The organism is Bartonella sp. AD24XZML, from assembly GCF_042196485.1.
Taxonomy (GTDB): Bacteria; Pseudomonadota; Alphaproteobacteria; order Rhizobiales; family Rhizobiaceae; genus Bartonella.
Window position 1 is genome coordinate 1 of the sequence record NZ_JBHIQH010000059.1, and the last position, 45,165, is coordinate 45,165.

Below are 45,165 nucleotides of genomic sequence, written 5' to 3' on the forward strand. Positions count from 1 at the left end.
TTTGGTAAAATTTTACGGAAACTTCGCATTGATCACTCCGAACGCCTCTTAGATATGGCTAAGAAATTAGACATATCTGTATCATTTTTATCTTCTGTCGAGATTGGCAAAAAATCTGTTCCTGTAGGACTGGAGGAAAAAATCATAGAGCTTTATGGTTTAGATAAAGAGAAGGCTTTACTCTTAAGGAAAGCAGCTTATGCTTGTCGCAAAAGTTTTACAATCAAGACTTCTGATCCGTTGAGACGTGAAGCTGTTGGTGAGTTTGTTAGAAATTTAGAGAATTTTTCACGACAAAACTTAGCAGAATTAAAAGACTTTCTTGAGAAAGTTTGCAAAAAAAGAGGCGTCCTATAGAGATAGGTTGAAAAATCCTATTCCCTAACTTTTATTTACGCGTCCCTCACTGTAAAAAATATATGGAAAATCAATAATTTATTTTGGATAAAAAAGAACATGGTGCCCAAAAGAGGACTCGAACCTCCACGCCTTACGGCACAGGTACCTGAAACCTGCGCGTCTACCAATTCCGCCATCTGGGCTTATAAAATTCATCTAAGCGCATGAAGCAACTCTGTCAATAAAATTATAGAATTTATTTTTTCAGCTTAAAACGATAGCATTGAACTTTTAAGGGAGATCATGATTTTAGAAGTTTAAAGTGTGAGGACTGTCTTTGATAAAATTGTTGAATCCGGATTAAATGTGTAAATAATAGGAATGCCGGTCGCTAATTCTTGAGATATAATTTCCTCACCGGAGAGACCTTCAAGCGCCATAATAAGAGCACGAAGAGAATTTCCATGTGCTGCGATCAAAACAGTTTGGGAGCGCAAAATATAAGGCTGGATATGGTAAAGATAATAAGGCCAGATGCGCGCACCGGTATCGCGTAGGCTTTCTCCATTCGGCGGCGCAATCGTATAGGAGCGGCGCCACATTTGCACTTGCTCCTGCCCCCATTGTTGGCGTATTTCATCTTTATTTAAACCAGAAAGATCACCATAATTACGTTCATTTAATGCGGGATTTTTTATCACTTCTAAATCTGATTGTCCCATTTGCTCTAAAATGTGCTGAGCGGTTTTTTGAGCTCGCTGTAAGGCAGATGTATAAGCGATATCAAACCTCAAACCATATTCTTTCAGTTTTTTTCCTGCTGCTATCGCTTCTGCATGACCTTTTTCTGTTAAATCGGGATCTTTCCAACCGGTAAAAAGGTTTTTGAGATTCCATTCACTTTGTCCATGACGAATTAGTGTAAGTATGCGTCCCATTATAAATTGCCTCTATTCTATTGATTGTTTAAAATTCATCGTTCAATCCCAAAACATCGAACATTGAATAAAGCCCGCTTTCATGATTTTGTGCCCATAAAGCTGCTTTTAATGCGCCATTGGCAAAGATAGAGCGTTCTTGCGCTGTGTGTGAAAGAACAATGCGCTCATTGGAACCAGCAAAAATGACACTGTGTTCTCCAACAACTGTCCCACCACGTGAACAGGAAAAGCCAATGGTGCCTTTTTTGCGTTTACCTATATGACCATTGCGTTCGTTGACACACACATTTTTAAGCATAACATTGCGTCCTTCAGCTGCTGCTTGGCCAAGAAGAAGGGCTGTTCCAGAAGGAGCATCAACTTTGTTAGCGTGATGCATTTCATAAACTTCGATATCAAAATCATCGGCTTCTAATGCTTTAGCGGCTTTCTTTACAAGGTTGGCTAAAAGATTTATTCCAAGGCTCATATTCCCGGATTTGACAATAGTTGTATATTTCGCAAAATCTGCAATTTTTTCTTCTTCTGTTTTGCTAAATCCTGTGGTGCCAATAATATGGACAAGGCTTTTTTGAGCAGCGTAGTTAGCATAAAGAATACTGGCTTCTGGTTGTGAAAAATCTAAAATACCTTCTGTATTAGAAAAGGCATTTTGGGGATTGTCAGTGATACTAATCCCAAGAGAATCTGAACCAATTAATGCACTGGCATCTTTTCCTACAAACGGTGAGCCTTTACGTACAAGAACAGCACAAAGCTCTACATCTTTCCTCTGCTGGATTGCTGTAATGAGTTCACGTCCCATTCTTCCATTTGCACCAACAACTGTAAGGCGCATTTTTATCTCCTTATGATACTTTACTGTGCAGTATAGGCAAATTCTTGCCTTCTTTCCAATGGTTCTTTTTCTTTATAGAAAATTTTTTTCCTGCTTTAATTTATCTTGTTGTGCTGTAAAACACTGTTGTTTAGAGCAAGTGATATAAGATCTACAAATTTAAATAGAGATGTTTTTCGTTAGAGTGTGTGATGAATATTCTTAAGTAAGGTTTGCTTATGAAACCTAATGAAGATTGTGTATTACTTTACGCTTTTGTTTCTTTCGTTCTTTAAAGGGGAGCATTCTTCATGCAAAATAAGATCTTCCAAACAAAATAGACCTATGTTGTCAATTCATGCGCTTTCACTCATCAATTCCATTTGTGACGCATAAGAAAACGATTATTTATCATTGTATATCAATATGTTATACATAAATAAAATCACGTAAAAAGGGGTAAAAACAAGGGGCTAACAAGAAGTTGGATTGTTTACACACGAGAGTTGGGCGGATTCTTCATCTTTTAGGAAAGTCAGTTGAAAAAATTGTTATGTTGTAAAAACGCATGATGAGGCTTTGTTTATTATAGAGAAAATAGGATATATATTATGCAATGCGTTTTTTCATATATTGGGAAGAATGGAGTATAACATGCGTTAAGTATTGTTATTTTATTTGCCTAGCTTCCAATGATGCTACAGTTCTTGTATTTAAAGAGAGTTTTTAAAATCCTTTCTTAAGTATTTTTTATCCCTGTGCTGATCTTTTTTGTGACACGATAAGAAAGTGATTTTTGTGATTCAATTATAATGGGTTTTATTCTCTGTTTAATACGATCATAAATCAATGTATTATTATATTGTTTATACGCATGCATAAAAATTCATAAACCTATAAATATCCTTTAGATAGAATATCACTTTTATTTTTGTTTGTGAAAGAAGGCTAGAAATCAAGATCTGCATAGTGAGCACTTGCAACAATTCCGCGGACGCGATCTGTTAAAAGAGAACGAAAAGAAGGGCGTGATTTAATTCTCATATACCAGTCTTTGGCAGCAGGAGATTGTTCCCAGTCAATTTCCCCTAGAAAGTCAAGTACAGAAATAGAGGCTGCTGCTGCTAGATCTGCATAGGACAAGGCAGAACCGACTAAGCTATCGCGAGAGGCGCAGAGCCAATTGAGATAGTTCATATGTGGTAAAATATTGGCACGTGCATTGCGTAAAATTTGTGAATTAGGAGCACCACCGCCAATGGCAAGTGGCATTTCACGTTTATGGATTCGTTCTCGTACGATATGGCGCGTTGCTTCATTTTCGAATTTATTTAAGAACCAGTCATTGAGACGGCGTACTTCCGCACGATCTAAAGGATTTTCCGGAAAGAGCTTATTTTCTTGTCGTAAACTTCCATGTGTTTCGTCTAAATATTCGCAGATAACAAGAGGACCTGATAATGGAACCTCGTGTTCATCGAGAAAAACAGGGACATGACCAGCAGGATTGAGGGCTAGAAATTCGTGTCTTCTTGCCCATTCATATTCTTCAATAAGTTGAGTGGTTACACCATATTCCCCAAGAATGAGGCGTATGAAGCGCGAGGCAGCGGATAGGGGAGAGTGAAAAAGTGTCAGCATAATTTACACTATCAAATAGAGTTGAAGAGAATTCTTTCAAGTAATCATTTTTATAAAGATGCTTGACTAGAAGTACAAGATCATTAGTAGCTGCTAGTAATTATAATTAATAAATTGTTAATGACTAGAAATTGTTCTCTTATGCGATGGTTTGCAAAATGGCAGCACGTAATTCTTCTAAACCGATAGCTTTTTCTGAAGAGGTTACAAGAAGCTCAGGATAAGCTGCTGGGCGTTTAAGAAGCTTTGTTTGTGTGCTCATAATTAATTTTTCCAAGGCATTTGATTTGATTTTATCGCTTTTTGTCAAAACAATGTGATAAGAAACAGCTGCTTTATCAAGGAGAGCAAGAACATCTTCATCATTATTTTTGATTCCGTGCCGTGAATCAATCAAGATATATACACGTTTTAACGTTGTGCGCCCCCGTAAATAGCTAAAAATCAAATTTGTCCACGCATCAACAAGATTTTTAGGAGCAGCAGCAAAACCATAACCAGGCATATCTACTAATGCTAGAGGGGGAAGGTCTCCTAGTTGCCCACTGAATCCATCGGGGACAAAATAATTAAGCTCTTGAGTCCGTCCTGGTGTATTTGAGGTACGTGCTAAGCTTTTTTGTTGGACGAGTGCGTTGATTAAAGATGATTTTCCAACGTTGGAACGTCCTGCAAATGCAATTTCTGGTGGTCCTTCGGGGGGGAGAAAGCATATTGCTGGTACACCACGAATAAAAATCCAATTGCGAGAAAAAATTCCAGAAAGGGAAGAATCTCTTGTCATTCATGCACTTCTTTTTTGGGTGATCTTCTCCAGATGGCTTTCAGATTATCAAAAAGCTCAATTTTAACTCCTTGGCGCTTCATCATGATACCTTGCTGAATAATTGATAATATATTATTCCATGCCCAATAGATGACGAGACCAACAGGGAAAGAGGCGAGCATAAAAGTAAAGACAACAGGCATCCATGTGAATATCATCGCTTGGGTTTGGTCTTGAGGAGCAGGATTCATACGCATTTGTAAAAACATCGTTATTCCCATAATCAAAGGCCATGCACCAATCATAAGAAATGTTGGCGTTGTATATGGCAAGAGACCAAACAAGTTAAAAAGAGAAGTTGGATCGGGTGCCGCTAAATCTTTAATCCAGCCAAAGAAAGGTGCATGGCGCATTTCAATGGTGATATAGAGAACTTTATAAAGAGCAAAGAATATTGGGAATTGAACCAACATTGGCCAACAGCCTGCAAGGGGATTTATTTTTTCGGTTTTATATAGATCTATTATTGCCTTTTGTTGTTTGGTTTGGTCATCGGGATACTTTTCTTTTATTTCTAGCAACCGCGGTTGTAAAAGCTTCATGCGTGCCATAGATTTATAAGATTTATTGGCTAGAGGGAAAAGAAGAGTTTTTAAGAGAACTGTGACAAGAAGGATGGCGATACCAAAATTCCCTGTTTGTTTATAAAGAATATCAATGAGGGAAAACATTGGTTTGGTGATGAAATCAAACCAGCCCCAATCAATTAAAAGAGCAAACTTTTTGATTTTTAGGTTATTTTGATAATTATTAATAATTTCAACTTGTTTTGCACCAGCAAAAAGACGATTTGTAACAGTTTTTGTTTCATTTGGGGCAATCGTTAAAAGCGCTCCTAGCAAGTCAGACTGATAATGCGTTTGCAAACGATCAAAATAAATAAAACGGCTTGTATATTCTTTATTTTGCGGGGGAATAACTGCTACAGCCCAGTATTTATCGGTAATACCAATCCAACCTCCTGTTACTTTGGAAAAAGTCATGCTTTTTTGCCCATTATCAGGATTCGGGTCAAGCTCTGCTAAGGTTTTATATTTTTCAGTTTTGAGCGAATCTCCTGCAATACCTATCATACCTTCATGAAGTAAATAGGTTGCATTTGTATGTTCTGGTGGTGCTGCACGTGCAACGCGGGCATAGGATGAGAGATATATTGGTTGATCACTTTCATTGCTGATAGAATCTTCAATGGTAAACATGAAATGATCATCAACAGAAAGAATACGCCGGAAGATCTGTCCTTGTCCATTATTATAAATTAAAGTGATGGGTGTTGAAGGAGTCAGAATTGTATTGTTTCCCTCTATTTGCCATTGTGTATCCGATTGTGGCAAAGCTTTTGCTGGTAAAGATGCACTTGCAAAACCAAATTCAGCAAGGTAGGTCGTTTTGAAACCCTTAGGATTCAGCAAATCGATTTCCGGTGATTTTTTATCGACTGTTAAACGATATTTTTTGAGGTGAAGATCATCAAATTGTGCACCAACAAGATTAATAGAGCCTTCCAGTTCATTGGTTTTGATCGCAATACGCTTTGTTTTGGCCAATACAGCTTTCCGGATTTCAGGTGTCATGGGCTGTTCGATGATAGATGTTGCTTGATGCGTTGAGGTATCGTCAGAAAAATTCGTCGTGGTAGTAGAAAGGGTTGATTGTTGTTTTGACAATTGCTGTGCGATGACTTGTTGTTTTTGTAACTTTGCTTGTTTGGGAGCAACATGAAGAAATTGCCATGCGATGAGCACTACGAAAGATAAGCCAATAGCGATAAAGAAATTGCGGTTATATTCCATCCGTACACCCTTGTTGTCGTTGCTGATGTTTTATTTTTGGTTTTATTCGCCGATTTAATTCACTAATTAAGGATGTAAAAGGCGCATGTAACGCATCACGATATGCTACAATGACATAGTCTGTTCCTGCTTCCATGTGGTTTGTTACACCAACTCTTACGGCTTCACGCAAGCGCCTTTTGATACGATTACGTTTCACAGCATTACCGTTTTTACGAGTAACAGTGAAGCCTACACGTGCAACAAGAGAATCTTTTCTTTCTGTTGTTTGTTCACGAGATTTAACTTCGAGCAAAAATAAAGGACCATGCCGCTTTTCTCCTGTACGGACAGCCAAAAAGTCTGCTCTTTTGCGAATACAGCAGGGATGTTTTTTCTTCATAAAAGAATATTTCGCAATTTCATTAAATGCCTGCAAGCAGACATTGTAGGTTCATAATAAAAGTTTCACAACGAAGAAACGATGAGCAATTCTCAACGGTTGTGAAAATTTAAATGGTTAAGCAGAAAGCCGCTTACGTCCACGAGCACGTCTTGCAGCAATAACTTTACGTCCTCCAGCTGTGGCCATGCGTGCACGAAACCCATGGCGGCGTTTACGGACAAGTTTAGAGGGTTGGTAAGTACGTTTCATTTATTTAAATACCGCGGAGTGCGGCCCTTCTTAATCTTCGTTTTATGAGTAGTGATGCGCGAGATAAACAATTTTATCCTATCATACGGCTGTTAACCCATAAGGAAAAATATAAAAAAAGTCAATCTTAGATTGTTTTTCTCTCTCTTGAAAGAATACAAAACACCTTATAACTATCTATGATGCTTTTTTACAATACTGTAGGAGTGTTAGAAAATAACGATTGAATCTACAGAACATAAATGGCTAGGGACTTAAAGAATTAAAGAAGATGTGACTGATTACTGTATGCTAAATTTAAAATATCCTTTAAGATTAAGAGTTTTTTTCAGTTTTTTTTACAAAATTTTTATCAGAATATTTATTAAAGTGGTTGTAGACAAACACGATTGATAGGATTTTATAGCAGATTTTATGTTTGAGATTCTTTATTTAAGGATGGTTTCATATTTTTAAAGAGAAAAGATATAAGTAATTTATACTTTATAATTTTGAGTAAAGTAGACAATTATCAGGTGATGAACCTGTAAGTATTTTTCGTTCTTATGCTTATATTTGCTGGTATTTTTATAGAGAGGAAAGAACGTGGATTCTATTACAAGTGAGGCTGTCCGCAACGTATTACGTAAAATCAAAGGACCAGATCTTGAAAGTGATATTGTGTCGTTGGGGCTTCTTTCAGAAATATTGATTGCTGATAGTAAGGTTTTTTTTTCCATTACAGTTCCTGATGGAGGTGTGCAAGAATGGGAATCATTGCGTCGTTCTGCTGAAAAGATGGTATGTGCTTTGGAGGGAGTGGAATCTGTTGTTGTCACACTTACAGCAGAAAAAACAACAAAGACAGCACCTAGTCGGAGAGCAAATCTCTTACCGATCAAAATGCCCATAGAAGGTGTGCGGCATGTGATTGCTGTTGCTTCTGGAAAAGGAGGAGTCGGAAAATCTACGATGGCAATAAATATCGCCTTAGCTTTACAAGATTCTGGTTTCAAGACGGGGGTGATGGATGCTGATATTTATGGTCCTTCGTTGCCACGTTTGACAGGACTTGTTAATCAAAAACCACAGCTTATTGGAGAAAAAAAGATTCAACCTCTTGAAAAATTTGGACTTAAATTGATGTCGATGGGATTTTTGGTTGAGGAAGAAAAGCCGGTAGTATGGCGTGGTCCTATGGTTATGGCAGCTGTAACGCAATTGTTACGAGATGTTGTATGGGGCCCTCTGGACGTTTTAGTCGTTGATATGCCGCCCGGTACAGGGGATGCACAATTAACGCTTGCCCAACAGGTACAATTAACAGGTGCGTTGGTTGTCTCTACGCCCCAAGATCTTGCTTTAGTGGATGCACGTAAAGCAATAGAAATGTTCATGAAAGTTAATGTTCCTATTTTAGGACTTATTGAGAATATGAGTTATTTTATCGCTCCTGATACGGGAAAACGCTATGATATTTTTGGCTATGGTGGTGCACGGGCAGAAGCGGAACGTCGAGAAGTCCCTTTCTTAGCGGAAATACCGCTTGATGCAGCTTTACGATTTTCTTCAGATGAAGGAATCCCTATTTTTGTTGCTAAGCCTAGTGAAGAGCATGCTAAACTATATCGTAAAATTGTTGATCAAATAAAAAATCAACTCTTTTGAATGGGGGGGGATAAGAGAGTTTATTAAAACACAATCATGAAAGACATAAAAATAGTCGCTTCTTTGTAAGAGGAAGTTTTAATGTGTGAATGGAGTATATAGGTTAAATAAACAAAAAATTATTCATGCGTTTGGATAACCTGAAGGGGAACAAAATTGAAGAGCTAGAGCTGTGAGGTAGAAAAAAATATTGGACTTGAGGCAAAAAGAAGAAGACCGAAAATAAAAATATTTTAGAAAAATTGTAAAAGGTTGTAAAAAATATTTTAAAAATCATTTTTTGATACGAGTTTTCTTGATATAAATCTCAACATTTCTTTTTAGAAGCATTCATTTTTTGCAAAGTAGCTTCAAGAGCCATTGTTAAAGCATTCCTTCCCCCTTGTTGAGAAAAGTAATTTGACAAAAATTCATTTGTTCCACCCTTTGTTGAAAACTCTTTTTCAAGCAGTGCAAAATCGAGAGATACAGAACGATCCGTTGCTATAGTTTTACGCATTTCATCTGTAAGATTTCCAAACATCATGGTAAGGAATTCTGCTGATTGCTGTTTTTTTAACCCTTGTGTTATAAACCATTGATGGGCAGTTTCTATAAAATTAAAATATACTCCCATAAGTGAACCAGCTGTCATAAAAAGATTAAACTGCTCTTCCTTATCCAGCACCAATGTGCCCCCCAATGCATCAAATAAATTGCGTAAAAAGGGATGATTGGGATAGATTGGTGTCAAATTTTTGCATTCTGCAACAAAAGGTAATGGAACAGCACGATAAACTTTATGTTTAATCCACTTTTCTATTTCTGCTGCTTTTGCCATAGCAAGTACGGAAATAACCAGCTGTTCTGGACGAAAACGAAGAGAGCACAAAACCTCTTCTGCAATTTGGTTGGGCAAGCAAAGAAAAACACAATCACTAACATCGAGCAACGCTTGGTTATTTTCAGCAATCATAACTTTATCATAAGTGCGTGAAAGGCGCTTTGCTGTTTGTGCATTGCGAGGCGAAACAATAATGGAAGAAACATCAAAGTTGCTTGTCATTAAGCCATTGACCATTGAAGCACTGATTGTACCCGTTCCCAAAAAGCCAAGTCTCATTATCTATTTCTCAGTTTCATATTTTAAAAGGAATTTCAATCAACATCTCAGGTGTTTTAACTAACATAAACGCTAATTGAAGAAGCAACACATAACATAGCAAAAATAATCAAGCCCAAATAGATTTTAGGCTTGTCAAAGAGAACGGCAAAAGCAGAAAACCAACCAACAACAGCTGCGGCTAATGCAAATAAAAAACCTGGTTTATTCATAAGCACAATATGCATTGCCATTAAGCCACCAATAATTAGCGCTCCAAAAACAATGAGCAAACCTGTTGCAAACTTTTCATAATCATCCATATTTCGCTCCTTATAGCGCTCGATTATTACACACTTTTTAACGCATATGCACATAAAAACGAAATGTTTTTTATTGAATATGGTTAAAACGGGAGGGGACTTTTATTGATCAGATGTAAAAAATGCAGGGATATGCTGTGGCCAACGCCAAGGTAAAATTGCAATTAAGTCAAAGCGTACAGACAAAAGGGCATAATCTTTTTGCCGTGCGAGCCAAATATCGGCAGCTGCCTCAATTCGCTTTTCATTCATTCGGGAAACCGCTTCCATTGCTTCAGCCAACGTTGAACGTGCTTTAACTTCAACGATTAACACAAGATTTCCGCGTCGTGCAATTAAATCAATTTCTCCACATTTTGTTTTAAAACGCCTTTCGGCAATGTGAAACCCTTTGCAACGTAGCCACCAAGCTGCCAATTTTTCTGCACGAACCCCTCGATAAAAAGACTTTTGTCTGCGTTTTTTTTGTATCATTTTACGCATTTTTTAAAAAGATTAATCGCTGAAAAAGTTCCTGCTTTTTAAAACCGGTTTTTTTTGCAACAAAAGCTGCCGCTTGAGCAGCAGAATGTGTCCGTGCGCGTTCTAATAGCATTTCATCAATTTCTTGATCACTTATCACATTTAAAGAAGAAGATGATTCTCCAACAAGGACAACAATTTCCCCACGAATATGTGCTTTTTTTCTGTAATTTTCTAACAAATTTCCCAAATTGGAAACATCTACTGTTTCAAACTTTTTTGTTAATTCACGACAAATGGCAGCAGGTCGATCAGCCGAAAAAAGAGTGACCATATCCTGTAAAGTTTCAACAAGACGATGCGGTGATTCATAAAAAATCAAAGTTGCTGGAATCCCTTTTAATTGTTCCAACCGTTTTCGGCGCTGTAGCTTTCGTGCACTCAAAAAACCTGCAAAAAAAAAGCTATCAGTAGGAAGCCCTGTCGGTATAAGAGCGGCTAAAAGAGCGGATGCTCCAGGAATAGGAATAATTTTATGACCAGCTTTACGGGACTCTTCCACCAATCGAAATCCAGGATCAGAAATAAGTGGTGTTCCGGCATCTGAAACAAGTGCTACTGTTTTGTTTTCTGCTAAAGCCGCTAAGAGCTTCGGACCCGCTTTTTGCGCATTATATTCATGATAGAGAAAAGGTTTTTTTTGAATACCGTAACGTTCCAACAAAACACGTGTTACTCGCGTATCCTCACACGCTAAAATATCAATTCCTGCAAGTACTTGCAAAGCACGAAGCGTAATATCTGCAAGATTTCCGATAGGTGTTGCCACAAGATAAAGCCCTGATTCTATAACGGGTGCAGAATAAGCATGCGCACCTATAAAATATGCTTTTTCACACATGCTCTTTTCTTTTCATTAAATTCTCCTCACCACAAGATTTTTATCCATACTCATAAGCCATTTTGGCTCATTTTTTACCAGCACATTTTTTATCATTACAAAGGCTTACCATACTTGAATAATTGATTACACTACAATAAGATAATTTCATATTTAATGTCTTAATTTAACATTATTATCTATTTTGATCCGCGTTATTTTTTCCAGTAAAACAAATTCCAAATGTAACCAATATTCTATCTACCCCATGATTTTCTATAAAGTTTTTCCTTCGAGAACCAAAAAATAATTTTACCCAATGTTATAATCTCATGCTTGTTTGTGCTCTTTTAAAGGCTAAGCTTTTTAGATTATTTCCATAACGCCGATTTTTCAAATATTCTATTGATATCCAAACTGTTTTTCTGAGCAAATGTAAACAGCCCCTTTTGAAACACATACAGTTAACTGGCAGCTGACTTGATCAAATATAAGCTCTTATCAGCAAAATACTTTATTTTTTCATATTCTCTACAGCTTTAACAGTATACAGTATAATGAGTACCTTAGAAAAGTTTAAGGCTAAATTTTATCTTAAAGATTTGATTTATAATAGAAAATTTATTGTTTTGCCTATTAATTAGGAGCTTTAAATATCGTAACATTATCTCAGCTCTTCTTATAGTCAATTAATCAAAATCATTTTTGTGCATCTTGAAACCTCCTTAAAAAAAAGATTATCGCATCATTGGAGATCGCAGAGAAAATAATGCTGTTAGCTTGTACTTTTTATTTCATAAATATGGAACTGTTCGTTCACAGGATTGCGTTATACCTTTTTCGGATAGTGTCGCAAAATAATTGTTTGATATGAGAGCTATCTCTTAAAAACAAGCCCATGACTGAACAACACAAGTCTGCTTTAATTTTGGATACCTTATTTTTTCTGAAGGATATGCTCTCATAAAAAAACGTAAGTAATAAAAGCGGGGACAATACGTTATCTCTTCTTTTTAGAGGATATTGTGATGCTTTTGAAAGTTTTAAAACCGAATGGACAGATGATAGTAAAGAGGAAAACAGATTTTTTCCTTTCAGATTTCATATTCTTGCTAAATGAAGCTGTATTTTCGTTTCAGAGATTACTCAAATAGAATATGCAATATTTTTGCTCTAGCTACAAAAGCTGGAACGGCGTGCAGAGCTTTCATTCACCTTAATCTTTCTTTTAAATATACCACTTGTGTTCAATTTGGATGTTGATTTACGAGCAATAGCGAAAGCACAAGCTTTATAAAAAAACAACTCTATAAAACGCGTCATAGAGTGGTCATGAAAGCTATTTTGTTTTTTATCAGGTTGTTTTGCTAATAGCGATAGTCTCCATGGCTTGGCATCTGCTTATTCTTACGGTATTTGTACACATTCATTGCAGTATATTGGTAAAGGTTAGACGCAAGGCGATTATCCTTGATGCAAAAATAAAAGGTTAATGTGAGATTAAGATTTTTTCGTGTCATTATCAGTAGAAACATTATAAAGGGCTTGAACAAGCATGCTCTTTATCTCTTTATCTCACAATGTTTTTTCTACATTCATTCGTGGTTTTTCTTGAGTGAGCATTACTTGGCAAGTGTAGGAGAAAAAATAAACTTGAATTGTACCTCCGTAGGTTTTGCTCTTGGCTAGTTAAAACGATTGGTGTTTCTTATGAGAGGGCTAAAAGCATTTTGGATCATATGGGAGAGGGGGTAAAGTAGAACAGGCTTATTTTCCTTCAGGTTTTCGAGAACCGCGGCTGTTCCTTTATCGCAGAATTGTCATGAATATATTCATTATTGTTTTGTCATTTAAATAAAAAAATTTTGATAAAAATATGTTATGTTTTTCTATTGAAAAAAGTCATGCGGTAGGGAGAGTATTTTATATGAGAATAGAGTTCTTTTTACATTGTGAAAGAACGTATGCAGGAAGGTAATTGATAGATTTCTGATCTGAGGGAAATATTTTCATCCATTGCGTTTTGTATATTTCAATTTTAGGAGAATGAATAATGATTATACATTGGAAAATTACATATTGGGATAGAAGGGGCCCTCATTGCCTTGCGGACAGATCCAAGTGATATTTTGGTTTGGATCTTTGATGTCACACGTTTTACAATGTATACAATTTGAAGCGTTGATCACATAAGTCAGATGATCATTATACTCTAGCCACTCGTAGACAGCGGCGGGGCAATAGTTTGTGGAAGGTCCTCCGTAGATTGCATATTCAGAGTCCTTTTGCTTTTTTAATGAGGCTATTTTTAAATGGCAAGGTTGATTTTCTTCATGATGCGTATTGGAAAGGGCAACACTTGAAAGGCGATCAAAGGTTATAACGCCATCTGGTTTTGGGTAAGCAATGGGTTGAAATTTTTCTGCTGGTTCAAGGCATGCATAATCTTCCTTTCCATGGGAGAGTGTTTTAAATAAGGAAAATCCGAACAGTTGTTGCCACCACATATCAAAACCGGCAAGTTTAATTCCATATTTTGTCCCATATTTTGCCCAGAGCGGTTTGGCATTTCGCACTTTATAAAGATCTTTGCCAATGAGCCCTTTTCGCCATTGTTCTTCGATTTCTTTAACCTCATCATGGGCACGCCCTTGTGCAAGAGCGGTAGCGATTTTATCGGCAGCTAATATGCCAGATAAGATGGCATTGTGTGATCCTTTGATACGAGGAACATTGACAAATCCAGCAGAGCAGCCAATAAGTGCCCCACCAGGAAAGGTGAGTTTTGGTACAGATTGCCAACCTCCTTCGCTGATAACACGAGCACCATAGGAAAGACGCTTTGCACCTTTAAAGATTTTATAGAGTTTTGGATGTGTTTTAAAACGTTGAAATTCTTCAAAGGGAGAAAGATAAGGATTTTTGTAATCTAAGTGCACAACAAAACCGACAGAAATGATATTGTTTTCTTGGTGATAAATAAAGCCACCGCCACCGGTATTATTGTCTAAGGGCCAACCAGTGAAATGTTGTACTAAACCGCGTTGGTGTTTGTTGGGATCAATTTCCCAGAGCTCTTTGAGACCAAGACCAAATTTTTGTGGTTCACGATTTTTGCTAAGGTTGAAATGTTGTATCAGTTGTTTTGCAATTGAGCCGCGTGCTCCTTCCGCAATCAGAGTATATTTTGCCAATAAAGCCATCCCAGGCAAATAATTTTTTCCAGGGGTTCCATCTTTGTTAAGCCCCATATCTCCGGTGAGAATACCAATAATAGCTCCGTTATCTTTTTGGATGATGGGTTCTGTTGCTGCGAAACCAGGATAGATTTCAACACCCAACGCTTCAGCTTTTTTGCTTAGCCAGCGGCAGACCCTCCCAAGCGAAACGATATAACATCCGTTATTTGATAAGATTTTAGGATGCAAAATATTGGGAAATACTGTGGACTTTTGAGGCTTTAGAAAAAAAAATTGGTCCTGTGTGACAGGGGTTGTGAAGGGATGGTCGTTATCATTTCGCCATTCTGGTAAGAGTGTATCGATACCAATGGGGTCAACAACTGCGCCAGAGAGAATATGTGCACCAACTTCGGTACTTTTTTCAACAATTGTGACAGAAAGCTCAGGATTAATTTGTTTAAAACGAATTGCGGCAGAAAGCCCTGCAGGTCCTGCTCCGACAATGACTATGTCAAACTCCATACTTTCACGTTGGTCATGCAGAGGTGCTTTCATGGCTTATAAAGCTTTCTCCAATTCTGGAATAATTTGGTGGAGATCACCTACAAGGGTGTAATCGGCAATTTGCATGATGGGAGCTTCTTCATCTTTATTAATGGCAACAATAATTTGTGCATCCATTATACCGGCTAAATGCTGGATTGCACCGGAAATGCCAACGGCGATATAGAGTTCAGGGGCAACGACTTTTCCTGTTTGTCCAATTTGCCAATCATTGGGAGCATAGCCTGCATCCACTGCTGCGCGGCTGGAACCTAAAGCAGCATTTAATTTTTTTGCAAGAGGAAGAAGCAGGGCCATAAATTTCTCTTGAGAACCAAGACCACGCCCGCCTGATATAATAACACGTGCTGAGGTGAGATCAGGACGATCACTTTTGTTTGTCTCTGCTTTTACGAAAGAAGAAAGATTTGGATTGGGAGCTGGTGTTATTGTTTTAATCGGAGCAGAATTATTTTGGGAAGGCGTTGGGGTGAAAGAAGCGGTGCGAACTGTTATAATCTTTTTATAATCATTGGTGCGTACAGTTTCAAATGCATTGCCTGCATAAATTGGTCGTTTGAAGGTATTGGGTGAAAGAATGGCGGTAATATCTGAAATTTGCATAAGATCAAGAAGAGCTGCTACGCGCGGCATCACATTTTTCCCAGTACTGCTGGATGCTGCCATGATCACATCATAATCCTTTGCTAACATAAGAATTGTATCTGCCATAGGCTCGGCAAGTTGATGGGCTAAATAGTCTGCTTTTGCAATAAGAACTTGCCGCACACCATTAAGTTTAGCACTATTTTCCGCTATCGTTTGAATTTTTTCTCCGCAAACCAGAATATCGATATCATTACTGAGTACGCGTGCAGCGGTGAGTACTTTTGCTGTTTCTTCTGTATTATGATCGGCCAATAAAAGAATTGCCATAAGTTTTTGCCCTTTTATGTGAGTGTTGCTTTTACTCTAGTGGTGAGAATATTAAATGCAGTTCTTCTGTTTTAAGGCTCTGACAAGTTCTACTACATTTGCCACTTTTATACCGGATTGACGGGGTTTTGGCTCTTCAACGCTTAAAATTGTTAAGCGTGCTTTCGTATCGACGCCAAGATCAGTAAGAGATTTTTGTTCAATAATTTTCTTTTTTGCTTTCATGATATTGGGGAGAGAGGTGTAACGCGGTTCATTGAGCCGTAGATCGGCGGTCATAACCATGGGAAGGGGAAGACAAAGGGTTTGTGTTCCATTATCAACTTCACGAGTAACTGTAGCATGCCCATTTTCTATGTTAAGATGTGAGGCAAAAGTTGCTTGTCCCCACCCAAGAAGAGCAGCGAGCATTTGTCCTGTTTGATTGCTATCGTCATCAATTGCTTGTTTTCCTAAAAAGACTATGTCGGGTTTTTCTTCATCAACAATGGTTTTGAGAATCTTAGCAATTGCTAAGGGTTCAAGTGTTTGATCCGTTATGACAAGAAGTGCGCGATCAGCTCCCATTGCAAGCCCTGTTCGTAGAGTTTCTTGAGTTGCTTCTGGGCCAATTGAAACAAGAAGAACTTCTGAAATTTTACCGGATTCTTTTTGGCGAATGGCCTCCTCCACGGCTATCTCATCAAAAGGATTCATAGACATTTTTACGTGAGACAGATCAACGCCTGTACTATCGGGTTTGACGCGTATCTTGATGTTATAATCAACAACACGTTTGACAGCGACAATTATCTTCATAATGATCCTCTTTGTTTGTATGTTACAAGTTTATAGCAATACTCATAAGAAACCAAATTGTTTAGAATGAAGTCTCAATTTATAACTTGTGTTCTCTTTCGTATAAGCTTTTTTATGTTTACTTGTACTTTCTCGTCGTCATTTTCAGTCTTCATATTTTTGCATTGCCATAATTGCCTTATTTGCTTGAATAAAAAGTAAAAAAATCAATCTGTCTTGTGAGAATATTCTTTTTTAGCTTCTTATGCTTTGTTTATGATGGTGCAATAGGTCCTTTATGCAATGAAAAATTAAGTGAAAAAGATAAAAATGGGGGAATGATTTTGCTCTTCAAATCTTGAAGACAGAAAAATCAAAGATCTTTCTTTCAAATATTTTGGATAAAAATTGGGGAAAATATTTCTAACAAAAAAGTTTTTGAGAGTTCTTAAAGCTCTATTTACTAAAATAGAGCACACTTTCTCATCATTTGTTGCGATTCTTTCCAAAAAGGTTAATGAGGGGTAGGCGTTTGTGAATACGAAGGGTCATACGATCGACCAGGCGACCAAACAGGTTAGGAACGATAAAGTCTTTTCTTTTGTTGAACAGAAAGAGAGAATGGATACTTCTGTAGAAGTAACGATGTCGGATATTGCTCAAAAATTACGCACCGTTTATGCGCAAATGCAAATGAAGCATTCGCCTCGTTCTTTAATGCAGCAGCGTTCTGTAGAAGAGCATTTTAAATCTTACTTAGATGATATTAGTCGGGCTATTTTGGCTGAACATTATATACGTCGTCAAAGAGAAAAAAAGCTTTTCCAGTTTTTAGAGCAGATTAAAACAATTGTTCAAAGTTTGCAGAGTGAAAAAAAAAGCTTAGAAGAAGCAGCGGTAACACGACGGGTGTCTCGTTCAAAATCACCTGATTCTGTTGTACAAAAACTTGCTCACATGGAATGTGAGGGAAATCAAGAACACTTATTACTTCAAAAGGTGGAAAATTTTTCGAAAGAAAACAGCATAATTTCACTCCAAACAAATGTTGAAAATACGTTGCAGCAAGAAAATAGAAGCCCTTTGCCCAGTGATGCTCTGAAATCTTCTTTTAAAAAGGCTGAGGGAGTAGTGAAGCATGCTGTGATAGAAGAAAAGGGGATGATGGGTGCTCAGGCATCTAATCATTGTATTGAGAATGATTTTTCTTCTTTAAGAACGCAGTCTCGGGAACATGTCTCGTTTTTATCTTATTTGGTAAAAAAAGGTGTTCTTTGTTTTTTAACCGTTGCATTCGTGGTAGCGATAACGTTATGTTTTTATAGCTTTTTAAAAGGAGCTCGTTTTTTTTAATTTTTATGATGTTGATGTTAATAGATGTGAAATGTATTGCGCATTCGTGTTTGTGCGGAAGCTATAGAAACTAAAATTATCCTTTAAACACGCAACAGAGATTATTGGAAAAGAGGATAATTGGAGAAGGATTCTCTAATTGTTAAAAAAAACTCAAATTATCTTGAAGGTTCTGTAAGTGAGTATTTATTTACCAATTGCTGAAATGTCACTCAATATGCTGATCTTGATTGGTATGGGAGTCGTTGCTGGTTTTTTTTCAGGCCTTTTTGGAATCGGTGGTGGGTTTCTCATCACGCCGTTATTGATTTTTTATAATATTCCTCCTGCTATTGCTGTTGGAACAGGTGCCAACCAGATGATTGCGTCATCTGTAACAGGAGCAATTACACATTTTAGAAGACGTACGCTCGATATTAAACTTGGTATTCTTTTGGCGCTTGGAGGAGGGATTGGTTCTTTAATCGGGATTCAGGTTTTCTCTGTTTTGAAAAAGTTAGGTCAATTAGACTTAATGATTTCGCTTCTTTATGTGATTCTTCTTGGAAGTGTAGGAAGCTTGATGATCGTTGAAAGTTGGTATGATATGATGCGCAAGCGTAAGGCAGGAAAAGCCAATATTCGTCTTGCTGGTCGACATAACTGGATTCATCGCTTACCCTTAAAAATGCGTTTTCGGACATCTATGATATATGTTAGCATTATTCCAGTTTTAGGGATTGGTCTCATTGTGGGGTTGTTGTCTTCTATTATGGGAATTGGTGGGGGGTTCTTTATGATACCAGCATTGATTTATCTTCTGCGTGTTCCAACCAGTGTGGTGATTGGGACTTCACTTTTTCAGATTACATTTGTGTCTTCTTTCACGACAGTTTTGCAAAGTATGACTAATCAGTCCGTTGATATTGTCTTGGCTTTTTTGTTAATGCTTGGAGGAAGTATTGGTGCGCAATATGGAACACGAGTTGGACGGAAGTTAAAGGCTGAACAATTGCGTATGGCACTTGCATTTTTAGTGTTGATTGTGTGTATGCGTCTTGCTTTTCAATTATTTATACGCCCTGATAATCTTTTCTCTCTGGATATTCTTATGAGATAAAAATGGGTAGATTGTTTTCTTTATACATCATTGCAGGTTGCTTTTGTTTTATTTCTTTTTCTACATGGTCACATGTTGGGACGCCAGCTACATTCATTGATCAAGTTGACCACGAAACTGTCCAAATTATTGTAACAACGAATACGATTACTGTGGATGCAAATTTTGCTGGTCGTGATCTTTATATTGCTGGTGTTTTAGAAAATATTGATCCGTTATATTCTCGACAGAACCGTTATGATATTGTTGTAAGCTTGGAGGGACAAGATCGGACAATGGTGATGCGAGAAAAAAAACGCAATGCCGGTGTATGGGTCAATACAGATTCTCTTATTTTTAAAAAGGTTCCTCTTTTTTACTCTATGGTCACAACACGTGAAATTGATGATATTACGAGCATTGAAGATTATAAACGCTTAGGGTTAGGATTACTCTATTTGCCATTGCAGACGGATGAACAAGATCAGAAAAAAATACAAATCTTTCGCGATGAACTTATAAAATTGCAAAAAGCTAAAAGCCTTTATTATGAGGAAGTGGGTGGGGTTCGTTTTGGTTCTGACACACTTTTCACAGCGCATTTTCGTTTGCCAGCAAATATCCCGGTTGGACATTATAAAGTTCGTGCTTATCTTTTTCGTGATGGACAGTTTATTGATAGTGCTACAACGACTCTTGAAATTGTTAAAGCACATATCACTTATACAATTTTTTATGCAGCGCACAAGTATCGTTTTTTATATGGTATTGTTGCAGTGGTTATTGCTATTACTACAGGATTTTTGTGTCGTTTGATTTTTCGAAAAGATTAACGCAAGGAAAATGTTAAGGCTTTTATTTTTTATGAAAAATTCGTAAGATAAGAAAAATAGGCACAACAACAATAGCTCCTGTCATAGTTATATGGAAGAAATTTGTAAGCGTTATAAATCCTGCTTCCCATAGTGATTGAAAAAAATCTACTATTTTTTGTATGAGGTTTCGAGGTGTCCATCCCAAAAAATTCATTACGATGCCAATGAAGAATGAAAGAATAAGCAATTTTAGACTAACGCGGCTTAATTTTTCTCTAAGAAACGCATGAAAAGAATTTAATAAATTTTTTTTTCGCTTCATTCTAAGATACTTTCGAAGATCGTGTTTTTTATTGTATTATCATAGTACAACGATGTTATTATCATAAAGGAAAAACATTTTTTTATTTTTTCTTACTTTTTTGAGTTTATCACCTTAGTCTGGTTAACGGTGCTGGTTTTTGAAATATACACATGTTTTATTGCATTTTTTGCGATATTTTCATGGTGCTTCTTTTATTAAATAAAGGGATATCCTTTCGTCTCTGAGAATTTGTAGAGAAATTTTATAACGTTTCAGCATTTCTTATCAGAGTGAGAGTTCTAGTATATTGAAGATTTTGTAGCGAACTTATTATTGTCGTGTATAGAAATAATATTTCAAGACAGTTTACTTAAAAAAAGACTATCTATTCTAATAAGGGTATGCTTATATAGGTATTATATTTAGATATTTCAACCTTAGTGCATTGAAAAGATATTTTTTGCTGAAAAATGCAAGCAATGAATTGAGTATTGTTAAAGGAGCAAAGGTATTAAATAGAATGTTGAAAAAGTTTTGTTCTGTACGAGCACATGAGCGAATATCAGGGGTTTGTGGGGGCCGTGCTCTTTTTGTTTTGAAATAAGATATTAAGATATAATGAGAAGCTTATTATTTAGCGGGAAAGTATAAAAAAATTCAAAACTCCTCTTGCAGCAGAGAGAGGGAGTTGGTTGGTGTTGGAAAATGGGTGAATTTTCCTGTGTTGTTGAAGTATCAAATTGTCGTTAAGGCTCTTTGTTATTAAGGAGTTTGAGCTAACAGGGGAGTGCTTTGATGGCGTAAAAAACACTAGAAGAAAAAAGGGGAAAGCTTGCTCGACAAGCAAGAGTGAAAAAATCTTTGTCGTGTAGTTTTCAATGGTAGATGTTGTATATCACCCGTAGATTTTGTTATCGGTTATACCATTTATTGTATATTAAATTGTTTTTCGGTGCATCTTGGGGGGCTTATAAGTATGGCAGGAGGAGTGGTTGGTAGGTAGTGTTGTTTGAAAGTTTTAAACCTTTGTCTCTCAGAGCCGATGGTTCGTCTAATCTTGTTGTTTTGCACGTTCTTCTTGCGTGGGAAATTTATACAATAAACGTTAAAAGGAAAAGTCTATGAACTTGAAAAGAAAAATATTGAAAAGTAGCGGCTCTCTTGTTTCTGTTCTTATGGCATTGGGAATGGTTGTACAACAGTCCTTAGCAAAAACACCGGCTAATACTCTTGTGATGGCTTGGAATATTGATGCAATCAGTACGTTTGATCCCGCACAACTTAATGATGTTTATGGGAGTGAAATTATTCGCAATGTTTGTGATAATTTGGTGAGTGGTGCTACAGATAATCCTGCTAAAATGGTTCCGTCTTTAGCAACACATTGGGATGTTTCAGGTGATGATCACAGTACGGTGATTACTTTTCATTTGCGTGATGGTTTGAAGTTTAATGATGGCAGATCAGCCAACGCCAATGATCTTGTTTGGGGTATGAAGCGGATTGTCAAATTGAAGATGGGTAATGCGGCAATTTTTAATGAATATGGAATTACAGAGCAAAATGTTGATGATGCTTTGCAAGCTGTTGATGAAAAAACGGTTGTGATGAAATTTGATAAGCCTTATCCAGCAGAACTCATTCTTAATAATATTGTTGCAAGTCCTGCGACAGCTTTGCTTGATCGCAAGACAATTATGAAGCATGAAAAAGATGGCGATTTTGGAAATCAGTATTTGAAAAGTCATGCTGCGTGTGTTGGACCTTATCAGTTAAAAAGTTGGCGCCCTGGAGAAGCTCTTTTGTTGCGTGCAAGCTCTCACTATTGGGGACAAGCGCCTAAACTGAAGCAGATTTTAATTCGCCATGTTGCAGAGCCCGGAACACAACGTTTGTTGTTGCAAAAACATGATATTGATGTTGCTCGTAATTTGACCCCTGAAGATCTTGCAGATCTACAAAAAACAACAGATGTTAAAATCGAAGAAGTATTAGAGCCAAGCATGATGTATTGGGGATTCAACATGACAAATCCCATTTTTGCTAAGGAAAAAGTACGCTTGGCGATGCGCTATCTCATAGACTATGAAGGTCTTGGCAAGAAGCTTCTCAAAGGTGTTGGTATTCCACGGGCAAGTTTTATTCCTGTTGGCAATCTTGGAGCTTTAGATGAAAAAGAAGGGCAGCCCTTTAAGCTTGATATTCAAAAAGCCAAGCAGCTTTTAACAGAGGCTGGTTATCCGAATGGATTTGAGGCTAATTTTCTTGTTTCAAACGCCCCTTATACTTTGTTACTTGCTCAGTCACTCCAAGATAGTGCTGCTCAGGCAGGGGTGCGTCTTAAAATTGAGCGTTTGGCAGGTACACAGTTGTTTTCCAAACTTTATGCACGGGCTTTTGATACAATTTTTGTCGGATGGAATAATGATTCTGCCGATCCTCATACAATGGCTTCACGTCTTGTTTATAATCCGGATAATCGGTTTGAGGCAAAAAACACAGCCTATCCTAGTTGGCAGCATGGGTATTTTGATGCCAAGATGAATGAAAAGGTTGAAGAGGCATTGTTTCAAAAAGATTCACAAAAACGGGCGAAAATCTATGCTGATTTACAACGTGAACTGATGCAAAAAGGTCCTTATGCGTTTATCTATCAGAAATATACTGTTATCGCGATGACACCTGATGTCAAAAAGTGGGTTTGGAATAGTGCGCCACAAATTTTTTATAGTAAAATTGAAAAATAAGTGTGTCTTCAATGTTGTCAAATAGATAAAGAGCATAGCCATAATATATTTGGCGTTTTGCATAAGTTTTAAAGTTTTGCAAGACGCCGAAGATCGTGAATAGGGAGGGATATACTAAATGTCTTTTCAAGATCTTTATTTAAAAGGGGGCATTTTTATTAAAGATATGTTTGTGTAGATGTTAAGACTGAATATCTCAGTTTCTCTGAATTGAAAAGTGGTCAGTTTATTTACTGAAAAATTATTGCAACAACTGTTGCAGAAGCTAGCATTGCTAAAGAAGCAAAGACTTTGCGATGTGCAAGAAAAGTTTTGTTATGGGGAAACACGAGAAATATCAGTTTTTAATAGTATCCGTATTGTCTTTTGCTTTGAAGGATGAGGAAATGCTAATTGGAGGGTATTATTTTACGGGGAGTGATGAAAAAATTCGAATTTTTCTTTTGAAAAAGGAATAAAAGTCGTTTTACTTGGCAAATTGACGAATTTTCCTGTTTTACCGAAGTTTCAAATTCTTATGAAGGCTCTTTATTATTAAAGTACTTGAATAAATAGGGATAGTGCTTTGATGAAATTAGAAATATTAGAAGAAACAAGAGACAAGAGAAAAAAAGAATCTTAGTCTTATAGTCTTCAATAGTAGGCGTTATGATATCGTGAATAAGCTCTATTGTTGGTGAGCGTTCATTATATATCAGAGTGTTTTGGTTTGGCTTATAAGTGTGGGCAGGAGAAGTGATTGGCAAGAGGTGTTTGTTCTTAAAGATTTTAAAACTTAGTTTTTAGAAGCCTATAGTTCGTCTAAACTTAATTATTAAGCACGTTTTGCTGCATGGGAAATTTATACAATAACGTTAAAAGGAAAATTCTATGAACGTGAAAAGAAAAATATTGAAAAAGAGCAGTTCTTTTGTTTCTGCTGTTCTTGCAATGGGGATGTTTGTGCAACAAGTTTCAGCAAAAACACCTACTGATACCCTTGTAATGGCTTTGAATCTTGATTCAATTGAGACTTTTGATCCTGCGCAGATCAATGAACGTTATGGCAATGAAATTATTGCTAATATTTGTGATAACTTAATCGATTCCGCTACAGATGATGCAGCTAAAATAGCGCCTTCTTTGGCAAAGAGTTGGGATGTTTCAAATGAGGGTGGGGGTACAGTTATTACTTTTCATTTGCGTGATGATTTGAAGTTTAATGATGGTCGGTCTGCTGGTGCTCATGATCTTGTTTGGGGGATGAAGCGGGTTGTTAAATTGAAGTTGTCTGCAGCAGCTATATTTAACGAATATGGAATTACAGAACAAAATATTGATTCTACTCTTCAAGCCCCCGATGAGAAAACAGTGGTGATGAAATTTGATAAGCTTTATCCAGCAGAGATCATCCTTGGCCATATTCTTACTACTCGTGTTGCTGCTTTACTTGATCGTGAGACACTTATGAAACACGAACAAGATGGTGATATGGGAAATCGCTATTTGGCAAGTCACGCTGCTTGTGTTGGTCCTTATCAATTAGTCAACTGGCGTTCTGGAGAGGCGATTTTGTTGCGTGCAAGTTCCTATCATTGGGGAGAGCCAGCAAAATTGAAGCAGATTCTCATTCGTCATATTGCTGAGCCTGGAACACAACGTTTGTTGTTGGAAAAACACGATATTGATGTGGCACGTAATTTGATGCCTGAAGATATAACAGATCTCCAAGTAACAACAGATATTAAGATTGAAAAAGTGTTGGCTCCATCTGTGATAATGTGGGGGTTCAATACGACAAATCCTATTTTTGCCAATGAAAAGGTGCGTTTGGCAATGCGTTATTTGATCGATTATGACACTCTGGGAAAGACTCTTCTTAAAGATGTTGGTATTCCACGGGCAAGCTTTATTCCCATCGGTAATCTTGGAGCTTTGGATGAAAAAGAAGGGCAACCCTTTAAACTTGATCTTGAAAAAGCTAAGCAGCTTTTAACAGAAGCAGGTTATCCAAATGGTTTTAAAGCCAATATTTTTGCAGGGAAATCTCCTTATCCTTTTGCTTTGCCTATTGCTCAGTCTATCCAGGACAATGCAAAAAAAATAGGTGTGCACTTTAAGATTGAACATTTTGTAGGGACACAGTTGTTTTCCAAACTTTATGCACGTAGCTTTGATACAATTTTTATGGGATGGAATAACGATTCTGCAGATCCTTATACAATGGCTTCACGTCTCGTTTATAATCCGGATAATCGGTTTGAGGCTAAAAACACAGGCTATCCTAGTTGGTGCCACGGCTATTTGGATGAAGATATGAATAAGAAGGTTCAGGCAGCTCTGTTTCAAAAAGATCCACAGAAACGGGCACAAATGTACGCCGATTTACAGCGTGATTTTATGCAAAAAGGACCTTATGCATTTATCTATCAGACATATAGTATTATTGCTATGACACCTGATGTTAAAAAATGGGTGTGGAATAGTGCACCACGTATTTTTTATAATGCCATTGAAAAATAAGCACGTTTAAAATGTTGTAATATACAACAGTGAATGTGATGATAATAACTTCGGTGTTTTGCATAGAGTTTAAAGCTTTGCAAAATATCGAAGTTTATCGGTAAAGTGCATTATAGAGTAACTCGAAGATACTCTTCTTTAGAGAGGGACTATGCATTTTTATAGAACAAGTATACATAGATATTAAGATTGTAGATTTCAATCTTAAGTGAAGAAAAAATAATAAATTTGCCGGTTAAAGAAATGGGCATACTGAATATGAGCAGAATTTAGTATTTTGTAGAAAAAGTGAGGAACCTTAAAATGTGCTATTGAGAAAAAAGTTAGTTATATGCAGGTGCGTTGGGGGAATATGGGATTATTGTGGAGCTGGTGCTTCAAATTATACCGCTTTTCCTTAAAAAATGATGAGATGCTGAGACTGCCCTTTAATATGGGTCCTGGAAAGTCCAAATGTCCTTGTGAGGAAGGAGAGGAATGTCCATGGTTAGAAACTATACTTATGAGGATTGTCAAAATATCGAAGGATGAGTGAGCTTTTAAAGCAACTGAAGTTGGTTCTCTGAGAACTCTTTTGAGAAAATAGGAAAAAGACTTTTAAAGCAGAAGTCCTGTTTGATGCGATAAAAAAATCTTTGGCTTGTATGATCAAAGTTATGGGTGCTGTGACATCACTAACAGGCGCTGTCATTTGTGGTATTATTCATTGTTTATCAGATCATTTTTCGTTGTCTCTTTTGTTTTAGTTTACAATATTGCTCAAGGGGCTGCTCCTGCTGTTTAAAGGGTTTGATATTTTATCTTTAGGAGGTGTGCTTTAAAAGCCTGATTTTTTTTATTTTTGCACGTTACTGTTGCAAGAAAAATTTATACAACAAACTTTAAAGAGATAAATCTATGAATTTAAAAAGAAAGATATTTAAAAGGAGCAGTTGTTTTATTTCTGCTTTTATTACTTTTGGGATGTTTGTGCAGCAAGTTTCAGCAAAAACACCTGCTGATACCCTCGTGATGGCTTGGGATCTTGATGCGATCAGTAATTTTGATCCTGCGCAGCTCAATGACCGGTATGGAGCTGAAATTGTTGTTAATGTTTGTGATAATTTGGTTGATTCTGCTAAAAATGATGGAGTTAAAATCGTTCCTTCTTTGGCAAAGAGTTGGGATGTTGTAAGCGATGATCAGAGTACAGTTATTACTTTTCATTTGCGCGATGATTTGAAGTTTAATGATGGTCGGTCTGCTGGTGCTCATGATCTTGTTTGGGGAATGAGGCGGGTTGTCAAATTGAAGCTATCTAATGCGGCAACTTTTAATGAATATGGTATCACAGAACAAAATGTTGATAAGGCTTTTCAAGCACCCGATGAGAAAACAGTGGTGATGAAATTTGATAAACCTTATCCAGTAGAACTTATTCTGAGCAATATTTCTAGGAATCGTACTGTTGCTCTGCTTGATCGTGAGACACTTATGAAACACGAACAAGATGGTGATATGGGAAATCGCTATTTGGCAAGTCACGCTGCTTGTGTTGGTCCTTATCAGTTAGAAAGTTGGCGTCCTGGAGAAGGAATTTTGTTGCGTGCAAGTACCCATTATTGGGGAGAGGCACCCAAATTGAAGAAGATCTTAATTCGTCATATTGCTGAGCCTGGAACACAACGTTTGTTGTTGGAAAAACACGATATTGATGTGGCACGTAATTTAACGCCAGAGAATATAGCAGATCTCCAAAAAACAACAGATATTAAGATTGAAAAAGTGTTGGCTCCATCTGTGATAATGTGGGGGTTCAATACGACAAATCCTATTTTTGCCAATGAAAAGGTGCGTTTGGCAATGCGTTATTTGATCGATTATGACACTCTGGGAAAGACTCTTCTTAAAGATGTTGGCATTCCACGGGCAAGCTTTATTCCCATTGGTAATTTTGGGGCTTTGGATGAAAAAGAAGGGCAACCCTTTAAACTTGATCTTGAAAAAGCCAAGCAGCTTTTAATAGAAGCGGGTTATCCAGATGGTTTTGAGGCCAATATTTTTGCAGGAAAATCTCCTTATCCTTTTGCTTTGCCTATTGCTCAGTCTATCCAGGATAATGCAAAAAAGATAGGTGTGCACTTTAAGATTGAACATTTTATCGGTACACAGTTGTTTTCCAAACTTTATGCACGTAGCTTTGATACAATTTTTATAGGATGGAATAATTCTTCTGCGGATCCTCATACAATGGCTTCACGTTTTATTTCAAATCCTGATAATCGGTTTGAGGCTAAAAATACAGGCTATCCTAGTTGGTGCCACGGCTATTTGGATGAAGATATGAATAAGAAGGTTCAGGCAGCTCTGTTTCAAAAAGATCCACAGAAACGGGCACAAATGTATGCTGATTTACAGCGTGAATTAATGCAAAAAGGACCTTATGCGTTTATCTATCAGACATATAATATTATTGCTATGACACCTGATGTAAAAAAATGGGTGTGGAATAGTGCACCACGTATTTTTTATAGTGCAATTGAAAAATAAGAAGGTATCAAGTTTATAAAATATAAAAAACATGATCATGATATATTTGATGTATTGCAAAGCTCTTTAACACTTTGCAATACGTTGAATTTTATCGGGAATGGATTACTATGTTGTATCGAGAATTTTATTTCAGGAATTCTTATGAAAGATGCGTTTGTGTGGATGTTAGGATTGAATATTTTAACTTCTATTGATACAATTTTCGGATGAAATAATGACTCTAGACATCCCCATACAACGGCTTCAAGTTTTTTTTACAACCCTGATAATCGATTTGAAATTAAAAATATAAGCTGTTCTAGCCGGTGTTATGGGTATTTTGATGAAGCTATAAATCAAAAGTTTAAAGATGTGTTGTTTCAAAAAGATTCACAGAAACGGGCGTAAAGAATTGAAAAATGGTAAGTTTGTTTAGTGAAAAAACAGGTGTAACAAATGTGGCAGAATTCACTGTTTCCGAAATAGCAGGGGCTCTAAAGCGTGTTGTTGAAGAAAAGTTTGGTTATGTACGGGTGCGTGGGGAGATATCAGGGTACCGTGGTACTCATGCTTCGGGACATGCTTATTTTTCTTTAAAAGATGATAAGGCACGGTTGGAAGCTGTTATTTGGCGTGGAGTTATGGAAAAGCTCAAATTCCCTCCTGAAGAAGGGATGGAAGTAGTTGCTGTTGGTAAACTTACAACTTATCCAGGGTCATCGAAATATCAAATTGTCATTGAGGCTCTTGAACCAACGGGGGTTGGTGCTTTGATGACACTTCTTGAAAATCGTAAGAAAAAGTTTTTAGAAGAAGGCTTGTTTGATGAAGAAAAGAAAAAACCTTTGCCTTATATGCCTCGAATTTTAGGCGTTGTAACATCACCAACAGGTGCTGTTATTCGTGATATTATTCATCGTATATCCGATCGTTTTCCGTTGCATATTTTGGTTTGGCCTGTACGTGTTCAGGGGGAAACAAGTGGGAGGGAAGTGGCTGTTGCTGTTGAAGGTTTTAATGCTCTTGGTCCAGGTGGACTTATTCCAAAACCTGATCTTATTATTGTTGCACGGGGAGGGGGAAGTTTAGAAGATTTGTGGGGGTTTAATGACGAAGCTGTTGTTCGTGCTGTTTATGAATCTTCTCTTCCTGTTATTTCTGCTGTTGGGCATGAAACGGACTGGACCTTGATTGATTATGTGGCTGATTGGCGCGCTCCAACTCCTACCGCCGCAGCAGAACGGGCTGTTCCTGTTAAGCTTGATCTCGAGGTGCTGGTGGCATCGCTTGATGCACGTTTGCGCAAGGGACTCGCGCGTTATTTGGATTTTTATCGACAAAAATTGCGTGCTACTCTACGAGCTCTTCCGACTGCCGATCAACTTTTTGCTCTACCACGGCGTGGTTTGGATGAAACTTCAAGTCGATTGCAGCGTGCTCTTTGTGTAAGCTACGATAAAAAACGTTTTTCTTTTCATGCACTTGGTGTGCGTCTTTCACCGCGTTTGTTAAATAGTGAAAAAGCACAACGCAATACAAAGGAATATACGGCACGTCTTCAGCGTGCTTTTGTGCGTAGTGTGGAAAAACAACGTGCTGGGTTAGAGGTAGTATCTAGGCTTTTAAGAAGCACTTCATATCAGAATATTTTGGAGCGCGGTTTTGTTTTGGCTTTGGGGAAAGATCATAAGCCCATTAAACGATTGGTTCAGTTTCCTGAAACAGGGCAAATAAATTTACGCTTTTTTGATGGAGATATCAGTGTTGCAACACAAGAGCCTATTTCCGCTAAAAGATCAAAACACAAGCAGATAAAGTCGCCAAGCGATGATCAAGGAACTCTCTTTTAATACGGTTAATGCCATGCTTGCGGAAGGTCTTCTTAAGGGAGTGGATGGAAAAGTTCGTTGCGCATGGGCTGGAACGGATCCACTTTATTGTGCTTATCATGATACCGAATGGGGAAAGCCTGTTTTTGAGGATATTCGTTTGTTTGAGAAAATTTGTCTTGAAGGTTTCCAAGCGGGGCTTTCTTGGTTTACAATTTTAAAAAAACGCTCTTTTTTTCGCGTTGCATTTGATCACTTTGACTTTGAAAAGATTGCTCATTATGATGAGCTAAAGGTGCAAATGTTATTGCAGAATAAAGACATTGTTCGCCATCAAGGAAAAATTCAATCAGTGCTTAATAATGCATTGAGAGCACAAGAAATTATAACAGAGTGGGGGAGTTTGTCCCACTATTTTTGGTCTTTTCAACCACCACAATCGGAGCGTTATGAAAAAATAGATTTTCAAACACTGTTAGCTAACCCTATGACACCTGCTTCTTTTCGTCTTTCTCAAAACTTGAAGAAACGTGGTTGGACATTCGTTGGCCCCACAATTTGTTATGCTTTTATGCAGTCCGTAGGAATTGTTAATGATCATCTTGAAGGATGTTTTTGTCGATAAATTGGCAAACTTTCTTTTGTAAGAGTAATGATTAATAGGATAATAATTGAATTATTTAATAAATGTATAAATTATACAATTCCGCTGTATAAGATAATTGAAATATACAAACTATACAATATTAATGATTTTCTATTGTTGTTGGCACTAAAAACGATAAAGGTATAATTTTGAGGATGAAAAAACAGACGCAAAAAGGAGTGATATCTTAACTGTTATGTATCTGAAGTGAGATAATGGTAATGTCTTGTATGTTTTAAAGAAACATCTAGTTACACCAAAGCCCATTTTGCGACGCAGCTCATGAATACTATGACAGTAAATCCATCGTGCACTCCATCTTTACGCTTATGAAGGAGAAGATCGGCACCATCACACATTTACTAGCTCTCAATGTTGTCAACAGTCTTTAGCATTTGTAATGGTTCAGAAGAAGTGTTTTTATTTCCGTTAGTGACATAACCGTTATAATTAATGAATATTTTATTCATGTTTATTGACGAATGCAAAGTGGTTTTTAGATGGGGTGCTGTTGTTGCATTGTTTTACTTTGCTTGTATGACTGTTGGTTTATTTATATGTAGGTCGATTGCCCAATGCTTACCTAGGCAATATAAAATGAAATGCAGCGATGAAAAATTGAAGTTAAATGACTCAAGCTGCTTGTGTTAGGTTTTATTATCTGATAACTTTCCTTCACTAGAGAGGAATTTTGCTGCGTGTGAGCTCCAGTTTTAGGAGGATACTTAAGCTCAGACAGACTGGTATTCACTGCATTGCTTCGTTGAATCTCTGTATGTTTCCGCTGGAAACGAGAGTTTTGTTGCGGTATGTTGCTTTCTGTTCTATTTTTATAGTGGTAAAGCAATGATGCACACTAAAGTTTAGAAGGTTTTATATTCGTTATGTCTTTGGGGGGGAAGTGTCTAATAAATTTTGTTTTTATCAATGGGGGGATGCATTTTAGTGTATATTCTTTTATTGTAAGCTTTATTTCTCAAAAGATAAAGCGTGGAAGGAATGATTCTTCTCATTTTTCCTTTATCTTTGTTAACGCGTTTGGTTTTGTTGGTAAAAACGTAAAACTTTTGACACTTAGTTTTCAAAAGATTAAGCAGATTTTTGTGGGGGGTAGCGTTTTAGAAAAGATATTTTCTTATGTCTTTCTGCTGTTTCAGTGTCGTTTTGGTCATGTAGTAAAGATGCGCCGCATCTTGAAACTGAGTGTTTGAGGGGGATGACTATTTTTAAAGTTTGCATATTTTATTTTAAATGTCGCTTAAAGGAATAGAATAATGAATTCATAAATTTTTGCGTAATGATTTTTTTTAAGCTCACTATTTTTTGGGGGGCGACAAGGCTTATTGATGATTAATAGGGAATTGATATAGTGCATTATCATATGCAAAGAGGTTATGAAAAGAATGTAATACTGGTTAGCAAAACATATATTGCATGTTCGCTATGGTTTATTGAGACGTAAGTCAATGAATTTATCAAGTAGATGACTCTGTGTAGGTGATTAGAAATATAGGCGATTAGAACGTATTTATTCAATGTTATAATTATAAATTTGCTATATTATTTCAGCGTCATTAATTGATAAAAATAAATAAAGGGAAGAGTTTATGAACTTGAAAAGAAAAATATTGAAAAGTAGCGGCTCTCTTGTTTCTGTTCTTATGGCATTGGGAATGGTTGTACAACAGTCCTTAGCAAAAACACCGGCTGATACCCTTGTGATGGCTTGGAATATTGATGCAATCAGTACGTTTGATCCCGCACAACTTAATGATGTTTATGGGAGTGAAATTATTCGCAATGTTTGTGATAATTTGGTGAGTGGTGCGACAGATGATCCTGCTAAAATGGTTCCCGCTTTAGCAACACATTGGGATGTTTCAGGTGATGATCACAGTACGGTGATTACTTTTCATTTGCGTGATGGTTTGAAGTTTAATGATGGCAGATCAGCCAACGCCAATGATCTTGTTTGGGGTATGAAGCGGATTGTCAAATTGAAGATGGGTAATGCGGCAATTTTTAATGAATATGGAATTACAGAGCAAAATGTTGATGATGCTTTGCAAGCTGTTGATGAAAAAACGGTTGTGATGAAATTTGATAAGCCTTATCCAGCAGAGCTCATTCTTAATAATATTGTTGCGAGTCGTGCAACAGCTTTGCTTGATCGTAAGACGATTATGAAACACGAAAAAAATGGCGATTTTGGAAATCAGTATTTGAAAAGTCATGCTGCGTGTGTTGGACCTTATCAGTTAAAAAGTTGGCGCCCTGGAGAAGCTCTTTTGTTGCGTGCAAGCTCTCACTATTGGGGACAAACGCCTAAACTGAAGCAGATTTTAATTCGCCATGTTGCAGAGCCCGGAACACAACGTTTGTTGTTGCAAAAACATGATATAGATGTTGCTCGTAATTTGACCCCTGAAGATCTTGCAGATCTGCAAAAAACAACAGATGTTAAAGTTGAAAGAGTGTTAGTGCCAACTATGATGTACTGGGGATTCAATACGACGAATCTTATTTTTGCTAAGGAAAAAGTGCGCTTGGCGATGCGTTATCTCATAGATTATGAAGGTCTTGGCAAGAAGCTTCTCAAAGGGATTGGTGTTCCACGGGCCAGTTTTATTCCTCTTGGCAACTTTGGGGCTTTAGATGAAAAAGAGGGGCAACCCTTTAAACTTGATATTCAAAAAGCCAAACAGCTTTTAGCAGAGGCTGGTTATCCGAACGGATTTGAGGCAAATTTTCTCGTGTCAAACACTCCTTATACTTTGTTACTTGCTCAGTCACTCCAAGATAGTGCTGCTCAGGCAGGGGTGCGTCTTAAAATTGAACGTGTAGCAGGTACACAGTTATTTTCAAAAGTGGATGCTCGAGCTTTTGATACGGCTTTTATCGGATGGAATAATGATTCTGCGGATCCTCATACAATGGCTTCACGTCTTATTTTCAATCCAGATAATCGTTTTGAGGCTAGAAATACAGCCTATCCTAGTTGGAAGCATGGGTATTTTGATGCTAAGATGAATGAAAAGGTTGAAGAAGCGTTGTTTCAAAAAGATCCGCAAAAACGAGCGCAACTCTATGCTGATTTACAACGTGAATTAATGCAAAAAGGACCTTATGCGTTTATCTTTCAACAATATAGCGTTGTCGCGATGACGCCTGATGTCAAAAAATGGGTTTGGAATAGTGCACCGCGTATTTTTTATAGTAAAATTGAAAAATAAGTGTGTCTTTTTAGTGTTATCAAAGCTAAAAAGAGCTTAATCATAATTGCATGATGAAAATATTCTCCCATATAAAGCTCTTCAGTTTTTTAAGGATGAAACTGTGAAGGATGTTTGTGTAGTAGCAGTATATAATTAAGATCGTTTATAGGGAGCGATGAATATAGAAAGTTATATTGGGGAGGATCTTTGTTTATGGTTATAGATTCTCTGCATCCCGAATATAGACTGATGTATAAGAAAATTATTTTATAGATGCTTAGTTTGATTAAATGAAATTGATGTCTAATGCTATGCTATTTAAGCAAAATCACAATCACTTTGTGTGAAAAGGTAGAAGAATACAAAAGGAAGAGATAAAATGGGAAAACAAAGAATATTGAAAAAATTTTCTATTTTATTAAGCTCAATCGTTTTTTTTAATGGGGCTGTAACATCGGCATTCAGTGCCTCATCTAAAGATATATTGGTAATGGCATGGAATATTGATTCAATTAGTAGTTTTGATCCAGCGCAAACTGTTGAGGTTGTGACGAGTGAGTTATTGACGAATATTTGCAGCGCGTTAGTGCAATATGATGAGCATGATCCTACAAAAATTCGCCCTGCTATGGCAAAATCTTGGGACGTTTTAGATAATGGCAAAAGAATAGTCTTTCATCTTCGTGATGATTTAAAGTTTAATGATGGAAGGATGGCTACAGCGCAAGATCTGGTATGGTCGATGCGACGGATTATTAAATTAGGATTAAGCTATGCTCAATCTTTAATGGATTATGGGTTTACCAAAAACAATATTGAAACAAATATTCAGGCTCTTGATGATAAGACTTTACAATTAAAATTAGATAAACCCTATCCTATTCAGCTCATATTGACTGTTATTGGACAATCTTATGCTTCTGCTTTGCTTGATCGGAAAACAATTGAAGCACAGAGTATTAACGGTGATATGGGGAATAAATATTTAGCAACACATACAGCTTGTGTTGGACCTTATAAATTGGTGAGCTGGTCTCCAGGAGATAAAGTTGTGTTAGAGGCGACACAACATTATTGGGGCGAAGTGCCTAAAATTAAGAAGATTGTTGTGCGGCATGTAGCGGATTCATCAAGTCAAAGACTTCTTTTGGAAAAAGGTGATGTGGATATAGTGCGTGATCTTTCTTCAGAGGATATTTTAGATCTTGAAAAAAAGGGAGGCCCAGTCAAAATTAGTCGTGTTTTGCGTCCGCAGATTATTTACTTATCGTTAAATAATAAGAATGCAATTTTTGCGAATGAAAAGGTCAGATTGGCACTTCGTTATTTGGTTGATTATGAAGGTCTTGGAAAAACTGTTTTGAAAGGGATTGCTATTCCACGGGCAACTTATATGTCTTTAGGTGTTCCAGGTGCTTTAGATGAAAAAGAAGGTTTGCCTTTTCAGTTGGATTTGAAAAAAGCAAAACAACTGATTACTGAAGCTGGTTATCCTAATGGGTTTAAAGCTAATCTTTTAGTTGGAAGCCTTAGTTATATGTCGTCTGTTGCACAGTCTATTCAAGCCAATGCACGCAAAATTGGTGTTGAGCTTACAATTGAAAAAATGGCACAAAATCAATTGTTGAGTCGTGTACGTGGTGGAAATTATGATACTGCACTTATGGGGTGGGGGAGTGCCGATCCTGATGGACATCCTGCTTCATTAAATCACGTGTTTAACCCTGATCCAACATTTACAAAAAAGCACAATATGTATTTAGCTTGGCGCGCTGGGTATTATGATGAAAATATTAATAACATGGTGATGGATGCTTTGTTTGAGAAAGACCCCAATAAGCGTATCATGCAATATCGTACTTTACAGCATTATGTGCTAGAGCATGGTCCTATGGTTTATTTATTTCAGACATATTATACCGTTGGTATGGGACCTGATGTCAAAAAATGGATTTGGAACAGTTATAGACTTTACTACAATGAAGCAGAAAAATAAAAAGAAGCATGTTATAGAGAAGGATTATAGAACATGCTTAATAAGAGATTGTTTTGTTATATAAAAAAAGGTATTTGCTTTATGTTTTATCGCTACAGAGGGGATTTTTATAATGGTTTTGCCACTTTCAGAGACTGAAAGAGCTGTATCAGAAAAGCAGAAAAAATTATTTTTATGGGATTTTTTATGCAAAGGATTGAAACTTCTTATTTCAGTTTTTATCACATTGCTTGGGTTGGTGACGATTACCTTTTTTCTTGGTCATCTTCTTCCTCTCGATCCTGTTCTATCTATTCTTGGTGATAATATCAGTCAGGAAGCTTATGATGCTATGTATTATAAGCTGGGTCTTGATAAGCCGTTGATTGTTCAATATTGGAAGTATCTTCATAATGTATTTTTATTTGACTTTGGAGATGCTTTAACGTCTGGGCGTCCTGTTTTAGCTGATATTATGCGTGTATTTCCTGCAACATTAGAACTTGCAACTGTTGCTATTGTTATTGGCACAACTCTTGGAATTCCCTTTGGTGTTTTTGCAGCAATGTATCGCGATTCATTTATTGATTATGTTGTCCGTATTTTTACACTTGTAAGTTATTCTACCCCAACATTTTGGCTTGGATTAATGGCGTTGTTAATATTTTACGCCAAGCTTGGTTGGGTTGGTGGCCCAGGACGACTTGATTTTCTTTATGAATATTCTTTTGAACAAAAAACAGGATTTTTCCTTTGGGATACTGCAAGCCAAGGACAATGGGAGGCTTTTGGTAATGTTTTTAGTCACGTTATTATGCCTGCTTTGATCTTGGCTTTCGGTGCTATGGCTTATATTAGCCGTATGACTCGTGGGTTTATGATTGAGCAGCTTAATCAGGAATATATCATTACTGCACGTGTAAAGGGATTATCGTGGTCGCGAACCGTTTGGGGGCATGCCTTTCGAAATGCTGCTGTTCAAATTATTACCGTTGTTGCACTTTCTTATGCTTTTTTATTAGAAGGGGCTGTTTTAACGGAGACAGTTTTTGCTTGGCCTGGTTTTGGACATTACTTGACAAATGCTCTTTTAGCCGGAGATATGAATGCAGTTGTAGGATGTACTTTACTTGTAGGATTTATCTTTGTCGCCATTAATTTATTTTCTGATTTGCTTTATCGCATTTTTGATCCAAGGACACGTTGAATATGACAGTAAGTAATCATCATAAATCGCAATCATCATCTTCTTTGGGTAGTTGGTTAAACGATCCTGTTCCAAACTCCATAATTCAAGCGAACATACAAAGAATTTATCACGCACTGGCTAAGTTTTTTCATAACTTTTCGGCTGTATTCGGTCTGCTTATTATTTGTATTATTATCATATGTGCATTTTTTGCTCCTTGGATTGCTACGCATGATTTTCTTAGCAATGATCTAGGGCATCGGTTGCAGCCACCCTCTATGGCGCATTATTTTGGAACAGATGAATTGGGACGTGACATTTTTAGTCGCCTTGTTTTTGGTTCCCGTATTACTCTTTATGTTGTTTTTCTTACAACAGTTATTGTAGGTCCAATAGGGCTTATTGTTGGAACTGTATCTGGTTATATGGGCGGATGGGTTGATACTGTGCTCATGCGCATTGTCGATATTTTTCTTGCTTTTCCAGGTTTGATTTTAGCTCTTGCATTTTCAGCCGCATTGGGACCAGGGATTGAAAATGCTTCTATTGCAATTTCAATTGCAGCATGGCCCCCAATTGCACGTTTAGCACGTGCTGAGACTTTGACAATACGTTCTTCTGATTATGTTTCTGTAGTTCGCCTGCAAGGGGCCTCTGCTTGGCGAATTATTTTGTTTCATGTTGCGCCCATGTGTATTCCTTCAGTGATTGTACGATTAACTTTGGATATGTCTGGAATTATTTTAACGGCTGCTGGTCTTGGTTTTTTAGGGTTGGGAGCTCAACTTCCAAGTCCTGAATGGGGTGCGATGCTTTCTTCAGGGCGGGAATTTATGATGACAAATTGGTGGTTGGCGGCAATACCAGGCTGTGCAATATTATTTGCAAGTCTTGCTTTCAACCTTTTAGGTGATGGTCTTCGTGATGTATTGGATCCACGCAATGGGTAATAAATTATTAGAAGTAGAAGATTTACGTATTTCTTTTCCTACAACGCGCGGCATTTCAGAAGTTGTACGTGGCGTTAGTTTTTCTGTTGGAAAAGAAAAAATTGGAATTGTTGGTGAATCCGGATCTGGAAAATCGATGACTGGGCGCGCAATACTAAGGTTGAGTCCAAAAGCAGCTATTGTTAAAGCTAAAAAAATGCGCTTTGAGGATGTTGATTTATTGGAAGCAAGTGAACCTCAGATGCGAAAAATCCGTGGGAAACGTATTTCAATGATTTTACAGGACCCCAAATATTCACTTAATCCATTAATACGGATCGGGGAACAGATTATGGAGGCTTACCGTATTCATTATCGTGTTTCAAAAGCTGAAGCGAGGGAGCGCACCATATCTATGTTAGAATCTGTTCATATTCGTGATCCTGAACATGTGATGCGTCTCTTTCCCCATGAAATATCTGGGGGGATGGGGCAGCGCGTGATGATTGCAATGATGCTCATTCCAAAACCTGATTTAATTATTGCCGATGAACCAACATCTGCGCTTGATATTACGGTCAGACGACAAGTTTTATCTGTATTAGATGAACTTGTTACAAAGTCTGGAACGGGACTTATTTTCATTAGTCATGATTTAAATATGATTGCTGATTTTTGTGATCGTATTTTGGTGATGTATGCGGGCCGTGTGTTAGAAGAGTTGCCTGCTTCTGATTTGTCTCACGCTTGTCATCCTTATACAAAGGCGTTGCTCGCGAGTTTGCCACGGCTTGATAATCCAGTTGATATTTTGGCTGTTCCTGAGCGTGATCCTGATTGGTTGTATAATCCTACGATTGTTAATGGTGTTGAGGAGGTTCCTCATGACAAATTGTGAGAATATTATTGATGTTTCTAATTTATCTGTAACTTTTGGTCATAGGCATAAGGCAGTAACAGTTGTTAAAAATGTTAATTTTCATATTAAGCGTGGTGAAGCTTATGGTTTGATTGGTGAATCCGGATGTGGAAAGTCAACTATTTTGAATACATTGGTGGGGCTTATTCCAGATTATAGTGGAAAGTTTCTTTTTGCTGGACAAGAAGTTGAAAAGAAAAGAAGTAAGGATTTTTTACGCTGTATTCAAATGGTTTTTCAAGATCCTTATGCTTCACTCCATCCAAGAAAAATGGTCCATACGGTTCTTTCTGAATCGCTCAAAATCCATGGAATGGATAATCAAAGAGAGCGGGTGGAGGATGCTTTAGATTCCGTTGGTTTAGATTCTTCATTTCTTTATCGTTATCCTCATGAGTTGTCTGGAGGGCAGCGTCAGCGTATTGCTCTTGCACGTGCTTTAATTATTGAGCCAGAGGTGTTGTTGCTTGATGAGCCAACATCTGCATTGGATGTGTCGGTACAGGCTGAAATTTTAAACTTGTTGAAATCACTGCGCGTGAGAAAAAAGCTTACTTATTTGATGGTGTCCCATGATCTTGCTGTTGTTGCACATATTTGTGAACGTGTTGGAATTATGCATAAAGGGATTATTCTTGAAGAGCTTAGCAATGATGAATTGCGTAATCTACATGCGCAACACGATTATACAAAGGAGTTTTTTGAAGCAAGTATAGAGCCTATTGTCCATAGAGAGCAAAGAGCATGATCAATTTTACAGAAGAGAAAATGCAATTTTATTTGTTTTGAAGTTTCTGGAGATGTTTGGCGGCATTGTTAAGAGGGAAGGAGATAATAGGATTTTTTCAGTATGAATTTTCTGGGCAGTGTTTGAGCTGTAATATTTTAAATCCTATTAGAACTCCCATTTTGAAATATACGAATGACTTATAACATACATCTCTTTGTTTGATATTATTGCATTATTTTTTACTTATCATTTTATGTTCAAAAGTTTTATTTTGGGATTTTAAGCATTAAATTTGTGAGAAATAACAAAAGATAGTAATGCTGTATTTTCTAGAAAAGCTTCTCATTATTTTACAATATTATTTTGTTTTTGGTTGTTCTCTTTTTTACAGTTTTATTCTTTATAAAAAGAATTTTTTGTAAAAGACATCAAATGGTTAATGACAGTCTTCAAATATTTTTCTGTTCTCTATTTAAAAAAGCGTTTAAAACAGCTTATAATAAGCCAAAAAGGCAGCATATTGCTTCCTTTTTGTTAAATTGAATAGGCTTTTTACAGTCTTGATTTAAAACTGATAGCGTATTCCTCCTGAAAAGCTTGCACCACTTATACCAGTTTTTTGAAGCTTTTGTTGATAGCTGACATCACCATGAAGGGAGAGGTTAGCGGACAATTATGCACTAATACCAAGCCCACCTTCAACGGAACTTCCCGAGGGGTCACGTTTATAATACTTATCAATATGGAATGTCTGATCATCACCAAAGGTTTTGATCAAGTTTACTTTTCCATAGAAAGACATAGGACGACTGTTTTCAGTGGCAATGGTTTTTGTCAAACGTCCACCAACACGGATTATCCATTGAGAAGGATTTTTCATCTCAATGGTCAGATTATCAGCATCTTTAATGGTATCAAACATCAAATGTTGATAGGCAAGCTGTGCCTGCGGTTCGAATGTTACGTCTTGGATACCCGTTGCAAATTGTTTGCTAACAGTTGTGGAGAACGCCAACATTTTTGCATTTTTCAATTTTGCGGTTGTACTAATGAGGGCATTGGTGATCTTTCTCTTTAGGAAGCCATAGGATAACAGCGTATCAAGATAGAAACCACTGTCATGTTGTATGGTTCCATAGGTTGTGAGTGACCATTTATCCACAATGCTCTTACTTGTATCTTGCATATTCTTTGGAGTGCAAAGAGAGTTGTCCATAGGTTTCTATAAGGCCAAAATGTGTTGTAGATATTTTTCCCTTCTAGCGCGACAAAGTTAACAACTCCTTGTAGAGCAGCATAACGAAGATGAGCACTGCTATAACTATATCTACTAGAAGTACTACTTATCAAAAAATAAGCTTCCTGTTTTTCCATAGGTGTATAAGAAAAAGCTATTCCGTTTGTCTTATTCTTTCCTTAAGACAAATGTCGCATATTGGTTAACAGTTGCATTTTGCTTAGCCATATTGGTTAATCCAGCATACAAGAGAGCATTGGGGCTTGATCAAATAGTTTGTATTTATGGCACGATGGTTTTTACTTTTAAGTCGCTATCAAGCAGTACTGGTTGTAAGCGAAAATCCCAGAAATTTTTATTTTCTCCTAAAAGGTTTTGTTCAGTATTTGTTTTACTGTGGTTTGATTTTGGTCCATAAGCTTTCAGTATATATTTATAAGGTGAACCACTTATTGTGATATAGTCCTTTGCAAGTTTGAAAGAGTTTTGATTTACTTTTCCAGAAACTTGAATGAGTGAAAGACCACGTGCACTGGTAAGAGCAGAAGCATCTGCTTTAATATTGTTCTTTTCTAAATGTCCAGTGATATAAACCAGTGTAGTCCCTGAAACATCACCGTGAATCAGAAGATGGTCAGCTTTTTGTTTGTTTATGGCAGCACTATCACTCCATTCGACGTTGAAATGAATTTCTGCTTTTCCTGTAGCATTGTAGACTTTTTTAGTATTTGGTCTGCCAGATCCTATGTACAACGTGTGATAATGATCTTCAGTTGGCTCTTCAAAAACAATAGAGCTGTTATTGATGTTAAGGACAGAAATATCAGAACGTGCTCTTTGAGCAATATCAAGCAGTTTTTCGTTCTGGCTTTTTTTATTTGTGCTTGTTTTCAATATCCATTTCGTATTATTTTGCAAATCAAAGACTGTTTTGAATTTTTTTCAGTGCTCACTTTGCCGTCTAAGATGGAGTGATCGGCATTTAGTATAAAAGTGAAATCATTTTTTTTCGTTGAGGCTTCGGTTACTAATAAAACCTTGGCACGGATTTCTGAATTTTTGAGATTGGCTTTACCAATTGATTCATTTGCATTAATTCCAGTACCATTTTTAATGTGAAGTTTTGCATTGGTTAAATTGATTTCTGATGTTTTATTGTTCTTAGATTTTTCAAATGCTATACCTCTATCTTCTGCTGTGGCAGAAACATTTGTTACATCAATATGTCCATTATTATTTACAACAAATGCACTATTTTCGGCAATTATTGTCCCTCCACTCATTTTGATTGTGCTGCCATTTTCTGAATAAAGTCCGATCTCAGCATTTTTAATCGTTGTATGGCCATATAATTCAACTAAACTGCCAACATCTTGGCTTTCCGCACCGAATCCGTTACTATCTGCTATTATTAGAGTAACATTCGTGGCTTTAATATGTCCACCGTTTCCGGAAAATAATGCAGTAGTTTTACCTTGTACTGTTCCTCCCGTTATGGTGATGGTGGATTTTGAGTCTTTTGCATAGAGCCCACTGTCATCAGATGATGTAATTTGAGCATTGTCAGTTAAAGTAATAGTGCTGCCGTTTATGGCAGATACTGCTGCACCTTTTGCGTTAAATGATCCTCCAGAAACTGTTATTTGAGAATCATTATCTGAAATTATGCTATTGATTGCTTGCGGAACGGTTACATTTTCTAAAGTAATGGCACTTCTTCTTGCAATTATTGCATTGATTAGTAGTGCATTATCCTTACGATTTAATATCGTTACATCTTTCAGTTTGTTATTGCTCTTGTTTTTTAATAAGTGAACGCCTGCTTCGGAAGCAGTAATGGTTCCTCCGATCATTTTGATTGTGCTATCGTTTTGCGCATCAATTCCGATTTTAACGTCACTGATCGTTGTATTTCCAAGCAATTCAATCACACTGAGCCAGAGGCAGCTGCACCAGCAGCTACACCACTGCCATTATTAGTTGCTTTTAAAGCAACATTTGTAACCGTAATATGGCCACCTATGTCTGCTTCTAAGGCTGTATATTTTCCTGTCACGTTTCCTGTTGTCATTGTAATTGTGGATTTTGAGTCTTGTGCATAGAGGCCTGCTTCATCATGTGACGTAATTTGAGCATTGTCCGTTAAGGTGATGCTGCTACCATTTTGAGCACATATTGTTGCATAGCTTGAATCAAATGATCCTCCAGAGATTGTTATGTTAGAACGATTATTTGCAATTACGCTGTTGCCTGTTTGAGTCACTTTTACATTTTTTAAAGTGAGAGCACTTTTTTTCTCTAGAAGAATTCCTTTGCCTGAATTTTTATCTTTGCCGGTTGATATTATTACATTTTCTAGTTTACTTTCGGTGCTCTTACTGTTCACGAAGCCAACACCAGTTTTAGAAGTTGTAATAGTCCCCCCAATCATTTTAATTACGCCACCGTTACTTGCCACAAGCCCAACACCAGCATTCTTAATCTTTGTATTGCCATATAATTCAATCATACTATTAGCGCTATTGACTCCTGCGCCTATTGTAGGAACATCAGTGATCTTGCTCCCATGTTCATTTGTTGTTAGAGCAATATCCGTGACCTTGATATGTCCACCGTTTTCTGCAACCAACGCCATTTTTTCTGTGATTACGCTTCCTCCCATCATTTCGATTGTGGTTTCTGAATCTGTTGCATGGAGTCCAGTGCCATGAGATGATGTAGCTTGAACATTATTGGTTAGAGTTACGCGACTGCCATTGTAAGCAGATATTGCTGCCTTTGTGGCATCAAATGATCCTCCCAATATCGTGATTTCAGATTTATTATTTGCAGTAACGCTATTCATTGCCTTAGTCACTTTTACATTTTCTAAAGTGACTTCACTGTCTTTGTCTGCAAATATTGCAAAAGTTAGTGGAGCTTTGCCTTTGCCACTTGATATTATTATATCTTTTAGCTTGTTTTCAGCATTCTTACTGTTCAAGAATTTAGCGCCAGTGTTGGAAACTGTAATAGTCCCCCCAGTCATTTTCAGTGTAGCACCATCTTTTGCTTCAAGACCGAAAAAAATGCTAGAACCAGTTCCTTTAATGGTTGTACCATCCAAGTAATTCAATCGCAGTGTTAGAACCTTCAGCTGTTATAGCGTGCGCATTTGTGCCTATGTTGGTGTTTGTTTTTTTGTTTCCGATTATCGTCAAATGCTTGCCGATAATTTGACCACCTTTTTTTGCGTGAATAATTTCGTAGGTTTCGTTGGAAACTTCTTTTTTACTTTCTGAAATTTCAAGATTTTTAGCTTGTGCATTAAGATTGATAGCAGAAAGTACAACTGCCACAATTGCTGTGCAGGATAGAAGAAAATTTTTAGGCATCAGTCTACTCCTTTTAAAGCCCCCAACATTCATTTTCCCGCTAACTTCATAAGCAGAAGTGAAAATAGATATTGCTTTTATTTTAATAACACAGCACTCTGATATTTTGTTTTGATTTTTTTGTCAAAATTAAAGTTGTATTTATGTTTAATTATGTAATATTAAATTTATTTCATAATGTATTTTTATCTAATTATATTTTAAAAATAAGTTTTTTATTAATAATATATATTATTTTATATCAATATTCATTTATTTTAATATTTATTGATGTATATTTAATAAATACAGTTATATAAAATAAATTAAAAAATATAATATAAGTAAGAATAGTAGTGTTTTAATATTGTACATTTTCAAAAAAATGAAATATTTTATAGTTTTAAAGTTAATAAAGAATAAATATTTTTGTGTATAATTTACTTTATATTTTATATTGAGTAGAAAAAGGTGAAATTAGAGTGGATATGTGATAATTGATTGTTCTTACCTACATTATGTATCGAATGAGTTTTTGACAGCAAAAATGAGAGAAGGCTTTAATAGAGCGTTGAGGGTTCTTTGAGTACTCAGTGTCTTCTTTGAACAAATAAAATATAAAAATATGTAGAATCCGCTGATAAGCCGCAATTTCCGAAAGGCTACATACTATACAAAACTCCGTTGGATGTAGTTTGACATTAGGTTTTGTACTAAGTGGGAAGAGGTGAGATTAGTTAGAAATACGTGATAATTTATTGTTTTTATGGTTATTTTTTACCATTAAATGCGCGTTTTGTAAAATGGCATGGGGCAGGACCATCCCGTTTTAACAAGCGCCATTATCAAAACCATTGCTGCCCTTATGGCTTTTAACATTGCTCTACGTGTGTTGCGCTTTACCATGACTGGCGCACACGTCTTGGTTTATTTTGGTGCTGATACCACTACCATTACGCGTTGGAAAAATATCATTGCTGCTGCTTTTGATTTCTCTCAAACTTGGCAAAA

General features: G+C 36.8%; 33 protein-coding genes, 1 tRNA gene and 2 pseudogenes. 17 read left to right on the plus strand and 19 right to left on the minus strand.

Annotation, left to right across the window (positions count from 1 at the left end; genetic code table 11):
• Positions 1–357: helix-turn-helix domain-containing protein (locus ACFIMX_RS05620; protein WP_375676836.1), on the plus strand; the 357-nt coding region annotated here is incomplete at its 5' end.
• Positions 358–457: 100 nt separating this feature from the next.
• On the opposite strand, the gene ACFIMX_RS05625 is transcribed toward ACFIMX_RS05620, so the two are convergent.
• The 8 genes from ACFIMX_RS05625 to rpmH form a co-directional block, all read right to left on the minus strand.
• Positions 458–542: transfer RNA gene (locus tag ACFIMX_RS05625), tRNA-Leu, on the minus strand.
• Positions 543–656: 114 nt separating this feature from the next.
• Positions 657–1,277, minus strand: coding sequence for a 2,3-bisphosphoglycerate-dependent phosphoglycerate mutase (locus tag ACFIMX_RS05630; protein WP_375694164.1), 621 nt, complete (start codon positions 1,275–1,277; stop codon positions 657–659).
• A gap of 28 nt (positions 1,278–1,305) precedes the next feature.
• The gene (dapB, locus tag ACFIMX_RS05635) at positions 1,306–2,118 is read right to left on the minus strand and encodes a 4-hydroxy-tetrahydrodipicolinate reductase (protein WP_375639805.1); all 813 of its coding nucleotides are present in this window, start codon (positions 2,116–2,118) and stop codon (positions 1,306–1,308) included.
• 927 nt (positions 2,119–3,045) lie between these two features.
• On the minus strand, positions 3,046–3,738 hold the full coding sequence (locus ACFIMX_RS05640) for a glutathione S-transferase family protein (RefSeq protein ID WP_273790709.1): 693 nt from the start codon (positions 3,736–3,738) through the stop codon (positions 3,046–3,048).
• Positions 3,739–3,877: 139 nt separating this feature from the next.
• Positions 3,878–4,522 carry a ribosome biogenesis GTP-binding protein YihA/YsxC gene (gene yihA / locus ACFIMX_RS05645; RefSeq protein ID WP_375639803.1) on the minus strand — a complete coding sequence of 215 codons (645 nt, stop codon included), beginning with the start codon at positions 4,520–4,522 and terminating at the stop codon, positions 3,878–3,880.
• Positions 4,519–6,357, minus strand: coding sequence for a membrane protein insertase YidC (gene yidC / locus ACFIMX_RS05650; protein ID WP_375618583.1), 1,839 nt, complete (start codon positions 6,355–6,357; stop codon positions 4,519–4,521). Before yidC ends, yihA begins: the two co-directional genes overlap by 4 nt.
• Entirely contained in the window at positions 6,347–6,739 is a 393-nt protein-coding gene (gene rnpA / locus ACFIMX_RS05655; RefSeq protein WP_375639802.1) for a ribonuclease P protein component, read from the minus strand. The genes yidC and rnpA overlap by 11 nt, the downstream gene beginning before the upstream one ends.
• Before the next feature lie 117 nt (positions 6,740–6,856).
• The gene (gene rpmH, locus ACFIMX_RS05660; RefSeq protein WP_005864709.1) at positions 6,857–6,991 is read right to left on the minus strand and encodes a 50S ribosomal protein L34; all 135 of its coding nucleotides are present in this window, start codon (positions 6,989–6,991) and stop codon (positions 6,857–6,859) included.
• A 585-nt stretch (positions 6,992–7,576) separates the two neighbouring features.
• Between rpmH and ACFIMX_RS05665 the strand changes: the two genes are divergently transcribed.
• Complete coding sequence (locus ACFIMX_RS05665) at positions 7,577–8,638, plus strand: Mrp/NBP35 family ATP-binding protein (RefSeq protein WP_375618585.1); 1,062 nt, start codon at positions 7,577–7,579, stop codon at positions 8,636–8,638.
• Between the two features lie 307 nt (positions 8,639–8,945).
• On the opposite strand, the gene ACFIMX_RS05670 is transcribed toward ACFIMX_RS05665, so the two are convergent.
• From ACFIMX_RS05670 to ACFIMX_RS05700, 7 genes are all read right to left on the minus strand, one after another.
• Entirely contained in the window at positions 8,946–9,740 is a 795-nt protein-coding gene (locus tag ACFIMX_RS05670) for a pyrroline-5-carboxylate reductase (RefSeq protein WP_375618586.1), read from the minus strand.
• Between the two features lie 56 nt (positions 9,741–9,796).
• Positions 9,797–10,042, minus strand: a complete 246-nt coding sequence (locus ACFIMX_RS05675) for a hypothetical protein (RefSeq protein WP_330168884.1) — start codon at positions 10,040–10,042, stop codon at positions 9,797–9,799.
• A 102-nt stretch (positions 10,043–10,144) separates the two neighbouring features.
• Positions 10,145–10,513 carry a YraN family protein gene (locus tag ACFIMX_RS05680; RefSeq protein ID WP_375639807.1) on the minus strand — a complete coding sequence of 123 codons (369 nt, stop codon included), beginning with the start codon at positions 10,511–10,513 and terminating at the stop codon, positions 10,145–10,147.
• Between the two features lie 4 nt (positions 10,514–10,517).
• Entirely contained in the window at positions 10,518–11,405 is an 888-nt protein-coding gene (gene rsmI, locus ACFIMX_RS05685; RefSeq protein ID WP_375639800.1) for a 16S rRNA (cytidine(1402)-2'-O)-methyltransferase, read from the minus strand.
• A 2,051-nt stretch (positions 11,406–13,456) separates the two neighbouring features.
• Positions 13,457–15,121, minus strand: a complete 1,665-nt coding sequence (locus ACFIMX_RS05690) for a 4Fe-4S dicluster domain-containing protein (protein WP_375639798.1) — start codon at positions 15,119–15,121, stop codon at positions 13,457–13,459.
• A 3-nt stretch (positions 15,122–15,124) separates the two neighbouring features.
• Positions 15,125–16,045: an electron transfer flavoprotein subunit alpha/FixB family protein gene (locus ACFIMX_RS05695; protein WP_375639797.1), complete on the minus strand. Its 921-nt coding sequence runs from the start codon at positions 16,043–16,045 to the stop codon at positions 15,125–15,127.
• Positions 16,046–16,096: 51 nt separating this feature from the next.
• Positions 16,097–16,843: an electron transfer flavoprotein subunit beta/FixA family protein gene (locus ACFIMX_RS05700; protein WP_375639796.1), complete on the minus strand. Its 747-nt coding sequence runs from the start codon at positions 16,841–16,843 to the stop codon at positions 16,097–16,099.
• 513 nt (positions 16,844–17,356) lie between these two features.
• On the opposite strand from ACFIMX_RS05700, the gene ACFIMX_RS05705 reads away from it, so the two are divergent.
• From ACFIMX_RS05705 to ACFIMX_RS05715, 3 genes are all read left to right on the plus strand, one after another.
• A complete protein-coding gene (locus ACFIMX_RS05705) occupies positions 17,357–18,175 on the plus strand; it encodes a hypothetical protein (protein WP_375639795.1) in 819 nt (272 codons plus the stop codon).
• A gap of 178 nt (positions 18,176–18,353) precedes the next feature.
• Positions 18,354–19,274, plus strand: coding sequence for a sulfite exporter TauE/SafE family protein (locus ACFIMX_RS05710; protein ID WP_375634912.1), 921 nt, complete (start codon positions 18,354–18,356; stop codon positions 19,272–19,274).
• A gap of 2 nt (positions 19,275–19,276) precedes the next feature.
• Positions 19,277–20,086 carry a TIGR02186 family protein gene (locus ACFIMX_RS05715; protein ID WP_375618593.1) on the plus strand — a complete coding sequence of 270 codons (810 nt, stop codon included), beginning with the start codon at positions 19,277–19,279 and terminating at the stop codon, positions 20,084–20,086.
• A 22-nt stretch (positions 20,087–20,108) separates the two neighbouring features.
• Here ACFIMX_RS05715 and ACFIMX_RS05720 read toward each other — a convergent pair whose 3' ends face one another.
• Complete coding sequence (locus ACFIMX_RS05720; protein ID WP_375633233.1) at positions 20,109–20,390, minus strand: DUF6460 domain-containing protein; 282 nt, start codon at positions 20,388–20,390, stop codon at positions 20,109–20,111.
• 1,103 nt (positions 20,391–21,493) lie between these two features.
• Here ACFIMX_RS05720 and ACFIMX_RS05725 point away from each other — a divergent pair.
• The 11 genes from ACFIMX_RS05725 (at position 21,494) to ACFIMX_RS05775 (ending at position 39,582) form a co-directional block, all read left to right on the plus strand.
• Complete coding sequence (locus tag ACFIMX_RS05725) at positions 21,494–23,119, plus strand: ABC transporter substrate-binding protein (RefSeq protein ID WP_375694165.1); 1,626 nt, start codon at positions 21,494–21,496, stop codon at positions 23,117–23,119.
• Positions 23,120–23,989: 870 nt separating this feature from the next.
• The gene (locus ACFIMX_RS05730) at positions 23,990–25,621 is read left to right on the plus strand and encodes an ABC transporter substrate-binding protein (RefSeq protein ID WP_375639791.1); all 1,632 of its coding nucleotides are present in this window, start codon (positions 23,990–23,992) and stop codon (positions 25,619–25,621) included.
• Positions 25,622–26,518: 897 nt separating this feature from the next.
• Positions 26,519–28,150, plus strand: a complete 1,632-nt coding sequence (locus ACFIMX_RS05735; RefSeq protein ID WP_375694166.1) for an ABC transporter substrate-binding protein — start codon at positions 26,519–26,521, stop codon at positions 28,148–28,150.
• Between the two features lie 401 nt (positions 28,151–28,551).
• On the plus strand, positions 28,552–29,982 hold the full coding sequence (xseA, locus tag ACFIMX_RS05740) for an exodeoxyribonuclease VII large subunit (RefSeq protein ID WP_375639788.1): 1,431 nt from the start codon (positions 28,552–28,554) through the stop codon (positions 29,980–29,982).
• Complete coding sequence (locus tag ACFIMX_RS05745) at positions 29,960–30,586, plus strand: DNA-3-methyladenine glycosylase I (protein ID WP_375639787.1); 627 nt, start codon at positions 29,960–29,962, stop codon at positions 30,584–30,586. Before xseA ends, ACFIMX_RS05745 begins: the two co-directional genes overlap by 23 nt.
• A 1,628-nt stretch (positions 30,587–32,214) precedes the next feature.
• Entirely contained in the window at positions 32,215–33,840 is a 1,626-nt protein-coding gene (locus ACFIMX_RS05750; protein WP_375694167.1) for an ABC transporter substrate-binding protein, read from the plus strand.
• A 361-nt stretch (positions 33,841–34,201) separates the two neighbouring features.
• Positions 34,202–35,818 (plus strand): ABC transporter substrate-binding protein, encoded by a 1,617-nt coding sequence (locus ACFIMX_RS05755; RefSeq protein ID WP_375618647.1) that lies wholly within the window; start codon positions 34,202–34,204, stop codon positions 35,816–35,818.
• 112 nt (positions 35,819–35,930) lie between these two features.
• The gene (locus tag ACFIMX_RS05760) at positions 35,931–37,004 is read left to right on the plus strand and encodes an ABC transporter permease (protein WP_375637077.1); all 1,074 of its coding nucleotides are present in this window, start codon (positions 35,931–35,933) and stop codon (positions 37,002–37,004) included.
• Between the two features lie 2 nt (positions 37,005–37,006).
• A complete protein-coding gene (locus ACFIMX_RS05765) occupies positions 37,007–37,936 on the plus strand; it encodes an ABC transporter permease (RefSeq protein WP_273790732.1) in 930 nt (309 codons plus the stop codon).
• Positions 37,929–38,813 (plus strand): ABC transporter ATP-binding protein, encoded by an 885-nt coding sequence (locus ACFIMX_RS05770; RefSeq protein ID WP_375618645.1) that lies wholly within the window; start codon positions 37,929–37,931, stop codon positions 38,811–38,813. Before ACFIMX_RS05765 ends, ACFIMX_RS05770 begins: the two co-directional genes overlap by 8 nt.
• Positions 38,800–39,582: an ABC transporter ATP-binding protein gene (locus ACFIMX_RS05775; RefSeq protein WP_273790734.1), complete on the plus strand. Its 783-nt coding sequence runs from the start codon at positions 38,800–38,802 to the stop codon at positions 39,580–39,582. The genes ACFIMX_RS05770 and ACFIMX_RS05775 overlap by 14 nt, the downstream gene beginning before the upstream one ends.
• Before the next feature lie 547 nt (positions 39,583–40,129).
• Here the strand turns inward: ACFIMX_RS05775 and ACFIMX_RS10390 are convergent.
• The 3 genes and pseudogenes from ACFIMX_RS10390 to ACFIMX_RS05800 all read right to left on the minus strand — a co-directional run.
• A pseudogene (locus ACFIMX_RS10390) lies at positions 40,130–42,030 on the minus strand (autotransporter outer membrane beta-barrel domain-containing protein); the annotation flags it as partial.
• 698 nt (positions 42,031–42,728) lie between these two features.
• Complete coding sequence (locus ACFIMX_RS05795; RefSeq protein ID WP_375694169.1) at positions 42,729–43,907, minus strand: hypothetical protein; 1,179 nt, start codon at positions 43,905–43,907, stop codon at positions 42,729–42,731.
• Positions 43,888–44,175, minus strand: a complete 288-nt coding sequence (locus ACFIMX_RS05800; protein WP_375694170.1) for a hypothetical protein — start codon at positions 44,173–44,175, stop codon at positions 43,888–43,890. Before ACFIMX_RS05800 ends, ACFIMX_RS05795 begins: the two co-directional genes overlap by 20 nt.
• A gap of 787 nt (positions 44,176–44,962) precedes the next feature.
• Between ACFIMX_RS05800 and ACFIMX_RS05805 the strand changes: the two are divergent.
• A pseudogene (locus tag ACFIMX_RS05805) lies at positions 44,963–45,165 on the plus strand (hypothetical protein); the annotation flags it as partial.

Bases quoted from the DNA above. Each gene is read 5' to 3' on its own strand.
- ACFIMX_RS05730 (WP_375639791.1), top strand. From the start codon at position 23,990: ATGAACGTGAAAAGAAAAATATTGAAAAAGAGCAGTTCTTTTGTTTCT.
- ACFIMX_RS05735 (WP_375694166.1), top strand. From the start codon at position 26,519: ATGAATTTAAAAAGAAAGATATTTAAAAGGAGCAGTTGTTTTATTTCT.
- ACFIMX_RS05670 (WP_375618586.1), bottom strand. From the start codon at position 9,740: ATGAGACTTGGCTTTTTGGGAACGGGTACAATCAGTGCTTCAATGGTC.
- ACFIMX_RS05630 (WP_375694164.1), bottom strand. From the start codon at position 1,277: ATGGGACGCATACTTACACTAATTCGTCATGGACAAAGTGAATGGAAT.
- ACFIMX_RS05800 (WP_375694170.1), bottom strand. From the start codon at position 44,175: ATGCCTAAAAATTTTCTTCTATCCTGCACAGCAATTGTGGCAGTTGTA.
- ACFIMX_RS05760 (WP_375637077.1), top strand. From the start codon at position 35,931: ATGGTTTTGCCACTTTCAGAGACTGAAAGAGCTGTATCAGAAAAGCAG.
- ACFIMX_RS05640 (WP_273790709.1), bottom strand. From the start codon at position 3,738: ATGCTGACACTTTTTCACTCTCCCCTATCCGCTGCCTCGCGCTTCATA.
- ACFIMX_RS05720 (WP_375633233.1), bottom strand. From the start codon at position 20,390: ATGAAGCGAAAAAAAAATTTATTAAATTCTTTTCATGCGTTTCTTAGA.
- ACFIMX_RS05765 (WP_273790732.1), top strand. From the start codon at position 37,007: ATGACAGTAAGTAATCATCATAAATCGCAATCATCATCTTCTTTGGGT.
- rpmH (WP_005864709.1), bottom strand. From the start codon at position 6,991: ATGAAACGTACTTACCAACCCTCTAAACTTGTCCGTAAACGCCGCCAT.
- yihA (WP_375639803.1), bottom strand. From the start codon at position 4,522: ATGACAAGAGATTCTTCCCTTTCTGGAATTTTTTCTCGCAATTGGATT.
- dapB (WP_375639805.1), bottom strand. From the start codon at position 2,118: ATGCGCCTTACAGTTGTTGGTGCAAATGGAAGAATGGGACGTGAACTC.
- ACFIMX_RS05700 (WP_375639796.1), bottom strand. From the start codon at position 16,843: ATGAAGATAATTGTCGCTGTCAAACGTGTTGTTGATTATAACATCAAG.
- ACFIMX_RS05750 (WP_375694167.1), top strand. From the start codon at position 32,215: ATGAACTTGAAAAGAAAAATATTGAAAAGTAGCGGCTCTCTTGTTTCT.
- yidC (WP_375618583.1), bottom strand. From the start codon at position 6,357: ATGGAATATAACCGCAATTTCTTTATCGCTATTGGCTTATCTTTCGTA.
- ACFIMX_RS05725 (WP_375694165.1), top strand. From the start codon at position 21,494: ATGAACTTGAAAAGAAAAATATTGAAAAGTAGCGGCTCTCTTGTTTCT.
- ACFIMX_RS05690 (WP_375639798.1), bottom strand. From the start codon at position 15,121: ATGAAAGCACCTCTGCATGACCAACGTGAAAGTATGGAGTTTGACATA.
- ACFIMX_RS05745 (WP_375639787.1), top strand. From the start codon at position 29,960: ATGATCAAGGAACTCTCTTTTAATACGGTTAATGCCATGCTTGCGGAA.
- ACFIMX_RS05770 (WP_375618645.1), top strand. From the start codon at position 37,929: ATGGGTAATAAATTATTAGAAGTAGAAGATTTACGTATTTCTTTTCCT.
- ACFIMX_RS05775 (WP_273790734.1), top strand. From the start codon at position 38,800: ATGACAAATTGTGAGAATATTATTGATGTTTCTAATTTATCTGTAACT.
- rsmI (WP_375639800.1), bottom strand. From the start codon at position 11,405: ATGTGTGAAAAAGCATATTTTATAGGTGCGCATGCTTATTCTGCACCC.
- rnpA (WP_375639802.1), bottom strand. From the start codon at position 6,739: ATGAAGAAAAAACATCCCTGCTGTATTCGCAAAAGAGCAGACTTTTTG.
- ACFIMX_RS05675 (WP_330168884.1), bottom strand. From the start codon at position 10,042: ATGGATGATTATGAAAAGTTTGCAACAGGTTTGCTCATTGTTTTTGGA.
- ACFIMX_RS05755 (WP_375618647.1), top strand. From the start codon at position 34,202: ATGGGAAAACAAAGAATATTGAAAAAATTTTCTATTTTATTAAGCTCA.
- ACFIMX_RS05695 (WP_375639797.1), bottom strand. From the start codon at position 16,045: ATGGCAATTCTTTTATTGGCCGATCATAATACAGAAGAAACAGCAAAA.
- ACFIMX_RS05715 (WP_375618593.1), top strand. From the start codon at position 19,277: ATGGGTAGATTGTTTTCTTTATACATCATTGCAGGTTGCTTTTGTTTT.
- xseA (WP_375639788.1), top strand. From the start codon at position 28,552: ATGGTAAGTTTGTTTAGTGAAAAAACAGGTGTAACAAATGTGGCAGAA.